Annotated in this window: 51 protein-coding genes, 3 tRNA genes and 1 pseudogene (1 of these 55 running past the window's edge); 23 read left to right on the top strand and 32 right to left on the bottom strand. The window is 65.2% G+C overall.

The genetic code is table 11. The features are described from left to right. Window positions 1–16: 16 nt before the first annotated feature. The 4 genes from BKA07_RS18125 to BKA07_RS18110 form a co-directional block, all read right to left on the bottom strand. Entirely contained in the window at window positions 17–901 is an 885-nt protein-coding gene (locus tag BKA07_RS18125; protein ID WP_167952445.1) for an SDR family oxidoreductase, read from the bottom strand. Window positions 902–1,052: 151 nt separating this feature from the next. Then, window positions 1,053–1,125: transfer RNA gene (locus BKA07_RS18120), tRNA-Phe, on the bottom strand. Window positions 1,126–1,193: 68 nt separating this feature from the next. Next, window positions 1,194–1,267 (bottom strand) — tRNA-Asp (locus tag BKA07_RS18115). Between the two features lie 55 nt (window positions 1,268–1,322). Further along, window positions 1,323–1,395: transfer RNA gene (locus tag BKA07_RS18110), tRNA-Glu, on the bottom strand. A 406-nt stretch (window positions 1,396–1,801) separates the two neighbouring features. Here BKA07_RS18110 and BKA07_RS18105 point away from each other — a divergent pair. Both BKA07_RS18105 and ybaK read left to right on the top strand, forming a co-directional pair. After that, the gene (locus tag BKA07_RS18105; RefSeq protein WP_167952444.1) at window positions 1,802–2,149 is read left to right on the top strand and encodes a metallopeptidase family protein; all 348 of its coding nucleotides are present in this window, start codon (window positions 1,802–1,804) and stop codon (window positions 2,147–2,149) included. Between the two features lie 327 nt (window positions 2,150–2,476). Further along, window positions 2,477–2,977, top strand: a complete 501-nt coding sequence (ybaK, locus tag BKA07_RS18100) for a Cys-tRNA(Pro) deacylase (RefSeq protein ID WP_167952443.1) — start codon at window positions 2,477–2,479, stop codon at window positions 2,975–2,977. Between the two features lie 30 nt (window positions 2,978–3,007). Here ybaK and BKA07_RS18095 read toward each other — a convergent pair whose 3' ends face one another. Further along, on the bottom strand, window positions 3,008–3,619 hold the full coding sequence (locus BKA07_RS18095; RefSeq protein ID WP_167952442.1) for a YigZ family protein: 612 nt from the start codon (window positions 3,617–3,619) through the stop codon (window positions 3,008–3,010). 135 nt (window positions 3,620–3,754) lie between these two features. On the opposite strand from BKA07_RS18095, the gene BKA07_RS18090 reads away from it, so the two are divergent. Continuing rightward, window positions 3,755–5,116 (top strand): aminotransferase class III-fold pyridoxal phosphate-dependent enzyme, encoded by a 1,362-nt coding sequence (locus BKA07_RS18090; RefSeq protein WP_167952441.1) that lies wholly within the window; start codon window positions 3,755–3,757, stop codon window positions 5,114–5,116. Between the two features lie 147 nt (window positions 5,117–5,263). Here BKA07_RS18090 and BKA07_RS18085 read toward each other — a convergent pair whose 3' ends face one another. Together BKA07_RS18085 and BKA07_RS18080 are read right to left on the bottom strand one after the other, a co-directional pair. Further along, window positions 5,264–6,895 carry an amidohydrolase gene (locus BKA07_RS18085; RefSeq protein ID WP_167952440.1) on the bottom strand — a complete coding sequence of 544 codons (1,632 nt, stop codon included), beginning with the start codon at window positions 6,893–6,895 and terminating at the stop codon, window positions 5,264–5,266. A gap of 148 nt (window positions 6,896–7,043) precedes the next feature. After that, window positions 7,044–8,783, bottom strand: coding sequence for a thiamine pyrophosphate-dependent enzyme (locus BKA07_RS18080; protein ID WP_167952439.1), 1,740 nt, complete (start codon window positions 8,781–8,783; stop codon window positions 7,044–7,046). Between the two features lie 139 nt (window positions 8,784–8,922). On the opposite strand from BKA07_RS18080, the gene BKA07_RS18075 reads away from it, so the two are divergent. Both BKA07_RS18075 and BKA07_RS18070 read left to right on the top strand, forming a co-directional pair. Beyond that, window positions 8,923–11,784, top strand: coding sequence for an aminotransferase class I/II-fold pyridoxal phosphate-dependent enzyme (locus tag BKA07_RS18075; RefSeq protein ID WP_167952438.1), 2,862 nt, complete (start codon window positions 8,923–8,925; stop codon window positions 11,782–11,784). Between the two features lie 6 nt (window positions 11,785–11,790). Then, window positions 11,791–12,834, top strand: coding sequence for a proline racemase family protein (locus BKA07_RS18070; protein WP_167953386.1), 1,044 nt, complete (start codon window positions 11,791–11,793; stop codon window positions 12,832–12,834). A gap of 2 nt (window positions 12,835–12,836) precedes the next feature. Here the strand turns inward: BKA07_RS18070 and BKA07_RS18065 are convergent, their stop codons facing one another. Genes BKA07_RS18065 through BKA07_RS18045 form a run of 5 tightly spaced genes read right to left on the bottom strand, consistent with a single transcriptional unit; the run spans window position 12,837 to window position 18,655 of the window. Further along, window positions 12,837–14,063 carry an acetyl-CoA C-acetyltransferase gene (locus BKA07_RS18065; protein WP_167952437.1) on the bottom strand — a complete coding sequence of 409 codons (1,227 nt, stop codon included), beginning with the start codon at window positions 14,061–14,063 and terminating at the stop codon, window positions 12,837–12,839. Window positions 14,064–14,103: 40 nt separating this feature from the next. Then, a complete protein-coding gene (locus BKA07_RS18060) occupies window positions 14,104–15,282 on the bottom strand; it encodes an acyl-CoA dehydrogenase family protein (RefSeq protein WP_167952435.1) in 1,179 nt (392 codons plus the stop codon). Further along, window positions 15,272–17,008 (bottom strand): AMP-binding protein, encoded by a 1,737-nt coding sequence (locus tag BKA07_RS18055; RefSeq protein ID WP_167952433.1) that lies wholly within the window; start codon window positions 17,006–17,008, stop codon window positions 15,272–15,274. Before BKA07_RS18055 ends, BKA07_RS18060 begins: the two co-directional genes overlap by 11 nt. After that, on the bottom strand, window positions 17,005–17,886 hold the full coding sequence (locus BKA07_RS18050; protein WP_167952432.1) for an alpha/beta fold hydrolase: 882 nt from the start codon (window positions 17,884–17,886) through the stop codon (window positions 17,005–17,007). The genes BKA07_RS18055 and BKA07_RS18050 overlap by 4 nt, the downstream gene beginning before the upstream one ends. Before the next feature lies 1 nt (window position 17,887). Beyond that, window positions 17,888–18,655, bottom strand: coding sequence for a hypothetical protein (locus tag BKA07_RS18045; protein WP_167952430.1), 768 nt, complete (start codon window positions 18,653–18,655; stop codon window positions 17,888–17,890). Window positions 18,656–18,696: 41 nt separating this feature from the next. On the opposite strand from BKA07_RS18045, the gene BKA07_RS18040 reads away from it, so the two are divergent. Then, window positions 18,697–19,365, top strand: coding sequence for a TetR/AcrR family transcriptional regulator (locus tag BKA07_RS18040; protein ID WP_167952428.1), 669 nt, complete (start codon window positions 18,697–18,699; stop codon window positions 19,363–19,365). Window position 19,366: 1 nt separating this feature from the next. On the opposite strand, the gene BKA07_RS18035 is transcribed toward BKA07_RS18040, so the two are convergent. Together BKA07_RS18035 and BKA07_RS18030 are read right to left on the bottom strand one after the other, a co-directional pair. Further along, window positions 19,367–19,891, bottom strand: a complete 525-nt coding sequence (locus BKA07_RS18035; RefSeq protein WP_167952426.1) for a nuclear transport factor 2 family protein — start codon at window positions 19,889–19,891, stop codon at window positions 19,367–19,369. Next, the gene (locus BKA07_RS18030; protein WP_209044026.1) at window positions 19,884–21,296 is read right to left on the bottom strand and encodes an MFS transporter; all 1,413 of its coding nucleotides are present in this window, start codon (window positions 21,294–21,296) and stop codon (window positions 19,884–19,886) included. The genes BKA07_RS18035 and BKA07_RS18030 overlap by 8 nt, the downstream gene beginning before the upstream one ends. 115 nt (window positions 21,297–21,411) lie before the next feature. Here BKA07_RS18030 and BKA07_RS18025 point away from each other — a divergent pair, with 115 nt between their 5' ends. Then, window positions 21,412–21,927, top strand: coding sequence for a MaoC/PaaZ C-terminal domain-containing protein (locus tag BKA07_RS18025; protein WP_209044025.1), 516 nt, complete (start codon window positions 21,412–21,414; stop codon window positions 21,925–21,927). A gap of 34 nt (window positions 21,928–21,961) precedes the next feature. Here BKA07_RS18025 and BKA07_RS18020 read toward each other — a convergent pair whose 3' ends face one another. The 11 genes from BKA07_RS18020 to BKA07_RS17970 all read right to left on the bottom strand — a co-directional run bounded on the left by BKA07_RS18020 (window position 21,962) and on the right by BKA07_RS17970 (window position 33,616). Continuing rightward, entirely contained in the window at window positions 21,962–22,717 is a 756-nt protein-coding gene (locus BKA07_RS18020; RefSeq protein ID WP_209044024.1) for an amino acid ABC transporter ATP-binding protein, read from the bottom strand. Next, window positions 22,714–23,511, bottom strand: a complete 798-nt coding sequence (locus BKA07_RS18015; RefSeq protein WP_167953380.1) for an amino acid ABC transporter permease — start codon at window positions 23,509–23,511, stop codon at window positions 22,714–22,716. Before BKA07_RS18015 ends, BKA07_RS18020 begins: the two co-directional genes overlap by 4 nt. Before the next feature lie 212 nt (window positions 23,512–23,723). Continuing rightward, window positions 23,724–24,518, bottom strand: coding sequence for a transporter substrate-binding domain-containing protein (locus tag BKA07_RS18010; protein WP_167952424.1), 795 nt, complete (start codon window positions 24,516–24,518; stop codon window positions 23,724–23,726). Window positions 24,519–24,709: 191 nt separating this feature from the next. Beyond that, window positions 24,710–25,180, bottom strand: a complete 471-nt coding sequence (locus BKA07_RS18005; protein WP_167952422.1) for a heme-binding beta-barrel domain-containing protein — start codon at window positions 25,178–25,180, stop codon at window positions 24,710–24,712. A gap of 85 nt (window positions 25,181–25,265) precedes the next feature. Further along, the gene (locus tag BKA07_RS18000; protein WP_209044022.1) at window positions 25,266–26,696 is read right to left on the bottom strand and encodes an MFS transporter; all 1,431 of its coding nucleotides are present in this window, start codon (window positions 26,694–26,696) and stop codon (window positions 25,266–25,268) included. 204 nt (window positions 26,697–26,900) lie between these two features. Continuing rightward, window positions 26,901–28,103, bottom strand: a complete 1,203-nt coding sequence (locus tag BKA07_RS17995; protein WP_167952421.1) for an MFS transporter — start codon at window positions 28,101–28,103, stop codon at window positions 26,901–26,903. Window positions 28,104–28,257: 154 nt separating this feature from the next. After that, window positions 28,258–29,493 carry a bifunctional 3-oxoadipate enol-lactonase/4-carboxymuconolactone decarboxylase PcaDC gene (gene pcaDC, locus BKA07_RS19985; RefSeq protein WP_483413668.1) on the bottom strand — a complete coding sequence of 412 codons (1,236 nt, stop codon included), beginning with the start codon at window positions 29,491–29,493 and terminating at the stop codon, window positions 28,258–28,260. Between the two features lie 66 nt (window positions 29,494–29,559). Beyond that, window positions 29,560–30,966, bottom strand: coding sequence for a lyase family protein (locus tag BKA07_RS17985; protein ID WP_167952418.1), 1,407 nt, complete (start codon window positions 30,964–30,966; stop codon window positions 29,560–29,562). Window positions 30,967–31,020: 54 nt separating this feature from the next. Next, window positions 31,021–31,593, bottom strand: a complete 573-nt coding sequence (gene pcaG / locus BKA07_RS17980) for a protocatechuate 3,4-dioxygenase subunit alpha (RefSeq protein ID WP_167952416.1) — start codon at window positions 31,591–31,593, stop codon at window positions 31,021–31,023. Beyond that, entirely contained in the window at window positions 31,586–32,386 is an 801-nt protein-coding gene (gene pcaH, locus BKA07_RS17975; protein ID WP_167952414.1) for a protocatechuate 3,4-dioxygenase subunit beta, read from the bottom strand. The genes pcaG and pcaH overlap by 8 nt, the downstream gene beginning before the upstream one ends. Before the next feature lie 45 nt (window positions 32,387–32,431). Beyond that, window positions 32,432–33,616, bottom strand: coding sequence for a 4-hydroxybenzoate 3-monooxygenase (locus tag BKA07_RS17970; protein ID WP_167952412.1), 1,185 nt, complete (start codon window positions 33,614–33,616; stop codon window positions 32,432–32,434). A 279-nt stretch (window positions 33,617–33,895) separates the two neighbouring features. Here BKA07_RS17970 and BKA07_RS17965 point away from each other — a divergent pair, with 279 nt between their 5' ends. From BKA07_RS17965 to BKA07_RS17940, 6 genes are all read left to right on the top strand, one after another. Further along, entirely contained in the window at window positions 33,896–34,951 is a 1,056-nt protein-coding gene (locus BKA07_RS17965) for a YeeE/YedE family protein (RefSeq protein WP_167952410.1), read from the top strand. Further along, window positions 34,948–35,172, top strand: a complete 225-nt coding sequence (locus tag BKA07_RS17960) for a sulfurtransferase TusA family protein (RefSeq protein WP_167952408.1) — start codon at window positions 34,948–34,950, stop codon at window positions 35,170–35,172. Before BKA07_RS17965 ends, BKA07_RS17960 begins: the two co-directional genes overlap by 4 nt. A gap of 250 nt (window positions 35,173–35,422) precedes the next feature. Then, window positions 35,423–36,028: a SipW-dependent-type signal peptide-containing protein gene (locus BKA07_RS17955; RefSeq protein ID WP_167952406.1), complete on the top strand. Its 606-nt coding sequence runs from the start codon at window positions 35,423–35,425 to the stop codon at window positions 36,026–36,028. Next, on the top strand, window positions 35,998–36,771 hold the full coding sequence (locus tag BKA07_RS17950; protein ID WP_167952404.1) for a SipW-dependent-type signal peptide-containing protein: 774 nt from the start codon (window positions 35,998–36,000) through the stop codon (window positions 36,769–36,771). Before BKA07_RS17955 ends, BKA07_RS17950 begins: the two co-directional genes overlap by 31 nt. Next, complete coding sequence (locus BKA07_RS17945) at window positions 36,768–38,096, top strand: signal peptidase I (RefSeq protein WP_167952403.1); 1,329 nt, start codon at window positions 36,768–36,770, stop codon at window positions 38,094–38,096. Before BKA07_RS17950 ends, BKA07_RS17945 begins: the two co-directional genes overlap by 4 nt. After that, a complete protein-coding gene (locus BKA07_RS17940; RefSeq protein WP_167952401.1) occupies window positions 38,093–38,641 on the top strand; it encodes a hypothetical protein in 549 nt (182 codons plus the stop codon). The genes BKA07_RS17945 and BKA07_RS17940 overlap by 4 nt, the downstream gene beginning before the upstream one ends. Window positions 38,642–38,653: 12 nt before the next feature. On the opposite strand, the gene BKA07_RS17935 is transcribed toward BKA07_RS17940, so the two are convergent. Beyond that, entirely contained in the window at window positions 38,654–39,532 is an 879-nt protein-coding gene (locus BKA07_RS17935; RefSeq protein ID WP_167952399.1) for a class II glutamine amidotransferase, read from the bottom strand. A 120-nt stretch (window positions 39,533–39,652) separates the two neighbouring features. On the opposite strand from BKA07_RS17935, the gene BKA07_RS17930 reads away from it, so the two are divergent. After that, on the top strand, window positions 39,653–40,186 hold the full coding sequence (locus tag BKA07_RS17930; protein WP_167952397.1) for an O-acetyl-ADP-ribose deacetylase: 534 nt from the start codon (window positions 39,653–39,655) through the stop codon (window positions 40,184–40,186). 43 nt (window positions 40,187–40,229) lie between these two features. Continuing rightward, window positions 40,230–40,568 (top strand): hypothetical protein, encoded by a 339-nt coding sequence (locus tag BKA07_RS17925; protein WP_245162008.1) that lies wholly within the window; start codon window positions 40,230–40,232, stop codon window positions 40,566–40,568. A gap of 41 nt (window positions 40,569–40,609) precedes the next feature. On the opposite strand, the gene BKA07_RS17920 is transcribed toward BKA07_RS17925, so the two are convergent. The 3 genes and pseudogenes from BKA07_RS17920 to BKA07_RS17910 form a co-directional block, all read right to left on the bottom strand. Continuing rightward, window positions 40,610–41,398: a hypothetical protein gene (locus tag BKA07_RS17920; RefSeq protein WP_167952395.1), complete on the bottom strand. Its 789-nt coding sequence runs from the start codon at window positions 41,396–41,398 to the stop codon at window positions 40,610–40,612. After that, window positions 41,395–42,420, bottom strand: coding sequence for a type IV toxin-antitoxin system AbiEi family antitoxin (locus tag BKA07_RS17915; RefSeq protein ID WP_167952394.1), 1,026 nt, complete (start codon window positions 42,418–42,420; stop codon window positions 41,395–41,397). The genes BKA07_RS17920 and BKA07_RS17915 overlap by 4 nt, the downstream gene beginning before the upstream one ends. Window positions 42,421–42,528: 108 nt before the next feature. Continuing rightward, window positions 42,529–42,888 (bottom strand): annotated as a pseudogene (locus BKA07_RS17910) (SDR family NAD(P)-dependent oxidoreductase); the annotation flags it as partial. Between the two features lie 117 nt (window positions 42,889–43,005). On the opposite strand from BKA07_RS17910, the gene BKA07_RS17905 reads away from it, so the two are divergent. Then, window positions 43,006–43,569, top strand: a complete 564-nt coding sequence (locus BKA07_RS17905) for a dihydrofolate reductase family protein (protein WP_167952392.1) — start codon at window positions 43,006–43,008, stop codon at window positions 43,567–43,569. A gap of 3 nt (window positions 43,570–43,572) precedes the next feature. Here the strand turns inward: BKA07_RS17905 and BKA07_RS17900 are convergent, their stop codons facing one another. Next, entirely contained in the window at window positions 43,573–44,316 is a 744-nt protein-coding gene (locus BKA07_RS17900; protein WP_167952390.1) for a GTP pyrophosphokinase, read from the bottom strand. Between the two features lie 101 nt (window positions 44,317–44,417). Between BKA07_RS17900 and BKA07_RS17895 the strand changes: the two genes are divergently transcribed. After that, entirely contained in the window at window positions 44,418–44,681 is a 264-nt protein-coding gene (locus BKA07_RS17895) for a DUF2277 domain-containing protein (RefSeq protein WP_167952388.1), read from the top strand. 2 nt (window positions 44,682–44,683) lie between these two features. On the opposite strand, the gene BKA07_RS17890 is transcribed toward BKA07_RS17895, so the two are convergent. After that, window positions 44,684–45,457, bottom strand: a complete 774-nt coding sequence (locus BKA07_RS17890; protein WP_167952386.1) for an IclR family transcriptional regulator — start codon at window positions 45,455–45,457, stop codon at window positions 44,684–44,686. 140 nt (window positions 45,458–45,597) lie between these two features. On the opposite strand from BKA07_RS17890, the gene mdlC reads away from it, so the two are divergent. From mdlC to BKA07_RS17875, 3 genes are read left to right on the top strand one after another with little or no spacing between them, the layout of a single operon-like run. Continuing rightward, complete coding sequence (gene mdlC / locus BKA07_RS17885) at window positions 45,598–47,202, top strand: benzoylformate decarboxylase (RefSeq protein WP_167952384.1); 1,605 nt, start codon at window positions 45,598–45,600, stop codon at window positions 47,200–47,202. A gap of 11 nt (window positions 47,203–47,213) precedes the next feature. Next, the gene (locus tag BKA07_RS17880; protein ID WP_167952383.1) at window positions 47,214–48,677 is read left to right on the top strand and encodes a benzaldehyde dehydrogenase; all 1,464 of its coding nucleotides are present in this window, start codon (window positions 47,214–47,216) and stop codon (window positions 48,675–48,677) included. 49 nt (window positions 48,678–48,726) lie between these two features. After that, on the top strand, window positions 48,727–49,998 hold the full coding sequence (locus BKA07_RS17875) for an MFS transporter (RefSeq protein WP_167952381.1): 1,272 nt from the start codon (window positions 48,727–48,729) through the stop codon (window positions 49,996–49,998). A 248-nt stretch (window positions 49,999–50,246) separates the two neighbouring features. Here BKA07_RS17875 and BKA07_RS17870 read toward each other — a convergent pair whose 3' ends face one another. Continuing rightward, window positions 50,247–53,681, bottom strand: coding sequence for a bifunctional proline dehydrogenase/L-glutamate gamma-semialdehyde dehydrogenase (locus tag BKA07_RS17870; RefSeq protein WP_209044021.1), 3,435 nt, complete (start codon window positions 53,679–53,681; stop codon window positions 50,247–50,249). 202 nt (window positions 53,682–53,883) lie between these two features. Here BKA07_RS17870 and BKA07_RS17865 point away from each other — a divergent pair, with 202 nt between their 5' ends. The 3 genes from BKA07_RS17865 to BKA07_RS17855 all read left to right on the top strand — a co-directional run. Beyond that, window positions 53,884–55,488, top strand: a complete 1,605-nt coding sequence (locus BKA07_RS17865; RefSeq protein ID WP_167952379.1) for an FCD domain-containing protein — start codon at window positions 53,884–53,886, stop codon at window positions 55,486–55,488. A gap of 91 nt (window positions 55,489–55,579) precedes the next feature. Further along, on the top strand, window positions 55,580–56,191 hold the full coding sequence (gene udk / locus BKA07_RS17860) for a uridine kinase (RefSeq protein ID WP_342449119.1): 612 nt from the start codon (window positions 55,580–55,582) through the stop codon (window positions 56,189–56,191). 99 nt (window positions 56,192–56,290) lie between these two features. Further along, a protein-coding gene (locus tag BKA07_RS17855; protein ID WP_167952377.1) for an HNH endonuclease crosses the window boundary here: on the top strand, window positions 56,291–56,755 show its start. The gene runs 1,107 nt beyond the window's last position; only the first 465 of its 1,572 coding nucleotides appear in the window; its start codon is at window positions 56,291–56,293; the stop codon falls past the right edge of the window.

Raw genomic sequence — 56,755 nt, 5'->3', positions numbered from 1 at the left:
CTGGCCGCGTCCGTCCTCAATTCTGCAATTGGGATCGTGCGGCAGACTCCACTTCCTCGGCCGGTGCGGCAGTATTCGGTTCCGGGGTCATGGGCCGACGTCCCGTGAAGTGATCCATGGTCTTGTTGACGCCGAGGAAGTCCATCGTTTTGTCGAACAGCCTTGTCGGCAGCATTCGCGCTGCCGGCAGGATGCGGACCAGCGAGGGCATGACAAGCTGCTCGCGCCCGGAATCGATGGAGTCCATGACTTTGGTGGCGACGTTGGTCTCTTCGAGGATCGGCAGAAGGCGGGGGAATTTGGTCTGCACGCCTTCGAACATGCCGGTGTTGATGTAGTAGGGGCAGACGACGAGAGTCTGGACGTTGCTGCCTTCGGCGCGCAGTTCACTGCGCAGAGACTCTGTGAAGCCGACCGCCGCGAACTTGCTCGCCGAGTAGTCGGTCTGCTTGGCGACGCCGGTGAATCCTGCGGCGCTGGAGATCGTGGCCACTGTGCCGCGGTCACGTTCGAGCATTCCGGGCAGAAAGGCCCGTGTCACCCAGTACAGGGCGAGAGTGTTGACATCGAAGACGCGCCGGATCGATTCTTCGTCGGCATCCAGCAGCTTCTTGCCGGTGACGACTCCGGCGCAGTTGACGAGGACATCCACGGGCCCGGTCGCTTCCGCGACGACCGCGACCTGATCGGAATCGGCCACATTGACCGAGAACGAACGGGCCTTCGCCCCAGTCGCCACGATCTCATCTCGAACGCTTTGTCCACGCTCTTCCGAGAGGTCCCAGATCAGGATCTCCGAGGCTCCACGCGCGGCGGCATCCAGGGCCATCAAGCGTCCGATCCCGCTGCCGGCACCAGTGATCAGCACCCGCGAACCGTTGATTTGGGATCCATGTTTCATGTTGTTGCTCCTTTGCATCATGCAGTCTCAGGGATACCTCGGCGAACGAGAGTTACCGAACAGTACGTTAGTACATAATAGGAGAAGATGCCCTGCCGGGACAGAGAAAACCCCCGAATCTCCGTAGAAATTCGAGGGTTCTTCTGTGCTGTGGCTCCGACCGGCGTCGATCCGGTGACCTTTCGATTTTCAGTCGAACGCTCTACCAACTGAGCTACAGAGCCGGGCCGTCAACATGCCGAAGCACGCTGAGAGAAACAAAGGCCCTTCCGAAGAAGAGCCTTTTGCTCCGCGACCCTGACCGGACTCGAACCGGCGACCTCCGCCGTGACAGGGCGGCGCGCTAACCAACTGCGCTACAGGGCCAAACTGGTGTAACTATTCTATCTGTTGTGGTGTCGGATTTTCCAATCTTACACCGTACCCCCAACGGGATTCGAACCCGTGTCGCCGCCGTGAAAGGGCGGTGTCCTAGGCCTCTAGACGATGGGGGCCCAGGTTGTCCTCGGATTCCCCGGGGCAACGACGTTAAGCTTATCCCAACCGTTTTGCTGAATGCAAAACGATATCCAGTGTCCTCCGTCACACCGATTCCATTGCTCCAGCGGCTGTCGGGTCGGCCGTCTGATCGGCTGTCCGATCGCGCCCGAGTCCCGCGCCGCCACCGCGGGCACGGCGCCACCGCGGGCACGGCGCCGTCATAGTGGGCATTCGGTCGAAAATGTCGGCGTAATCGACCGTTTGCCCACACTCACGGCAACCCTGCCCACTGCCCACCCTCACGGCAACGCTGCCCACGCTCACGGCTGCACTGCCCGCGCCTGCCGCGCAGTGGTGCATTGGCGCAGTCGGCGCCGCAGTCTCAGGGCACCCGGAGGCTCGCCCGTTAGAGTGGGACGTATGGAATACCTCAGTGAAGAAGAGTTCGAAGCGATCCTCGATGAGGCGCTTGATGACCTTCCTGCAGGTGTCACGGACGAGCTGGACAATGTCGCACTCTTCGTCGAGGACCGTCCGGAGGACGGCAACCCCCATCTGCTGGGACTCTACGAGGGGACGCCGGTGGGCGAGCGCGGCATCTCCGGCCTCGAGCTGCCGGACAACATCTTCCTCTACCGCGACAACCTCATCGCCTTCGCCGACGACCGCGACCATCTGCGCAGTGAAATGGTCGTCACCATCGTCCACGAGATCGCACACTTTTATGGAATCGATGACGAACGACTCCACGAGATCGGCTGGGGCTGACGCCAGATCCGGCGGGCACAACGGGTCCCAGACCCGCCGGGTGAACGCGCGTCAGACCCTCCCGTCAAGCGGAGGCCAATCCCGGCCGCCGCGGACGCCAGCCCGTGGCGCAACGCGCGTCACTGCAGGTCGCAGGTGGTTTCCAGTCCTTCGATCAGCGAGTTTGATTGGCGTATGAGCCCGGACTTCGCTTATTGTGGGCGGGTAACCCATCAGCATTCGATACAACATTCCGTCCGTATCGACGCGGGAGCGCAGGGGCCACCGGCCCGGGCAGAAATGTCCAGCGCTCCGCGCCGAAGCACGGGCAGGAGGCACGACCCCTTTATGACAGTGGCATCCAAACCGACGAGCGCGGCTACCCCGGCCGTCCGTGTACTCAACCTGGCAGGCATCGATTACACCCTGCACAGCTTCGATCACGATCCGAGCACCCGCCGTTACGGCTCCGAAGCCGCCGACAAGCTCGGCGTCGGCTCCGATCAGGTGTTCAAGACCCTCATGATCCAGGTCGACGGCGCACCCGTCACCGCCCTGGTTCCCGTCTCCGGTCAGCTCGACCTCAAGGGCCTCTCCTCCGCACGCGGATCGAAGAAGGCCCAGCTGGCAGGCGTGGCCGAGACCGAGCGCCGCACCGGCTACCCCGTCGGCGGCGTCTCGCCGTTCGGGCAGCGCCATGCCGTGCCGGTCGTCATCGACCGCACCGCACTCGAGCATTCCTCGGTCTTCGTCTCTGCGGGCCGTCGCGGCCTCGAGATCGAGATCCGTCCCGAGGATCTCGTCATGCTCACCAATGCTCAGGTCGCAAAGATCGCAACTCTGGACTGATCTCTCCGGCACAGGTCAGTTCAGCGCTGATCACGCCCATTCGACGTCACCGACGGTCGGCTCTGCCTGTCCGGCGGTGACGTCGGCGTATATCGCCAGGGCGGCATCCACCTCGGCGACGGGGACCATCATGTCGATCTCCACGTCGGCCCCGTACCGAGCCCGCGTCGTCCATCCTCGGTTCCCGGCCGCCCGATCCAAGGCGTTGGCCTGGGCGTAGTCGAGCACGGCTTGCACCGGCACCAGCTCATGCTTCGTCACGACGTGTGCCGAGTCCAATGCCGCCGAGGTGGCTTGTCCGTAAGCGCGCACGAGTCCTCCCGCGCCCAGCAGAGTTCCCCCGAAGTACCTGGTCACAACCGCGACGACGAAGGTCAGCTCGTGCCCGGAGACGACGTCGAGGATCGGTGCCCCAGCAGTGCCCGCCGGCTCGCCGTCATCACTGAAGCGCTGTGTGCGTGAATCCGGGTCGAGGACGAAAGCCGTGCAGTGATGGCGAGCCTTCGGATGGGAGTTCCTGCGTTCGGCGATGACCTCCCTGGCCTCTGCCTCGTCGGCGACCGGAGCGACGAACCCGATGAAGCGTGACTTCTTGATCTCGATCTCGGTCTCAGCGGGGGCGGTGATCGTCCGGTAGGGCATGCCGGTCACTCTACCGAAGACCACGGACTCGAACAGTTCGACCGGAATCTGATCTACGATGAGCGGACAAGCGCTCGATGCGCGAAGCCACGCCGAGTGGCGATTGCCTGAACAATGGTGAAAGGGTGATGTGTTGTGCAGCAGCTCAGTGAGGCTGAGATCTCAGCGATCAAGGACGAGTCCGCCAGGGCCTACGAACTCGACCGAGCCCACGTATTCCACTCGTGGTCGGCGCAGGAACTCATCGACCCGATGACCGTCTCCCGGGCGCAGGGCTCGCACATCGTCGATGGTGAAGGCCGGTCCTACCTGGACTTCTCCTGCCAGCTGGTCAACACCAACATCGGGCATCAGCATCCGGCGGTGGTCCAGGCGATCAAGGACCAGGCGGACCTGCTGTGCACCATCAGCCCGGCGACCGTCAATGCGGCCCGGTCGGAGGCCGCCCGGCTCATCACCGACCGCACCCCGGCCGGTCTCGACCATGTGTTCTTCACCAACGGCGGGGCAGACGCGAACGAGCACGCGATCCGCATGGCCCGGCTGCACACCGGCAAGCACAAGGTCCTCTCCCGCTATCGCTCCTATCACGGCGGCACCGAGACGGCCGTCAACGTCACCGGCGACCCGCGCCGCTGGTCCCACGACCTCGGCGATTCCGGAGTCGTCCACTTCTTCGGCCCCTTCCTCTACCGATCCGAGTTCTCTGCCACCACCGAGGCGGAGGAGACCGAACGTGCCCTGCGCCACCTCGAGCGCACCATCGAACTCGAGGGACCGTCGACGATCGCCGCGATCATCCTCGAGACCATCCCCGGCACAGCCGGCATCATGCTGCCCGGCAGCGACTACATGCGGGGAGTGCGGGCACTGTGCGACAAGCACGACATCGTCTACATCGCCGACGAGGTGATGGCCGGCTTCGGTCGGACCGGCAGATGGTTCGCCTTCGAACACTTCGACGTCGTGCCCGACATCATCACCTTCGCCAAGGGCGTCAACTCCGGCTATGTGCCGCTGGGCGGTGTGATCATGGACGATGCGATCTACGCCTCATTCGCCCGGAGACCCTACCCCGGCGGACTCACCTACTCCGGCCATCCGCTGGCCTGCGCTGCGGCAGTGGCCGCCATGAAGGCGATGGGTTCCGAGGGCATGATGGAGCACGCCGAGCGCATCGGTGAGGAGATCATCGGGCCCAGGCTGCGCCAGATCGCCGAGAATTCGAAGCACGTCGGCGAGGTCCGCGGGGTCGGCGCCTTCTGGGCGATCGAACTCGTCTGGGACAAGGAATCCCGCGAGCCTCTGGCTCCCTACGGCGGAGGATCTCCCGAGGTCGCCTCGGTGGTGGCTGCGCTCAAGGAACACGGAGTGGTGCCCTTCAACAACTACCACCGGCTGCACGTGGTCCCGCCGATCAACATCAGCGAAGAGGATCTCGAAACCGGCCTGGGCATCTTTGAGAAGGTGCTCACCGACCTCGACTTCTCCCGATGAGGACCTCGCCGCACCAACTTGGCAACCCTCCGGTCACCGAGCAACCTGCAGAGAGGTTGCTCAGCGCCCGGAGGGTTGCTGGGACTGGAGGGCTCAAGCGTCCGCGGGGTTGCTGAGTCTCTGTGCAGAGCTCTGCGGCGCGGAAATTCAGCGCGCGTCGTGGGTGAACCGGCCGCCGAGGACTGTGGCGCGGACCGGGATCTGTGAGATTTCGTCGGGGGCCACCTCGGCGGGGTGGGCACCCAGCGCGACGAAGTCCGCGAGCTTCCCGCGGGTCAGCGTTCCCCTGTCCGCACCCTGTCCGGAGGCTTCGGCGGCGACCGAGGTGTAGGCGGCGATCGCCTCGTCGGGAGTCAGAGACTCGCCGGCGGCGCCCATGACGTCGCCGGCGCGGGTCTTACGAGTCACATAGGCCTCGATCCCGCGCAGCACATTGCCGTCGGCGCAGGGCCGATCCGAGCTGCCGGGTACCATGATCCCCGCGTCGACGAAGGACTTCGCACGGTAGAGCAGCGGCCTGCGCTCGGGACCCAGCGAGGCGTTCATCCCGTCCCCGATGCCGTCGGCGAATGCTGCCTGCGGGGTGACGACGATGCCGTTGTCGGCCAGGGTGCGCAGGTGCTCGTCGTGGACGATGCCCGCGTGTTCGATCCGGTTGGGCACGGCCCGGCGACCGTATCTGGCCTGAGCGTCGACGATGTTGGCCACGGCTGCGTCCACGGCCGCATCGCCGATTGCGTGAACGGCGACGGACCATCCGGAGGCGTAGGTGTCGAGGATCTGCTTGCGCAGAGCCTCGGCGTCGGCCTGCAGGTAGCCGGGATGGTCCTTGCCGACGTAGTTCTCTCGCAGGGCGGCGGTCTCGCCGCTCAGAGCACCGTCCATGAAGAACTTGACCGGACCCAGCGAGATGAACTCATCGCCGAGGCCGGTCCGCACCCCTGCGTCGAGGCCGATGCCGAAGCCGTCGGCCGAGTTCGCGGCGATCTCGTGGAGGCCGTCGGCTTGGGGCATGAGCTGACCGCGGGCACGCAGCTTGCCCTGTTCGCGGGCGCGCAGGTATGCGGTGATCTCGATGGGGGAGTGGCCGATCCAGCCGTAGGCGATGCCGCAGTCGCCGAAGGAGGTGATGCCCTCCTTCGCGTAGTACGCGGTCGCCAAGTCGATGGCCTCGACGATCGTGTCGAGTGAGTACGGGCGGATGAGGTCCTGGACGAGCGCCTGCGCGGTCTCTTCGAGCAGCCCGGTGGGATGGCCGGCCGCATCACGGACGACCTTGCCTCCGACCGGCTCGGTGAAGTCGGCCTCGAGGATGCCCGCCTGCCGCATCGCCTCGGTGTTGACGATGGCCGCGTGTCCGGAGGTCTGGCGCATGAACAGCGGGCGCTCGCCCGTGATCTCGTCGAGGCGGGACAGTTCGGGGTACTGCCCGTCGTAGTCGCGGTGGGCGTAGCCGGTGGCGTTGATCCACTCACCGGCCGGCGTCGTCGCGGCCGCCTTCTCGAGTGCGGCGTAGACATCGGGCAGCCCGCCGGGCAGCGCGGTGACATCGATCGACGCCAGGGTCAGCCCGAACCACGCGGTGTGGCAGTGGACGTCGTTGAAGCCCGGCAGTACGGTCGCCCCGTCCAGGGACTCGACGCGATCGGCGGTGATGCCGTCGAGCTCCTCGTCGAAGCCGATGATGCGTCCGGCGAAGACGCCGATCTTCTGTGCCCGCGGACGCGCAGGGTCGAGCGTGTGGGCGTCGAGATCGGTGAAGATCGCGTCGATGTTCATGGAGTCACCTTATGGTTCACAGGGGTTAGCGGGCTGGACACCCGACGGTCGGCAAGTTCTGCTTGATCTCGAGCGAAATTTCGAGGCAGACTTGCCGACCGTTGCGGGGTGCGCACAGTGGCAGAGGGGCTGAGACCGGCGTGCCCACTCACGCCCGGGCTCCGCGGATCGTGGGGTCGGTGAGGCATCGGATGAGGGCCGGACCCTCGTGCGCGAGCGCGTTCTCGAACGCGGTCCGGAAGTCCTCGGTGGCCTCGACCGTGAGTCCCAGGCCGCCGAAGGCCGTGGCCAGGGCGGCGAAGTCGGGGCTGGACAGGGCCGTTCCCGATGGGCGGCCGGGGTACTCGCGGTCCTGGTGGCCGCGGATCGTGCCGTAGACCGAGTTGTCATTGACGACGACCGTGAGGTTGACCCCGTACTGCACCGCGGTGGCGAACTCCTGGCCGTTCATGAGGAAGTCCCCGTCCCCGGCGATGCAGAACACGGACCTTTCGGGGTGGACGAGCCCGGCGGCGACGGCGGCCGGGAGGCCGAAGCCCATCGACCCGTTCCGAGGCCCGAGCACCGAGGGGAAGCCGTGGGTGGGCAGGAATCGGGTGGCCCAGCCGGAGAAGTTCCCGGCCCCGTAGGTGATGATCGCGTTGTCCGGCAGCAGCTCCTTCACGTGGACGAACGCCTCGTCCATATCGACGAAGGTGTCGGTCGAGCCTGAGCCGTCCAAATCAGTGCCGATACCCGCCGAGGTGGGTGTCGGCACCCGCCAATCCTCGAGTTCGGCGCGGGCATCGCGGATCCATTCGGGCAGCGGCACCGGCTCATCATCTGTGGCCAGGTGCTCATCGCCGACGGCGGGTTCGTCGATCGACCCGTCGGAGGCCACCGAATACGCACGTGAGCCGTCGGCGGTGAACAGAGCCTGGGCGAAGCGGTTGACCGAGGTGACGATGTGCTGGTCGAGGCCGCCGAAGTGTCCGTGGGCATCCGGGTCGGGACCGATCACGACGGTCTTGGGGTCGGTGCCGATCGTGAAGGATTCGGTGGCCACATCCGTGCGGACACAGCCGAGGAAGATGTGCAGGTCAGCCTCGGCGAAGGTCCTCTTCGCGACCTGGGAGGCACCGAAGCCGAGGATGCCGAGGAAATTGGGGGAGTCGTGGTCGATGCCGTCGTAGGCGCGGAAGGTGCCGATGACGCCGAGGCCCCGGTCGCGTGACCATTGGGCGATCCGGCGGGAGGTCGCCGGTGACCAGTCCTCGCCCCCGATGACGAGAACGGGCCGATCGGCCTGCAGGATGCGGGCCCGCAGCTCGGTCACGTCGCCGCCATACGGTGCGGCGGATCCGTGTGTGCGCGGTGCCAGCACGCTCCCGTCGCTGGCCTCCACGAGCACCTCTTCGGGCAGGCCCACGACGACGGGACCCGGGCGGCCGGTCACGGCGGTGTGCATGGCGTCGGCGACCACCTCGGCGGCCTTGTCCGGGTCGTCGAGGGTCAGTACCTTCTTCGTCGTGGTCGAGAACCACCCGTTCAGGTCGAACTCCTGGAAGGACTCGCGACCGCGTGCGACGGTGGGGATGAGGCCGACGAACACGACGAGCGGGGTCGCGTCCTGAAACGCGGTGTGCACGGAGACCATGACGTTCGAGGCTCCGGGACCGCGCGTGACCATGGCGATTCCCGGGATGCCGGTCATCCGGCCCTCGGCGACGGCCATGTAGCCGGCCCCACCCTCCTGCCGGCAGACGATGGGGGCGATGGTCGAGTCGTGGAGGCCGTCGAGCACGTCGAGGTAGGACTCGCCGGGGACCAGATAGGAACGCTGGACACCGTGGGCTTCGAGCTCCTTGACGAGGAGATGGCCGGCGGAAAGTGGCGCTGAGTTGTCCATGGCTTCATGCTTATCATTCTTTTGTCTCATGTGGGCGGACCGTTGAACATTCGGTCGCGCAACGCCGTATGATCTTGGCACAACGGATTCCGCAGGGATCGCTCGACAACGAGATACTTCATCGCCAGGAGGCTTTAGTATGACCGGCATCGACTCCGACGAACACTCGGCACAGGCGGCTTTCATGCCTGGACCGTCAGCCGCCGGAGGCACGCCCCGAAAGCAGTTGGACTCGGAGGAATCGGAGAGCGGGTTCCGGTCTCGGCCGAAGAAGTCCCAGCTCGAACGCGACCCGGGGATGCCTGCGAGCACCTGGCGTCTGCGCTCCGATGCGTGGGAGTACCTGAAGTTCGCGATCAAGCGGCTGGCCATCAGCGGCGGGGACTTCTCGATGATCGCCGCCGACGGTGAGGTGTGGCGTTCGCTGCGGTCGCTGAAGACGATCGAACTGTACTGGGGCGGATTCGGCCAGCGCTACGTCGAGGACATCGCCGAACTGCTCTCGAACGGCGAATTCGATCGGGCCCACGACATGATCACTCGGGCGGTCAACCGACTGCGCGGGACCACCGTGCCCGACGTCCCCGAGGACGATCTCACCGACGAAGAGCGCGCCGAGCACAAGGACCGGCAGGATCCGCGCCCCCGCTTCGAGGTCCTCATCGTCGACGAGACCACCGAGGGCGGCCGCGATGAGCTGCACACCGATCTGCTCAAGCTGCGCAATGCCTCCGACCAGTTCATCTACGACTACGTCATCGTCCCCACCGCCGATGACGCCGTGGCCGCGGCGCTGACGAACCCGAACCTGCTCGCCTGCGTCATCCGCCCCGGATTCACCGACCGGACCCGGCAGGTGCTCAGCCGCGATCTGCGCAACGCCGTCGCGCTCGCCCACGAGGGCACAGCGAACTCGCCGACGACCCCGATGAGCCCGCTGAACTCGGTGCGTCGCGTGCTGCGCCTGGCCGACACTCTGGCCGGTCTGCGCCCGGAGCTCGACCTCTACCTCATGGCCGGTGCCCATATCGAGAACCTGGCCGGTGCGATGACCCATCGGTTCCGGCGCGTCTTCCGTCGGGAGGACCAGTTCGAACTCCACCTGTCGCTGCTGCGTCGTGCCCAGCACCTCTATGACACGCCGTTCTTCACCGCCATCCGGGAACACGCACGTCGGCCTGCCGGCGTCTTCCACGCGCTGCCCGTCTCCCGCGGGGGATCGGTCGTGGGCTCGAAGTGGATCAGCGACTTCGTCGACTTCTACGGGCTCAACCTGCTGCTTGCCGAAACCAGCGCCACCTCGGGTGAGCTCGACTCCCTGCTCGCGCCGGTGGGCACGATCAAGAAGGCGCAGTCCCTGGCCGCGCGGGCCTTCGGTGCCAAGCGCACCTACTTCGTCACGAACGGCACGTCGACGGCGAACAAGATCGTCCACCAGGCAATCGTCTCGCCCGACGAGGTCGTCATGGTCGACCGCAACTGTCACAAGTCCCACCACCATGCCCTCATGCTCACGGGAGCCAGGACCGCCTACCTCGAGGCCTACCCCCTCAACGACGTCGCCTTCTACGGTGCCGTGCCGCTGAACCGGATCAAGGCGCTCCTGCTGGACTACCGAGCCGCCGGTCGCCTCGACGAGGTGCGGATGATCACCCTGACCAACTGCACCTTCGACGGGATCGTCTACGACCCGGAGAAGGTCATGGCCGAGTGCCTGGCGATCAAGCCGGACCTCGTATTCCTGTGGGACGAGGCATGGTTCGCCTTCGCCCGCTTCCACCCGGTCACCCGCAAGCGCACCGCCATGGTCGCCGCCGAGCACCTCGAGGACCGTCTGGCCACGGACGCCCACACCACGGCGTACCGGGAGCAGCGGAAGCGTCTCTTCGATGCCGATACCGGCGAACCCGCACCCGACGAGGCATGGCTGAACGAGTCGCTGCTGCCGCCGCCGGATGCGCGGATCCGCGTGTATGCGACCCAGTCGACGCACAAGACCCTGACCTCCCTGCGGCAGGGGTCGATGATCCACGTCTACGATCAGGAATTCGCCCACGGTGCCGAGGAGTCCTTCCACGAGGCGTACATGACACACACCTCGACCTCACCGAACTATCAGATCCTCGCCTCCTTGGATCTGGGGCGTCGACAGGTCGAGATGGAAGGCTTCGCCCTCGTTCAGAAACAGCTCGACCTGGCGATGAGCCTGGCGTCGGCGGTCTCACGCCACCCGCTGCTGAAGAAGACGTTCCGTGTGCTCACCGCCGCCGATCTCATCCCGGACGAGTACCGGCAGACCGAGCGGACGATGCCGTTGCGAGACGGTCTGGCGACCTTCTGGAATGCGTGGGCGACGGACGAGTTCGTCGTCGACCCGAGCCGCATCACCGTCGAGATCAGCGGCACCGGCGTCGATGGGGACACGTTCAAGCACGAACACCTCATGGATCGGTACGGCATCCAGGTCAACAAGACGAGCCGCAACACGGTGCTGTTCATGACGAACATCGGCACTTCCCGGTCGGCCGTGGCCTATCTCATCGAGGTCCTCGTCAAGCTGGCGGGGAAGTTCAACGATCCGCACGAGATCCGGTCCGAGGACGCCCTGACCGAGCCTGCCGCAGTGATGCCGCCGCTGCCCGACTTCAGCGCCTTCGCGCCCGAGTACGCGGCCGAGGTTCCCGCCGAGGGTCCCTCGACGCAGTTGCCCGACGGTGACCTGCGCACGGCCTACTATGCGGGACTGCGTCGCTGGAACATCGAGCACGTGCTCCCGCACGAGCTGCGCCGCCGGATCGAATCCGGTGACGTGCCGGTCTCCGCCGGGTTCGTCACCCCGTACCCGCCGGGATTCCCGGTGCTCGTGCCCGGCCAGGTCATCACCGCCGAGGTGCTCGACTTCATGTCCGCCCTCGACACCCGAGAGATCCACGGCTTCGATCCTCGCCTGGGCTACCGCGTCATCCTGAAGAAGGACCAGTCCGAGGGCTCGAAAGGCTGATCAGCGATCCGCACGAACCGTCTCATCCAGACCGTCGAAGCCCATACCGAAGGGCTCCCTGTGCGGATCGTCACCGGGGGAGTCGGAGTCTTCCCCGGTGCGACGATGGCCGAGCGCCGAGCTTGGTTCATCGAGAACTCCGATGAGCTGCGCACCTTCCTCATGTGCGAACCTCGCGGCAGCAGCTGGCTCTCCGGTGCGATCCTGCAGCCGCCGACGCGTGATGACGCGGACTGGGGCGTCCTGTTCATCGAGGTCACCGGTGTGCTCCCGATGTGCGGTGCCGGCACCATCGCCGTCGCCACCGTCCTCGTGGAGACCGGTATGGTGCCCGTGACTTCGCCGGTGACGACCGTGCGACTCGACACTCCGATCGGCCTCATCGCCGCCGAGGTGGCTGTGCAGGATGGTCGGGCGGAATCCGTGACCATCGTCAATGTCGCCTCCTACTCCCACGCGCTCGACCGGATCGTCGAGGTGCCCGGACGCGGCGAGCTCTTATGCGATATCGGCTTCGGCGGCAACTTCTATGCGTTCGTGTCCGCCGAGGAGGTCGGTCGTTCGGATGGGGGAGTCGGCATTCCCTTCGAGCGTGACCGTGCCGAGGATTTCATCGCCGCCGGTCGGGACATCATGGCCGCGGTCAATGAGCAGATGGAACCCGTGCATCCGGAGACGGGGTATCGCGGCTGCGAGCACGTGGTGTTCCTGGCTCCGGAGGCGAACGCCGAGCCAGGTGCCGTGCAGGGCGGCCCCGGCGCGCGCCACGTGCTCATCAATGCTCCCGGATGGTTGGACCGCTCACCGGGTGGAACCGGCACGAGCGCTCTCATGGCCGTCCGGCATGCCCGCGGTGAGCTGGACCTGAACACGGATTTCACCAACAAGTCCTTCATCGGCACCTCGTTCACCGGGCGCCTGGTCGAGGAGACGACCGTGGGCGGCCACGCGGCTGTCATCCCCACGATCACGGGCAGCGCCTGGCTGACGGGCACCGCCCAGTACATGCTCGACCCGTCCGACCCGTTCCCCGCCGGCTTCACCCTCTGAGCTCAGCGGCTCATATTCTCGAAGACCGCGGCCATGCCCTGTCCGCCGCCGATGCACATCGTCTCGACTCCGTAGCGTGAGTCGCGTCGTCTCATCTCGTGCAGCAGCGTGGCCAGAATGCGGCCGCCGGTCGCGCCGACGGGGTGGCCCAAGGAGATTCCGGAGCCGTTGACGTTGAAACGCTGCGCGAAGTCATTCGCGCTCAGTTCCCATTCTCTGGTGCAGGCCAGAGCCTGAGAGGCGAAGGCTTCGTTGAGCTCGATGAGATCCATGTCGCCCAGCGTCAGCTCTGCGTGTTCGAGTGCCTTGGCCACGGCGGGCACAGGGCCGATTCCCATCGTCTTCGGCGGTACACCTGCGACGGCCCAGCCGACCATGCGGGCGAAGACGCGCAGACCCAGTTCACGGGCCTTCTCTTCGGTGGCGATGATGCAGAGGGCGGCCCCGTCGTTCTGTCCTGAGGCGTTGCCGGCCGTCACGGTCGCTTCCGCATCCGAGGTCTGGAGGATGGGACGCAGTCGAGACAAGGATTCCACGTTCGCATCTGGCCGGATGTGTTCGTCACGGGTGATGACCTGTTCAGGGGTCTTCCTGTGTGCGGGTACCGTGACGGGCACGATCTCGTCTCCGAACCGGCCGCTGTCCGTTGCCGCGGCGGCCTTCCGGTGGGATTCGACGGCGAATTCGTCCTGCTCCTGTCGTGGGATGCCGTACTCGGCTCGCAGATTCTCGGCGGTCTCGATCATCCCGCCGGGAACGGGGTAGTTCGTGCCCCCTGCGGTGACACGCCCGCGGGCCAGGCTGTCCTTGAGATCGATTCCAGTGCCTTTGACGCCCCAGCGGATCTCTTCGTTGAAGAAGGCACCGCGGCTCATGGTCTCGACTCCGCCGGCGATGACGACATCGGCGAAGCCGGCGTTGATCATCGCATGGCCGTCGGCGATGGCCTGCAGTCCCGACCCGCAGCGGCGATCAACCTGACGGCCCGGCGTGGTCACGGGAAGGCCGGCGTTGAGTGCCACGACTCGGCCGATGGCGGGGGCTTCCATCGTGGGGTAGCAGTTGCCTAGGATGACGTCGTCGACGACATCGGCCTCCAGGCCGGACTTGGTGATCAGTGCTTCGAGGGTCTGACGTCCGAGCTCTTCGGGCGGCAGGTGCTTGAACTGGCCGCCGAATCCGCCGACGGCGGACCTGACCGGCTCGCAGATGACAATGTTTCTCGACATTCTTCCTCCTGAAAGGTTGTTGGCTGTCTGAACAGCTGCGTCAGCGTCCGAGCAGTTCGTCGGAGATGATGCGCATCTGGATCTCTGACGATCCTTCGAAGATCTTCGTCAGCCGGGCATCGCGCCAGTGGCGTTCGACGGCGAAGTCCTTCGTGTATCCGGCACCGCCATGGATCTGGACCGCCTCCGAGGTGACCGTCTCCGCCATCTCGGCCGCCAGGTACTTCACCATCGCCGCTTCTTTGTCACACCGGGCACCGGAGTCGATCTGTGTGCACACGTGATACATCAACGCCCGACTCGCCTCGATCTGGGCAGCCATGTCCGCGACCTTGAATCGCAGATGCTGGAACTCCGCCAGAGGGTGTCCGAACTGCTCACGCTGCTTCAAATACGCGATCGAGTCCTCGAGTGCCGCCTGTGCCAGACCGATCGACCTCGCTGCGGTGTGGGCACGCCCGACCTCAAGGCCGGACACCGCCTGGTAGAACCCACGGTCTTCCTCACCCAACAGTGCGTCGGCGGGCAGGTGGAAGTCATCGAAGGCCACATCCCAGGTCTTCCACCCGAAGTAGCCGATCTTCTTCACCGCAGTCCCCGACATGCCGACAGGAAACTCGCCACGGGGTTTCTCCACGAGGAATGCCGAGATCCCCCGGTGGCGTTTGGCCTCATCCGTACTGGTGCGGGCGAAGAGGATGAGGTAGTCGGCTTGGTCGGCATAGGTACACCACATCTTCGTGCCGTTGATCACCCACCCACCGTCATCGGCCCGGGTGGCTTTGCAGCGGATGTTGGCGACATCGGAGCCGGCCTCGGCTTCGGACAGGGCGAAGGCACCCAGGTATTCCCCGGTGGCGACCTTCGGCAACAGGCGGGCTTCCTGTTCGGGTGAGAAGTTGCCGCCCATGCCGTTGCCGCGCGCCAACAAACCGCCCACACTCATCCAGGCGCGGGAGAGCTCTTCGGCCACGAGGCAGTATTCGAAGACGCCGAGGCCGAGGCCGCCGTATTCTTCGGGGATGAGGATGCCGAAGAAGCCCATCTCGGCCATCTGCGTGACCATCGACTCGGGGAACTGTCCCTCGACGGGATCGAGTTCATCGGCGATCGGGAGGACGACGTCACGGGCGAACTCGCGCGCCAGGGCCTGGATCTCCTGCCTCTCCTCGGTCATGAAATGCGGGGTATCCGGGCGCGGACGTGGCTTATGTGTCATGGTGATTCTCCTTAGATGTTCTGGAAGCGAGCACTTCCGTGGCTTCCATCGGCTGGGCGGCCCATTCGCGCAGCACCGCCGCCTTGATCTTCGAACCGTTGGTCCCCGCGGTCACAGGCATGGTCTCAACGAGGCGGACCTCGGTGGGCACCTTGAAGCTGGCCAGCCGCTGTTTGCAGTACTGCCGGATCTCCGTCGGATCCGGAGCAGAACCAGGTACCGGCTGGACGAAGGCAACGACTTCAGGTGCCCCCGATTCGTCGGTGCGGGCGACGACCTTCACGAGTTCGACGTCGTCATGTGTGATGAGGTGGAATTCGATCTCCGCCGGGTCGACGAGAAATCCGCGCAGGCGGATGACATCGCCCATTCGACACACGTACTCGAACGCTTCAGGCCCCTGAGCCCGGCCGAGGTCGCCGGTGGAGAACCAGCCGTTGCCGGCGAAGTTCTTCGCACCTTCGCCCGTATCGCCGAGGTAGTGGTCGACGACGTTCGCGCCGCGCAGTTGGACCTCGCCCTCCGAGCCGGAAGGGACAGGTTCGTTGGAGAGCGGGTCGACGATCCGGTAGTCATAGGCAGGGTCGACGAGGCGGCCCCCACCCGAGTATCGAAGCTCCTCCCGCGTGTCGGTCGGCCAGAACGCGGTGAGGGCGAAGACCTCGGACGAGCCATAGACTCCGACGGTACGAGTACCGAACGACTCGGCGGCCCAGTGGGCAATGTCTGCTGACATGCCTTGGAAATCGGCCACTCCGGCCCACTTCCACGAATCGAGGCGTGTCCCGGTGTCTTCGCAGACACGGCGTACACGGGAGAGCATGTCGTCGGCTCCGACGAAATGCGTACCGCCGAATGCGTTCCATGCCGACACAAGTTCGTGCTCATCGAAGACGGGGTGGAGAAGAACTGCGGCACCGCCGAACAGCGCTCCCATTCCCGCCGAGTATCCGAAGACCCCGGAATAGGGGAGTGGCTCGACCAGGACATCGCCGGGGGCGTATCCGACGCGAGCAGCCACGTGCTGTGAGTGGGAGACGACCGCGCTTTCGCGGTGAGCCGCCAGCTTCGGCATTCCGGTGGATCCCGAGGTGGTGAAGGCAACGGAGAGGCGATCGGCGCTGGGAGCAGCCGGAGGCGGGGCGGCGGCCTCGGGAGAGGTCTCCGCCGGCACCGTCACAGCACCCGAACCCAAGTCGTAGTCGGTGGCGACAGGATCGTCGGATGCCCCCGGCACAGGCCACACGAAGGCAACGGGCGGAACGAAGGGCTGCTGCGAGTCGACGGGAGCCTCCGCCTGCGCCTCGGCGACTGCCTGCGTTGCCGTTGACAGGAAGTCGAGGCCGCGGAATCCGTGCGCCATCACGAGGGCGCGCGGCCGAGCCTTGGTCAGGACGTGGCCGACCTCGGCGACGTTGTATCGAGTGTTCACGCCGATGACATGTGCCCCACGTGCGGAGGCGGCGAACTGCCATGCGTAGGTGTCCGCCCAGCTGGGCAGCCAAACGGCTACGCAGTCGCCGTCGCCCACCTCGTGTGCGGCGAGGAGGGCCGCGAACTGGTCCGCACGGGTCAGCAGGTCGGTGACCGTGACACGCACATGCCCGTGCTCGAGCCCCGTCTGCTCAATGCTCGCAGGAACCGGATCGAGGAGAGCAGTGCGCTGTGGTTCGGCTGCGGCCCATTCCTGGAGGTGGCCGTAGAGAGTGATGTCTGAAGAGGTCATGAGCGAACTGTCTCCGTTCCTTCGTCGGTCTGGCCCAGGTCGCGCACCCATGCGTCGACCTGGTTGGCGAAATCGGTCATCTCCTCCATCGGATAGTGCCCGATTCCGGGGAGGAAGGTGAATGATCCTCGAGGGATGGACTCGGCGTCGCGGCGGATCGCCTCGGCGTCGATCCAGAGGTCGTCCTCACCGGCGACGAGAATGGTCGGACATGCGATGTCCGGAAGGCCGGCGCGGACGTCGTGTCTGCCCCAGCCGATCAGGTCCGAGTTCGACACGATGGGGTCTTCGCGGCAGTGCATGGCGGCGATGAGGGAGCGACGTTCCTCAGTGACGGCCGAGCCGACGACGGCGCGGGTGCCCCAATAGGTGCGGTCGCCGCGCGATGGGGTCGAGATGTCGACGAGTTCGCGCGTCAGCCCGCGGATGGAGACGTTTCCCGAGTCGGCTCCGGCGGCCATCGCGATCGCTGCCTGGATGCGATCACCTGCTCTTACGGCGAGATCGATCGTGATCTTGCCGCCGATCGAGCAGCCGACGACGACGAATCGGTCGATCCCGAGCTGGTCGAGGACGGTGAGCGCGAACTGCGCATAGTCGCCGAGGTCGGTCACCGGTCCGTCGACAGAGGGTTCGGAACGTCCGTGGCCGGGGAAGTCGGGGACGATGACGCGGTAGCCGAGGGCGGCGAGGTCTGCGGCCACGTGGCTGTACTGCACTCCGCTCTGGCCGGCGGTGTGGAGCGCAAGCAGCGGTGTTGCGTCCCCATCGCCCCAGTCCTCGACGAAGGCGATGCGGTCGTTGATGACGAGCTGGTGCGCACGCAGTGTGGTGACACCGGCAGGAACGGTTGTGGGAGTCTCGGTCAGGGTTGTCATCTCAGGCCACCTCTGTGCGCTCGTCGGCGCTCGTGTGTGCACCGGCGTATCCGGCGGCGGCGGCGAGGCCGCGGGCGTGATCGACGATGCGGATGAGCGCGCTCGTCATGCGCAGGTATTCGTAGCCGGACCCCGAGGACTTCATCCGGCCGAGCATCGCGGTCTCCATGAAGGTGTTCTGCTGTGACGTCATGAGGTCGATGAAGACCTCTCCGGGGATGTCGAGGACGAAGTCCGCGCCCTTGACGGCGCGACTCACGACCTCGAGGACCTGCCCTCGGTAGCAGCGAATGTGCACGGGGCGGGCGCCGATCGACAGGCCGATGGTTCCGTCGTATGTCTCGATGAGGCGAGCGAACTCCTCGTCGGCGCTGAGGCGTGTGCGGAGTTCGGCGTTCCACTCTTTGCCGGCCGGGCACAGCAGACCGGATACGGTGGCAGAGTCGTCGGGCTCGGAGGCGAATGCGAACCTCAGCACGGAGCCGTCGACGCCGCCGCCGGCCAGGTGCGCTGTCACCTCGGTGCGCAGCGTCGTGCCGCGACCGGGGAGGACCGCTGTGACGACTGCCTCGGCGGTCATCGGATCCTCGCTCGGGGCAGCAGCGGACGGCGTCTTCAGGTCGAGGTCGGCGGAGAGCAGACTTGCCGAGCCGCCGATCTCGTCGATGATTCTGCTTGCCACGGAGTCGGCCGCGGCAAGTGGTGAGCCCGGGGTGAGTGACTCGGTGTCAGCAAGCAGCTGCTGACCAGGAGTGAGGGGCTGTGTCATTGCGATTCCTTCCGAAGTTGCATGTGAGAAGATTGGTGCCCATGGGAGAGAAGAGACGGGCTGCGCCGCGATTCATCGATCGTGGGACGGTCGTCGAAGCGGCACTCGGAGTGTTGTCTGCGAAGGGGTTCCACGGAGCTTCGACACGTGAGATCGCCAAGGCAGCCGGGACCTCGCTGTCGAACCTGTACAACTACTTCGGCTCGAAGAGCGAGATCCTCGAATTCGTCCTCGAAGACACCGGCCGGACTCTGGCCGACTCCCTCGAAGAGGCGGTGCTCGCGGCCGGCGATTCGCCGTTGGCCAGGCTCGAAGCCGCAGTGCGGGCGTACGTCGACTTCATCATCGCTCGACCTCAGGCCTCCGTGGTGGGCATCACCGAGTTCCGCTACCTCGAGGGGCAGAACCGCGCCGAGGTGGTGGCCCAGCGAGATCGGACGGAAACGGTCTTTCGCGATGCGATCGCCGACGGGCACGACGTCGGAGTGTGCGATGTGCGCGATATCGGTTCGGCGACGCGCGGAGTCGTCACTCTCTGCAACTCGATGTCCACCTGGTATCGACCCGATGGCAGGCTCTCGCCCACCGAACTCGCCGATATGCAGGTCGACCTCGTATTCGGTCTCGTGCGTGCCGATGGTCGTCCCGAGGCCGCCGGCAGTCCCGAGGCCGCCGGTCGTGATCACAGCAGCGCCCAGAGGCGGGCGTGATTCAGGCCGATGGAGCATTCTCGGCTCTTTCCATGGTGCGCTCATCGGCGGCCCCGACTGCGGGAGGAAATGTGAATCGTGCGGCATCCCATCCGGCATCGAGAGAGGACCAGAAGAAGAACGAGACCTTGCGTTCGCTGAACCTCCATCCATCTGCGGTGCGGATCATCGTGTCGTCATACCGTCCGGCGGCCAACTGAGATTCGCCATCGACGACGCAGGGCTGGAGCAGCCATGTCGTGCCGGTGGCCCAGTCGCCGTCGATGTCGACGGTCTCATTCGAGCTGAAATGCCACCACGAGGTGACGGTCGTCGAGTTGAGCGTCGGGAAGAACTCGAGCATCTCCTCGCGTCCCCGGGCGGTGGAGAGCCCGACGAATGCTCCGTCGTCGGTGAACGTGTCGGCCAGCGCATTCCAATGGCCGTCATCGAGTGCCTGACAGTAGCGGGCGCGAAGCTGCCCGATCTCCTGGATGTCTTCGAGGTGTGCAATGCGCTCTTCGAGTGTGGGGGTCTGTTCAGGCATGTGCGACCTCCTCTTCACGAGCCGTCCGTTCTGCGATGTCGCGTGAGGTCTCGTGCAGATTGGCTTGGAACCGTTCCCTGATCGTGTAGACGGCGATGAACGTGATTGCGGCCATGACGATGATGTAGACCGACACGCTCGCCGAGGTTCCCGTGGCTTCGATGAGGGACACCATGATCATGGGCGCGAGTCCACCGGCGAAGACGCTGGCGAGCTGGAATCCGAGCGAGGCTCCGAAGTACCGGACGTCGGCGGGGAACATCTCCGCGAAGAGTGCCGCCTGCGGGCCGAACATCATGGCGTGCAGTGTGAGTCCGATGACGAGGGCGAGAGCGACGAGGACCGGATTGCCGGTGTCGACGAGCCAGAAGAACGGAAACGCCCAGACGGCCATGAGCACGGTGCCCAGGAGGAATATTTTGCGACGGCCGTGGCGGTCCGACCATGACCCGAAGAACGGGATCGTGAAGATCTGGGTGGCAACGGCGAGGCAGACGATCATGATCATCGTCGTCTGTGAGAGACCGACATTGGCGGTGCCGTAGGAGAGCATCCCGGAGATCATGACGTAGAACGTGCCGTTGACGACGAAGAAGGCTCCGGCCGCCTGGAAGATCTGAGGCCAATACTTGCGAATGGCGCTCAACAGGGGCACCTTGGGCATGTCCTTGTCAGCGGTTTCGGCCTTGGCCTTCGCCTGCATCGACTTGAAGACGGGCGTCTCTTCGATCTTCAACTGGACGAAGATGCCGACCGCGACGAGCAGCAGACCGGACAGGAAGGGCACCCGCCAGCCCCAGGAGATGAACGCGTCCGAATCGACGAAGAGCAGGATGCCGAGGAAGAACGCATTGCCGATGATGATCCCGGCGACGGTGCCGAGCTGGACCAGGGAGCCGTAGTAGCCACGCCGTCTGATGGGGGAGTGTTCGGTCAGCAGCAGTGTTGCGCCGCCCCATTGTGCGCCCACTCCGAGCCCCTGGATGAGACGAGCGCTGACGAGCAGGATGGGTGCCCAGATGCCGATCGTGTCGTAGCCCGGCAGCAGTCCGATGGAGGCGGTGGCGAGGCCCATGATGACCATGGATGCGACAAGCGGACCCTTGCGTCCGAGTCGATCGCCGAGAGCTCCGGCGATGATTCCGCCGAGCGGTCGCGCGATGAAGCCGACGGCGAGCGTGCCGAATGAGGCGATCGTGCCCAAGGCGCCTTCGAGCGAGGGGAAGAAGATGTGTCCGAACACCAGGGCTGAGGCAGTCGAATAGATGAGGAAGTCGAACCATTCGAGGGCGGTCGCGAGGATCGAGGCGCTCGCGAGCTTCGTCATCTTGCTCTCATCGGGTGTGTCGAGTTCGACGCTGTTCGACGTCGTGTCGTCCGCGGGCGGACCGGATGTAGAGTTCAAAGTCACTCTCCTTCGAGTAAGGAAGAACGTTCGTTCTTGTATGATGAGTATGGCACGTCACAGCCGGGGTTGGCAACAGTCGACCGAGACTCGAACAAGAGAAGGGGAACAGCCAGTGGCCGAAGGAACAAGGGACGATCAGAGGACGACTCCGATGCGGTCGCCGGAACGAAATGTCATCTCTACCGATCACAGCCTGTACTACGAGGACCTGGCGGTCGGTCAGGTGTACAGATCGTCTTCGCGGACACTCTCGGAGGCCGACCTGACCATGTTCTCAATGCTCTCCGGAGACTGGAATCAGGTGCACTCCGATGTTGAGTACTCGAGAGCCGACGGAGGACAGCGACTCCTGCACGGGGTCCTGGGAATCGCAGTCGTCACCGGGCTCATGGACAAAGCGGGCTGGTTCACCAGTTCCGCGATCGCGATGACCAACCTCGACGACTGGAATTTTCTGCAACCGCTGCACATCGGCGACACCGTGACGATGGAGATGGAGATCGTCGGCAGACGAGTGGTCTCCGCCGGAGACAAGGGCATCGTCAGCCGCGAGTTCACCCTCATCGATCAGCACGGTGAGATCGCACAGCGAGGCAGAAGCGGCATGCTCATCAAGCTTGCCGCATAACATTGCCGCATGGATGTGAGGTGGGTCCGCGCCGCTACCCGAGCTGTCCGGGATTGAGGACGCGAGCGAGGAAGTCCTTCGTCCGCTGTTCGGCCGGGTTGCCGATGACTTCCTTGGCCGGGCCGGCCTCAACGACGTACCCGCCGTCCATGAAGATGACACGGTCAGCGACCTGCCGGGCGAACTCCATTTCGTGGGTGACGACGACCATCGTCATTCCCGCCTCGGCGAGGTTGCGCATGACCTGGAGGACGTCTCCCACGGTCTCGGGGTCGAGTGCGGACGTGGGCTCGTCGAAGAGCATGACGTCGGGATCCATGCTCAGGGCACGTGCGATCGCCACGCGTTGCTGCTGACCGCCGGACAGAGATGCGGGCTTGTCTTCGATCTTCTCCGACAGCCCCACCTTTGCGAGGTTCGCCTCGGCGACCTTGTCGGCCTCTGCTTTGGAGCGCCCCAGCACCTTGATCTGGGCGACGGTGAGGTTCTCCCTCACAGTGAGGTGGCCGAAGAGGTTGAAGGATTGGAAGACCATGCCGATGCGGGTGCGGGCGGCATCGATGTCGAGGTCGAGGTCGGTCATGTCCATGCCGTCGACGACGATCGAACCGCCGGTCGGCGTCTCAAGGGTGTTGATGCAGCGCAGCATCGTCGACTTGCCCGAACCCGAGGGTCCGACGACGCAGACGACCTCGCCCTTGTCGACCTCGAGGTTGATGTCGGTCAGTACCTGATTCGCCCCGAAGCTCTTCTTGAGGTTCTTGATCGAGATGATCCTGGCCGTGGTCATTGCTTTCCTCCTGGCTCGGCAGAACCGTATTTGCGTTCGAGCACCCGCGACAGATAGGACAGCGGGATCGTGATGACGAGATAGCAGACCGCGATGACGATGAACGGGGTCAGGTTGGCCGTGTTGACGATCTCCGCTCGGGCCAATGCGGCCAGCTCGCGCCCGTCGACCGAGGAGCCGAGGATATAGGCCAGCGAGGAGTCCTTGGTGAGCAGGATGAGCTCATTGGTCAGCGGAGGCAGGATGATGCGCATCGCCTGCGGCAGGACGATCGTGATCATCGCACGAGTCGACGACATGCCCAGCGATCGCGCTGCTTCGACTTGGCCTTTCGGCACTGCTTGGATTCCGGCGCGGATGGTCTCGGCCATATAGGCCGACCCGACGAGGGCGAGGGCGATCATGATGGTGATCAGCTGCGGCAGGGCGAAGCCGGGGAAGGCGACCGGGAGGCCGAAGCCCATGACGAGGAAGACGACGAGGGCGGGCAGGCCGCGGAAGAACTCGATGTAGACGAAGGCCAGCCACCGATAGACCCCGACCGAGGACAGGCGCATGAGTGCGAGGACGATCGCGATGATCAGGCCCAGGACGAAGCCGAGGAAGGTGAAGACGACGGTGTTCTTCAGCGACTTGGTGATGACATCGGGAAACATTCCGATGGCGACATCGAGGCGCCCGAACGTATCGACGAGGGTGGGCCAGTCTGCGACGAATGCGATGACGGCGGCGATGACGATGAGGATGCCGTATTGGATCCCGCGCGAGAGCTTTGCCTTCTGGCGTTTGCTCATCTTCTGCTTGGGGGCGGAGGCTGCGGAGCCGGTCGGGCCCCGGTCCGGGGCCGCAGGTGTGGGAGACATGGGTGACGTCCTTCGACTGTGTCTGCGGATCTGACGGTGGTCGTTCCGCGTGTGCTGATCGGTGGCGGGAGGCGCGAGCCCCCACGCGAGAAGGCGGTCAGCCTCGGCGAAGGTGCCGGGGCCGACCGCCTGCTCGTCAGCGATCATTTGGGCGCGTCGCCGAACCACTTCTCGTAGATCTTGTCGTACTCGCCGTTGTCCTTGATCTCCTTGATGGTGTCATCGATGGCCGTCTTCATCTCGGCATTGCCCTTCTTCATGCCGATGCCGTAGTGCTCGCCGGTGTCGATGTCGAAGCCGACCGCAAAGCCGTCGTTGGTCGCGGCATAGTCGTAGAGGACTCCGTTGTCGTTGATGACAGCGTCGGCCTGACCGTTCTTCAGTGCTTGGAGGGACAGCGGCAGGTCTTCGTAGGTGATGACCTCGGCGTCCTTGAAGTTCTCTGTCGCGTAGTCGAGGCCCGTCGTTCCCGCCTGAGCCGCGACCTTGAAGCCCTTGAGTGCGTCGGCATTCTCCGCGGTCTTGTCGCCCTTGGTCAGGATCGCCTGATTCGCCGCGAAGTACGGCTCGGAGAAGTCGATGGCCTCTTCACGTTCCGGGGTGATCGTCATCGCCGCAGCCGCCACATCGCACTGGCCCTGGTTGAAGGCAGCACCGGTGGTGATGGTTTCGAAGGGTGTGTTGACGATCTTCTGTTCCACGCCGAGCTTCTTCGCCACGGCATCGACGACGTCGACGTCGAACCCGACGACCTTATCGTCCTTCTCGAACTGGAATGGCTGGTAGGACAGGTGGGTGCAGGTCGTCAGTTTGCCGTCTTCGACGACGGAGACTCCGCCTTCGGCTGTGGCTGCGGCTTCATCGCCGCCTCCACCGCATGCGGACAGGGCGAGCATGGCGCCGACGGCCACTGTCGCCAGGGTCAGGCGTCGTTTCATCATTCCTCCAGAGGTGTGGTGACATCGATGTCACAAACAGGTGTTGCCCCGAGATCGAAGTCTGAGCAACGTCTGGAAAGAATCGTACCGTGTGCTGAGTCACACTTCCGACCATCTCGGCCTCGCCGAGGCGGTCGTTGCCAAATCGTAGTGTTGAGTCTCGCCGAGGCAGTCATCGCCCGGGGCGTTCTTCAGCCTTCTGCTCTGTGCAGGTCCGAATGGAGGTGGTGTGTCATATCCACACCGACGGCGGCCATGGAGAAGTCGACCGCCAGCTGATTCTTCGTCAACCGGTAGGTCCGCGCGGTTGCCTGGACGGACTTCGCCGAGGTGGCCACGAGGACCTGTGGTGACTGCAGCTCGAGGATCAGCCCTTCCTCGGTGGAGGTCAGGGCGCCTTCGGCCAGTTCGGTCTGACCGGTCGGTTGAGCCAGCGTGAATTCGACGGACGTCGGAGTGGAGCTGCGCAGGTACCCCGTTTCCATATGCATGGGCTGGCCTTCTGGCGACCACGTGCGCTGCCGATAGACCAGGAAGGGTTTGCCGACCTCGCGGAAAACCAGCTCTTCGGTATAGCTGAAGGTGTCGATCGTGGGGTAGTGGCCTGTTCCGGAGCCTAGCCACGTGCCGATCAAGGGCTGCAGTTGCGGCGGAAGCGCCATGGTCATCCTCCCGAGGCTGGTCGTCTTCGTCTCGATCCTAGGGCATGTCGCGTGACCGGAGTCAGGCAATACCTGCTGCTTCGGCTCAGTTCAACTCCGCCTCCATGTCGAGATCCGAGGTGTCCTTGGCCAGGAACAGGGCGATGAGGGTGAGGATTGCCGCGCCGACGATGTAGAGGCCGCACCAGAAGATCGTTCCGCCCTCGGCCTGCCACAGGGCGACCATGGCGAACGGGGCCGGCCCCGCACCGATGACGCTGGACATGTTGTAGGACACGGCCGAGCCGGTGTACCGGACGTTCGCGGGGAACAGCTCCGGCAGATAGGCCGCCATCGGTCCGAAGGTCAGTCCCATGAGGATGAAGCCGACGATGAGGGCGATGATGACGCCGGGCGTTCCCGCGTTGAACAGTGCGTTGACGACGAGCCCGTAGGCGGCGATGAGGACCGTGACGCCCAGGAGCATCTTCCGACGCCCCAGCTTCTCGGCCAAGGGGCCCGAGACGACGGTGAAGATGCCGAAGAACACGACGCCGATGATGAGGTAGGTGAGGAACTCGTTCTTCGAATACCCCAGCCCCGCGACGAACCCGACGGGATCGAAGGTCTTACCGGCCGCCTCGGCGGCCATCTTCGCCTGGCCCGTGGTGGCCGGCGACGTTCCGTACGTGAGGGTGAACGCGGTCATGAAGTAGAAGATCACGTAGGTTGCGAGCATGATGAATGTGCCCAGGAGCAGCGGCTTCCAGCTCGTCTTGAACACGCGGCCGATCGGGGCCTTGGAGATCTGCTGCTTCTGCGCGACAAGCTGGAAGGCCGGAGTCTCCATGAGGGACAGACGGACGTAGAGCCCGACGGCGACCAGCAGTGCCGAGAGCAGGAACGGGATGCGCCATCCCCAGGCGAGGAAGGCTTCGGGGGAGGTCCAGGCGTTGAGCGCGACGAAGAGCAGATTCGCGATGATGAAGCCGACGGGTGCGCCCAGCTGCGGGAACGTTCCCCAGATGGCGCGCTTGCCCTTCGGGGCGTTCTCGGTGGCCAGCAGCGCCGCACCCGACCATTCGCCGCCGAGGCCCACACCCTGGCAGAAGCGCAGGAGCACGAGGAGCAGCGGAGCGAGGACGATCCAGCCCGGCGTGGTCGCGGTCGGCAGGAGGCCGATGAGGAAGGTGCCGATGCCCATGATGAGCAGGGAGGCGATGAGTGTCTTCTTGCGGCCGATGCGGTCGCCGAAATGGCCGAAGATGATCGAGCCGAGGGGCCTGGCGACGAAGGCGACCCCGAAGATCGCGAATGAGCTCAGCAGCTGCGTCGTCGAGGTCTGGCTCGGGAAGAAGAGGGCCGGGAAGACCAGCGACGAGGCGGTCGCATAGGCATAGAAGTCGAAGAATTCGATCGTGGTGCCGACCATCGAAGCGGTCAGCACCTTGCCTCGGGTGTTGTTCTTCCGGGTCGCCGCGAGGGCGGCGTCGTCGGGCTGCGCGTCGGGCGAGCCCGGCTGTGTATCGGTGGACATGTCCTGTTGTGCTCCGCTGTGAAAGAGAGACGAAGGCACGGGCGGGTGGTGCTCGTGTCAGATGAAAGTCGCCGGGCACGGGGTGAACGACGACTGCTCGACACTACTCTTGTCTCGGCAACCGCGCCCCGACGGTCTCAGGAGGCGAGATTGTTTGCACGTCCGAGTAATCGGCTTGTGATGGGCGGTCAGAGCCCGCCGGTCTCAGACTTCGACGGTCGAGCGGCTGGAGGTCTCGCCTCGGCGGAGGACGATCGCGATGATGAGGACGATGAGCCCGAGCAGGCACAGGCCGACGCCCACCCAGGCGGGGGCGCGGTAGCCGAGGCCGGCGGTGATGACGATTCCGCCGAGCCAGGCGCCGAGGGCGTTGGCGAGGTTGAACGCGGCATGGTTCATGGCCGCTGACAGGCTCGGGGCGTCGTGCGAGTCGCGCAGCAGGCGCATCTGCAGGGCGGTCGTGATCATCGAACCGGCGATGCCGATGAGGAAGAGGGCGATGATCGCGACGGCCGCGATGTGGGTGAGGGCGCCGAAGACGGACAGCACGAGGGCGGAGAGGATCATGCCGCCGATGCCGGAACGCTCGATCGACTTGTCGACCAGCGGGCCCGCGATGAGGGATCCGGCCGTCATGCCGAGCCCGTAGACGGCCAGCACCCAGGGGATCGCGACCTCGGGCACACCGGCGACGCCGGTCATGGTCGGGGTGATGTAGGTGTAGACGGCGAACATTCCGCCGAATCCGACGGAGCCGGCGACGAGGGTGAGGATGATCTGGCGGCGGCCCAGCGCCTTCATCTCACCGCGGGCCGAGGGGACGCCGCCGAGCCGGACCCGCGGCACACCGACGGCGACCATGATGACGGTGAGCAGCCCCAGTGATGCGACCAGGGCGTAGGCGCTGCGCCAGCCGAGCATATTGCCCAGTGCCGTGGCGACCGGGACGCCGACGATGTTCGCGATCGTCAGGCCCAGCATGACGCGCGACATCGCCCGTCCGCGCCGATGGACAGGTACGAGGGAGGAGGCGACGATGGCGCCGACGCCCAGGTAGGCGCCGTGGGGGAGCCCGCTGACGAAGCGTGCGATGTTGAACAGGGTGGCGTCGGGGGCGAGCATCGATGCGAGATTGCCCAGTGCGAAGAGGCCCATGAGCACCAGCAGCAGGAGCTTGCGGTCCATGTGCGCGGCGATCGTGGTGATCAGCGGAGCGCCCACGACGACGCCGATCGCGTAGAACGACACGGCATGACCGGCCTGGGGCACGGTGATGCCGAGTTCGCGGGCGATGTGGGGCAGCAGGCCCATCGTCGCGAACTCGGTCACGCCGATCGCAAAGGCGCCGATCGCGAGTGCGAAGACGGCGAATTTGTAGACTCGGCGGGACACTGGGGCGTCACTCATGTCGTTCCTTCGACTGAGGGGATTATCCGGACAGCGATGGAGCCCGAGGTCAGGGTCTGACCGTGCTATTCACCGCAACCGAACAAGCCTATTGCCCAAGTGTCGGCCGCCGATAGCCCGGAGGGCATAATGTGACCATTTGAACAGCGGTGGCTCAGCCCTCGGCGTCCATCTCGGCCAGCGCCTGCGAGGCCACGGAGAACGCGGTGTTAGCGCTGGGCACCGAGCAGTAGATGGCGGACTGGAGCAGGACTTCCTTGATCTCGTCGCGGGTCAGCCCGTTGCGCACTGCCGCCTTGACGTGCATCGCGAGTTCGGCTTCGTGGCCGCCGGCGATCATCGCGGTGAGAGTGATCGCCGAGCGCATGCGCTTCTCCAGGCCCGGACGGGTCCAGATCTCGCCCCAGGCGTAACGGGTGATGAGGTCCTGGAAATCTGCCGTGAAGTCATCGACCTTCTCGTTCGCCCGGTCGACGTGGGCGTCGGAGAGGACTTGGCGACGCACGTCCATCCCCGCTTCGCGCACATCATCCCGGGTGGCTTCGCGTGGGCCGGAAGCGGTGGGCAGATCCGCCGAGGCGGCATGCCCACCCGTGCTCGTGCCGTTTCCGTCCATGAAGTCATGGAGCAGACCGGCGACGACGGCGGGTGCCTCTGCCGGCACGAGGTGGGCGGCACCTTCGATGATCTCGAGGAGCGCGCCGGAGACGCCGTTGGCGATCTCCGCGAGCTTGGTCGGCGGGGTCGGCTGGTCCTCTGATCCGGCGACGGCGAGGACCGGCAGGTTGATCTCCGGCAGCCGTGAGCGCACGTCGAAGGGGGCCAGCGCGTGGCAGAGCGCGGCGTAGGAGGTGCGGTCGGCGTCCTGCAGGGAGTGCAGCAGCGCGGCCGAGGCTTCGGGTTCGCGATCCATGAAGCCTTCGCCGAACCAGCGCTGGGCCGAGCCGATGACCTGCGTGGGCGTGCCCGAGGTCGCGACGACCTCCGCGCGCTCCTCCCAGCCGCCGGCCTCACCGATCTTCGCGCCGGTGCAGAACACGGCGGCGCGTTCGAAACGGTCTCCGTGGTCGAGGGCCAACTGCAGCGCGATCGCACCGCCGATCGAGTCCCCTGCCAGGACGATCCGGGCGTCGCCCGTCTCCGTCGAGGACGCGGCGACATCGGGAAGGACCCGGTCGATGGTGGTCAGGACCGCCTCGGCGAGGTCGCTCATCGTCAGCCGTGGCACCTCGGACGTCCCCGCGGGGACGTCGACGGGGGCCGAGCGGCCGTGGCCGGGCAGGTCGATGCCGATGACGGTCGTCGTCGGGTCGACGCCGGCGAGGTGCGTGGCGGCGGACTGCCACAGTGCGCCGACCGAGGTGCCCAGTGAGGGGAGGGCGACGAGCACGCGCGGGTTCTCGGTGTCAGGTGTGATCGGTGTGGCAAGGACGGTTGCGGTGAGTTCCACGTCAGGTCACTTTCTCGAGGCGAAGGGGAGCAGGCCCGGCGAGACGGGCTCGGGGCCGTTGATGGTGGCGATGATGGTCTGGCGGATGTCCTCGGCATCGCCGAGGTAGTTCTTCGGAGAGAAGAAGCCGGCGAGGTCGACGTCCCCGTCCGCAGCATCGGCGGGGTGCTGGTCCAATGCGGTCTTGAGCGCGGCCACAGGGTCATTGCTCGGGGCGACGATGTTCTGAATGTCGGTCTTCGTCAGCCGGTCGCCGAAGGCGATGGCGAGCCGCTCGGCGAAGATCCCGGGACTGGCGGCCTCGACGTTGCCGCGCATCGCCTCGGGGTCGACGCTGAGGCCTTCGACCATCGTCTGGAGCATGGTGAGGGAGGACACCGCCAGGCCCATGAGCTCGGACAGTGCCGGCCATTCGGCGTGCCAGGCTCCGTCGGAGCGCTCTTCGATCGCTTCGGCGGCGGTCGAGGTCAGTGTGGCCATGAGGCCGGGAACGCGCATTCCATTGCGGTGGAGGAGGACCGCCGAGGTGGGATTGAGCTTCTGCGGCATCGCCGAGGAGCCGCCCGTCGAGGCCAGGCTCAGCTCGCCGATCTCGGGTCGGGTGCCGATGAGCACGTCGCGGGCGATCGAGGCGCCGACGGTCACGCATTGGGTGAGGTGGGAGGCCCAGTTGAGGACTCGCACACGGTCGGTGTGCCAGGGCACGGGAATGTTGGTGAGTGCGGCATCCGGTCCGCGCAGCTGGACATGGAATTCGCGGAGCAGTGTCTCGGTCTGCGTCCCCGCGAACTCGCGGATCGCGGCCCGGGTGCCCGCCGCACCGCCGACCTGCACGTAGTCGATGCGCGGGGACAGGCTCTGAACCTCGTGGACTTCGGACGCCCAGGCCGCGGATTTGAGCCCGAAGGTCGTGGGCAGCGCCGGCTGGGTCAGCGTGCGGGCCAGGCACACGGTCGAGGCGTGGTCCGCGGAGAGGCCGACGAGCAGTTCGCAGATGACGTCGAGGCGGGCATGGGTCTGGCCGGCGACGCGGGACATGAGCAGCCCGAGCGCCGAATCCAAGACATCCTGACTGGTCAGGCCCTTGTGCAGGGCTCGAGAGGCATCCTCGCCGAGTCGCGAACGGACCGCCTGGAGGAAGGGGATGACCGGGTTGCCGCCGGGTTCGGACCCTGCGGCCAGGTCTTCGATCTCGGAGGCGTCGGCCAGCAGCGATCGAGTGGTGGCCTCGATCCCGGCCACCGCCTCGGCGCGGGCGTCGGCGGATATCAGCCCGGCATGTGCCTGGGCGTTGATCCACGCGGACTCCACGTCGCCGAGCGCGGACACGAGGGCGACATCGTCGATGGCCTCGGCGCCTCGCAGGTCGCCGGGGGCGAACAGGTGACGCGTATGGGCAACGGTGTCGGTCATGATGTGTCCTCTCCGGTGGTCGGCAGTCGCGATATCCCGGTCCTCGCGCTCGTCTCAGTCCTCGTGACCGGGGAACCGCAGGAACGGAGTTTCGTCCTCACCCTGCAACCGTATGTCGAATCGCAGTGATCCGTCAGCTTCACGAGTCGCGATGAGACGATCTCTCTCCGCAGGATCGAGGGAGGCCAGCAGCGGATCCGCGGCCAGAGCTTCGGCGTCCTCGGGGAGATAGATCCTGGTGAAAAGCCTGTTGAGCAATCCACGAGCGAAGATGACGACGCTGATGAACGATGCCTTTCCGGCCTCGGTCGGCCCCGGATCAACGGTGGAGAAGACGAAGCGCCCCTGAGGGTCGACCTCGTTGCGCCCGAAGCCGGTGAAGGTGAATCCGTCACGGCGCAGGGACCCCGAACGGCGGGGGACGGTGCCGTTGCCGTCGGGCTGCCAGATCTCGAGGATCGCATCGGGGATGGGGGCGCCGGCCCCGTCGTAGACGTAGCCGTGGAGCTGGACGGCACCGTTCTTACCCGGGGGGACGAGCTCGTTGTCGCCGGGGAACGGCATGGCGTAGCCGTAGAACGGGCCGACGGTCTGGCCGGGTGTCGCAGTGAGCTTGTCGTCAGTCATCGTCCTCTTCTTCCATCCAGGTGCGGTTGGCTCCGGTGAGCACGATGTCCCAGTTGTAGCCCATGAGGAACTCGTGCTCGGTGATGTCGTGGTCGTAGGTGGCGACGAGGCGATCGCGGGCCGATTGGTCCGTGATCGACTGGTAGATCGGGTCCAGTGAGAACAGCGGATCGCCGGGGAAGTACATCTGGGTGATCATGCGCTGGGTGAACTCGGAGCCGAAGAGTGAGAAGTGGATGTGGGCCGGTCGCCACGCATTGTGATGGTTCTTCCAGGGGTAGGGGCCGGGCTTGATCGTGGTGAACGAGTAGGAGCCGTCATCACCGGTCAGGGTGCGGCCGACTCCCGTGAAGTTGGGGTCGATGGGAGCCGGATGCTGGTCGCGCTTGTGGATATAGCGTCCGGCGGAGTTGGCCTGCCAGATCTCGACGAGCTGATTGCGCACGGGGTGGCCGTTGCCGTCGAGGACACGGCCGGTGACCTTGATGCGTTCGCCGATCGGTTCGCCGCCGGCCTGCACGGTCAGATCCGACTCGAGGTTCGCGAGGTCGCGGTGGCCGAAGGCAGGGGAGAAGAGTTCGATCGTCTCCGGATCCGTGTGTCGGGGGTCCTTCGTCGGATGTCGCAGGATCGAGGACCGGTAGGGAGGGTAGTCGAGGCGCGGCTGCGTCTCGGCTGGTGTGCCGGCGGCGACGGCGTTCCTGTGCTCGGTCTCGATCGCTTCGATTTCGGCAGACAGGGTCTGCTGCGATTCGGCCGCGTCATCCGGGCCGGAGGGGTTCTGTGCACCCATGGTCGAACCTTTCTTCTCGGTGCTGGAAGTTCATCGTGGAAGTGTTCAGCCCTTCGGCCAACCCGTGTAGCACTCGGCGAGGTAGCGCCTGCCGTGCTCGGAGTCGAGGATCGAGTGGAGCTCGCCGAGGCTGCGCTTCGTTTCGAAGGCATCCTGGCTCGGGTCCGAGTGGAGCATCCGGGTCATCTGGTAGGAGAAGTTCTGAGCCTTCCACACCCGTTTCGTCGCGGTCTGCGAGTACCCGGCCAGCGCCTCGGCGTCGGAGTTCCTGAGCGCCGAGATCAGGGCCGGGGCGAGCACGGATACGTCGGCGAACGCGAGGTTGAGGCCCTTGGCTCCGGTCGGTGGAACGGTGTGGGCGCTGTCGCCGGCGAGGAACAGGGAACCGTGCTGCATCGGCTCGGTCACGGCGGAACGGAAGGGCAGGATGTTCTTGTCGATGATCGCACCCGTCTTGAGTTCGAAGCCGTCGGGACCGTCGACCCTGGCCTGCAGCTCTGACCAGATTCGGTCATCGGACCAATCGGAGACCTCGGTGTCGGGGGAGGTCTGGAAATACATGCGCTGCACGGACTCGCTGCGCTGGGAGATGAGCGCGAAGCCGTGTTCGGACCGGGAGTAGATGAGCACCTCGTGGCTGGGCGGTGCCTCGCAGAGGATGCCGAACCAGGCGAAGGGGTATTCGTGGAAGAAGCGCTGCTTCGTCTCGGCCGGAATCATCGCCCGGCAGGGGCCGCGGGACCCGTCGGAGCCGATGACGTAGCGGGCGGTGATCGACAGATCCTCGCCGTCCTCGGTCGTTGCGGTGACCCAGGGGTGTTCGGTCTCGATGTCGCCGATCGCGGTGTCGGCGACCGAGTAGAAGGTGGGGCGTGAGGTGCGTTCGCGGGCAGCGGAGAGGTCGACGAAGATCTCGTTCTGCGGATAGAGCCAGACGGATTCGCCGATGAGGTCAGGAAAGTCGAAGGGGTGGCTGAGGCCGTCGACGCGGATGTCGATGCCGTCGTGCCGGTGGCCGGCGGTGTGCACCCGGGACTCGATGCCCTCGGCCTCGAGCATGCGCACGGACCCCGCTTCGAGGATGCCCGCACGGTGGGTGTGGGCGATCTCGTCGCGGCTGCGGTTGTCGATGACGACGGAGTCGATCCCTGCATTGTGCAGCGTGTGGGCGAGCAGCAGCCCCGCTGGACCCGCTCCGACGATCGCGACGTCGGTCTGAAATTCTGGCACCTGGGCCTCCTTGCCGTATTCGTCCTCTCAGTGTGCGCCCAGTCACTGACACAAGGCGAGGAAGTTTTCAATGAATGAGATTCCGGATGACGCGAACGCGGATTGCTCCGGGAACGTGACGATGTTGTTGACGAATCGTCAGATTGTTGAGCAGAATAAGGGTTGCGGTTATGGCCAAGTGCAGTTTGAGCGACTCCATCGTCCACCTCGGCGATATTTCGCTCAACATATGCACCAGTCGTCATGGCGTCCAGTTGACTACAAGCAGAAAGCTCATGAATGATCATCACCGGACTGATCGTCGGTTTGGCACTCGGATTCGTCCTCCAGCGAGGACGTTTCTGCGTCACGGGAGCCTTCCGCGACCTCACTCTGACCGGGAACACGCGGTGGTTCTCGGCGCTCATCGTCCTCATCGCCGTGCACTCGATCGGGCTGTTCGGACTCAATGCGCTGGGCGTCATCACGCTGGAGGCCTCGCCGTTCCCCTGGCTGGCCACGATCATCGGCGGCCTCATCTTCGGCTTCGCCATGGTGCTCGCAGGCGGATGCGCCACCGGCACCTACTACCGAGCTGGTGAGGGCCTCGTCGGCAGCTGGTTCGCGCTGATCTTCTATGCGCTGACCTCTGCGGTCATGAAGCTGGGCCCCGGCGCCTCGGTGACCGAGGGCCTGCGCTCGATCACGGTCGAGAGCGGGACTCTCCAGGCTTCGACCGGTCTGAGCCCGTGGGTCTTCGTCGCGATCCTGTCGGCGATCGCCGTCTGGGTCGCGGTCCATCACAACCGCAAGAACACGACTCCTCTGGCGACCCTGCCGCCGCTGAAGAAGGGCCTGGCCCACCTTCTCACGGAGAAGCGCTGGAATCCGTTCGCCACGGCCGTGGTCATCGGCATCATCGCCACGATCGCCTGGCCGCTGTCGGCGGCAACGGGGCGCAACTCGGGCCTGGGGATCACCACACCCTCGGCGAACCTGACGGGCTACCTGGCCACCGGCGACGCTTCGCTCGTGGATTGGGGCGTCATGCTCGTCATCGGCATCCTCGTCGGCTCGTTCATCGCGGCGAAGGCCTCGGGCGAATTCCGGATTCGGGTTCCCGATCAGGGCACCGTGGTCAAATCGATCTTCGGCGGAGTCGGCATGGGCGTCGGTGCGGCGATCGCCGGCGGATGCACCGTCGGCAACGCCATGGTCTCGACCGCACAGTTCGAGTATCAGGGCTGGGTCGCGACCTTCTTCATGATCGTCGGCGCAGGAGTCGCCGCGAAATTCACCATCAAGTCGGGAGCGCGGTCAGCGGCCGCGCAGCCTGCAGAGAGCAGGAGCGTATGAAACAGGTACTGGAGACAAACGGACTCGTCTGCCCGTTCCCCCTGGTCGAGGCCAAGGACGCGATCGGCGAGCTGACGAACGGCGATGAACTCGTCATCAACTTCGACTGCACCCAGGCCACCGAGGCGATTCCCCAGTGGGCGGCGGAGAACGGCTACCCCGTGACCCACTTCGACCGCACCGGCGACGCCAGCTGGACGATCACAGTGCAGAAGGCCTGACCGGCCGACAGCCTCCCCTCTCTCCCTCGAGCATCCCCGTCGCATGAGCGGCCCTGCGAATTCGCAGGGCCGCTCATATTCTTGCGTAGTCCGCTGTGTGCAACATCGTCTGGATTCGGGTGGAGAATAATTTCTGTGCTGGAAAGCACAGATGTGATAAATGACTTTAGTGCGACAGTAATTGTATGATAATGATCAAGTCACCAATGCTGGTGTTCTGTGCACATACGTGCTTTTTCAAGGAGTCAGAATGACGCAGTCCCCGACGCGCTCGCGCAAGTTCAAGGCCATCCTCGCCGGTGGCATCGTCCTCGGTGTTGGAGCCGCAGTGACGTTGGCCGCCTGGACCGACAACGAATGGGCCGAGGGAACCTTCGGCGCCGGTTCGTTCAATGTGCAGGGAAGCACCAATGGAACCGACTTCACCGATCACGAGAGCTCCGATGATGCCGCGTCGTTGAGCTTCGACCTCGACGGCGGTGACAACCTCACTCCCGGAGACACGGTGGCGGCCCCCTTCGTCCTCCGGCTCGACGGTGAGACCTCCTACGACGCGAGTGTGGTCCTTGAAGACGCCACGGGCGGCGGTGACAATCCTGCGGCACTGACCTATGGAATCGTCACCGTCGATGACGTCGCTTCCTGTACCGCAGACGCGACGGGCACCTCGATTGTCCCGGGAGGCACAGCGCTCGGCTCCACTGACGGTGCTCAGGGCTTCGAGCTCACCGCCGGTGCTGATGCCACAGAGGGTGCGCCCGTCACACTGTGCTTCAAGGTCACGGCCGATGACACACTGACCCAGGATCAGAGCACGAACGCCCAGTGGCAGTTCACCGCCACCTCGGCCGAATAGTCACACCCGGTTCCGTGCGCTTTCCGATGGGCACCTTGCGCGGCCCCAATCCGCGCCAGCGGGTCTCCGTCGAGGCCCGCTGGCGCGGTCGACGGCAGAACCGAGTTCTGCGCAACCGCCGGATCAAAGCCGTCCTCGCCGGAGGGCTCGTCTACGGCATCGGCTCGGCGGCCACCCTGGCTTCATGGACCGATACCGAAGAGGCTTCGGGCTCATTCGAAGCAGGCACGTTCAACATCGAACTGGCCGTCGACGGCTCGTGGAGCAGCACCTCGGAGATGACCTTCGACGCATCCGGGATGTATCCGGGGTCGAAGGTCTACGCTCCGGTATTCGTGCGGACGACGCCGGACACCACGATGAACGGTGAGCTCGCGGTCTCGAGTGCCGGCGCCAGCGGGAGCGCGGACGGCATTGCCGGGTCTCTCGAATATCGCGCGGTGACCGAATCGATTGCCCCGGGGCAGGAAGCGGCATTCGGCAATGGATGCACCGCCTCGGCGTTCGACGGCTCTTCGCCTTTCATCTTCGGAGGAGCGTCGTCAGTCGAACCGCTGCTGACCGCCGCCGCTGGCGAAGACACCCAGGAACTCGGCAAAGACTCCGGCTCCATCGCGGCCTACTGTTTCGAAGTCACACTCCCCACAAGCACTCCGAATGCCGCTCAGGGCACTTCGGCGTCGAACATCTGGACGTTCGACGCCGAATCCGTCGAGACCCCCCGCGATGCCGGTGCATCATGATGGCCCAGAAGCGACCGCACAGGTCAGGCAGGAGGAGCCCAGCCTCGTGGCTCGGCGGCGCACTGCTCAACATCCTCGCCGCATTGGGTGTGGTGTGCATCGTCCTCGTCATCCTCAGCTTCGTCTTCAACGTGTCGATCATGATGTTTCGCACCGGGTCGATGAGCCCGACGATCACCGCTGGTTCGATCGCCTTCGTCCATGAGATCCCCGCCGAGGAGATGGACGTCGGGGACATCATCACCGCCGATCGCGGCGAGAAGGTCCTTCCCGTCACACACAGGGTGACATCGATCCTTGATACTCAGTCCGGGCAGGTCACCTTCGAGATGAAGGGAGACGCCAACGAGGCGAAGGATCCTGAGCCCTACACGGCGGAGACCGTGCGGAAGGTCATGTTCTCCGTTCCGGGTGTTGCGCCTGCCATCCAGTCCTTCCGTGACCCCTTCGTGCTCGGTGGCATCACCATCGCGGCCTCCCTGCTCGTCGTCTGGGCCTTCTGGCCGCGACGTGAGGACGACGAAGATGAAGACAGTACTCCCGACGAGGCCGCGGTCGCGCTGCAATCAGCCGTAACCCGCACACCGAAGCACGCCCTCGCCCTGCCCGTTGCAGCACTGCTGTTGGCAACGAGCAGTGGTCCGTTTGCAGCTTTCGGTCCAACGGCGTCAGTGCCCGCCGCCACAACCGACACCGCCACAAGCAACACTGCCGCCGAGGCGCGCGGTCAGTACCTGCGGATGCGCGCCGTCGGCGACGAATCGGAGATGCTCAACCTCAGCCCAGGAGGATCTGCGAACTGGACCGTCGACCTCTGGGCAGACGCACCGGGACCCGGGACCGTGGAGTTGGAGATCGGTTCCGGGCAGCTGAGCGAAGTGATCGCCGACGAGCTGCTCGTCAATGTCCGAGCGTGCACGGAGATCGTGTCGATGGACGAATGTGCCGACGGCGGCGACGAGCTGCTTCGTCAAACCCCACTCAGCGAGCTCGGTGCAGCTCCCGAGGACAATCGGCCTCTCCTCGACATGCCCAGTGACGAAAAGCGCCGAGTGCAAGTGACAGTCACATTGGCTCAGGACGCCAACCCCGAGGCTGTCGCCGGCCAGCGAAGCAGCGTGCGGCTGACCGCGATCGGCCAGGGAGAAGAAGTCTCACTCGGCCCCGGCGATCCTGATCATCCCAGTGATCCCGGACCCGACGTTCCCGGGGACCTCCCACGCACAGGCATCGAAGGATGGCTGTGGATCCTGCTCGCAGCGGGTGTGCTCATCGCCATCGGCTCCGCCGTCGTCGCACGAACCCGCAACCGGAGGAAGCCATGATCCAGTCGCGCAGGCATCGGCCACTTCGAAGCCGACGAGTCCGTGCCCTCGTCGCAGGGCTCGTACTCGTCATGCTCGTGCTCGGACTCTCGGGCGTGCGCTCCACCCTGGCCGGATGGACGGACACGGAGGAGGCGACAGGGTCGTTCTCGGCCGCGACGATTCCGGCACCGGTCCTGACTCAACCCTGCACATTCAAACCAGGGCTCCTCGGCCTTGGGGCCCGAGTCGAGATCTACTGGAAGCTGCCGGCGGGCTATCAACTCGACGATGTCGCCGTCGAGGCATCCACCAGTGGACTCGGGTCCGTGCTGGCCCCTATAACTGGGTTCAATCTTCGGTCGAACACCACTTCCACCGGCGACGGCACCTACACGACGGAAGTGCCCGCTCACCTTCTCGGCGGACTGCTCGGTCTCGGAAGCGAACTGGAAATCGCATTCTCGGTCGAGCATGAAAGCGGCTGGCAATCGGAGCCCGCCTCCGTCGCGAGCAACGCTGGGCTGATCGGTGGAATCGGCGGAAACTGCCGCAATCTGTCATAGATCACTCGGACCTCACAGGCCCACTACGGTCTCCGCGCCATCCGCCACAGTCAGCCGCATCACCGTATTCTGCTCGACGATGCTCCAGCCCTTATGGTCAAGACCTGAGGACGACACGATCATCGCTCCGTCGTCGAAGCGCTGCCAGCTCATCCGGTAGTAGTGGTCCTTGTGGTCGGGTGGCAGCTCGCCGTCTGTGCCCGAGGTGTCGAAGTTCTCATACGGAATCGGTGTTTCCGCTGTTGCATGGACGACGATCATCTCCTCAGCGCTGAGGACGAGCAGGTTGATCCCCGGATGGTCGAAGTCTGCCCGCAGCATCCGCACGGTTGCGATGGTGGCGTCGAACAGGCTCTCACCCTGGGCTACTCGCCGCAGGAGGAGTGCGAAGAGGACCGCGGTGTCCGTGGTTCCGCCGATGCGCTCGACCTCGGCGGGCGTGACGTATTCGCGTAGGCGTTCGATCGGATGGATGGACCCGTTGTGCGCGAGCGCGATGTTGTCGGCGAGGAACGGGTGCGAATTCTCGGTGAGGTCGACGGCGCCGTTCGTGGCCATGCGCAGATGGGCAATTCGTGCGACCGTCGGTCGGACGGTGAGGACTTCCGTGAGATGTGGGTCGTCGGCTCCTTCGTGCGGGGTCCGGTACCTCTCGAGACGTCCTCCCCGGGACACGGTGTCTTGGGATTCGGGCCCCATGTCGAAGGTGCCCGAGGCGGTTCCCTGCGGGCGAGCCGATTCGGCAGATTCCGCGTCCGGCCGGATCCAGGCGGTGCCCCAGCCGTCTGCATGAAGTCGACCCAGGTTCTGCCACTGCCGGCACTCGTCGGTGCCGATGAGGTCCGCCGCGCTCGCCGGAGTGGGGGAGATGTAGCCGAGAAGTCTGCACATGGTTCGCCAATTCCTTCCACCGAAGACCGTCCGCATCGCCGAGGCGGTCCTGTCTTGCCAGCGTACGCTGGGCCCGCCGACCCTCTATCGCCGAATTTTCAAGCTGACTAGACTTCAACCATGAAGATCACGGTACTCGAGGGAGACATCACCGAGGAATCCGTGGACGCGATCGTCAACGCAGCGAACTCAAGTCTGCTGGGCGGTGGCGGCGTCGACGGAGCGATCCACAAGGCGGCGGGGCCAGAGCTGCTCGAGGCCTGCCGCGAGATCCGCCGCACCAGCCACCCGCGCGGCCTGCCCGCAGGCCAAGCCGTCGCCACGTCTGCCGGCGCACTCCAAGCCACATGGGTCATTCACACCGTCGGCCCGAATCGCCGTCAGGGTGAGGCCGATCCCGAGGTGCTCGAATCCTGCTTCGAATCAAGCCTCAACGTGGCTGAAGAAGTCGGCGCCACCTCGGTGGCCTTCCCGGCTATCGGCGGGGGAGTCTACGGATGGTCTGCCAGGGACGTCGCCGAGGCGGCTCACGCTGTCATCGTCGATGGCCGGGAGCGCGGGCGCTGGGAGCAGATCGCCGAGGTGGCCTTCGTCCTCTTCAGCGACTCGATGACGAGCGTGTTCTGCCAGGTCTTCGACCACGACCAATGGTGAAAATCAACTGTCGCGGGCACCAGACCATAGTTACGCTGAACCTATGGGTGCAAGCTATGAAGAGACGATGACCGTCCCCATCGCCGCCGCCGATGTCTGGCAGAGGGCATGGGAAGTGCTGAGGAATCAGCAGGGCGCTGCCGGGTCGATTATGACGTCGCACCCGGGGGTACTATGTGCCTCTTTCAAGACGACGTGGAGGAGTTGGGGCGAGAAGGTCACCGTCCAAGTCGGTCAGACGTCGGTCGGCACTGTCGTAGGCATCCGGAGCGCGTGTGCCTTTCCGCTCCAGATCTTCGACTGGGGAAGGAACAAGGGCAATGTGCAGCAGATCAGGGCCGGACTCGAAGCCCCTGCTCGATCGGAAGGCAACAGGTCATGAAGGTCCGCAGTGTCATCCCCGCAATCCCGGCTGATTCGTCATCAGCGTTCGAGGCCGACTGCGAACCCACGTGAATAGGCTTCGAGGAGGTCTTCGGCCAATGGACTCCGCATATGGCGGATCAGCGTCGAGCGTCGTGCCGGGTTCCTAATGACATTGAGCACCTCCGCTCCGTCGCGTGGGGCGAAGGCCTCAGCCGCGATGCGAGCGTAGTGGTAGCTGGCGGCGGAGATGATATCTGCACCGGTGGCGTCGAGCGCCTCGTCGTCGTCCCAGACCTCATCGTCGAAAGGACTGTCGGACAGTGCGCTGAGTATGACGGCGAAGTCCAGCCCATCCTTGGGATTGTCATTGTGGCGCTCACTCCATGCAAGTATCTTGAGCGCGGTCAGAGCGGCGGGAGGGGCAACATCAACGTCGGTTCCATTCGGCATGCGCACGAGGACGGCGTTTGCGTGCGCCTCTCGAACGCCCGTGACATTCAGACAGCTGCCGTCCGCGAAGCGCACAGTCCGATCGGTCTCGTTTCCACCAAATGGAATGACATCGACCTCGACGCCGAGAACGTCGAACTTGTGCGGTGACGCACCCTTGGGAGAAAGACGGTCAGAGAGTTCACGGAACTCGTCGTCGGTGCGGATGGCGACGGCAATATCGACATCGTGGGTGGCACGCACCGGCTGAGACCGCTGCCGGGCATGGATCACGAGATCCCGTGCCGCAGCACCGATGACCAGCAGGTCGGTGGCAGCCTCGCGACACACGGCTGCCAGTTCGGCGAGAACCTCCTCGGGGACGGCGATGTCAGTGTGCCCGGTGAGATCGATCATCGGTCGTCTCCGAAGTATTCGCTGCGTATCTCGTCGAGGCGGGGATCGTCCTCGAGCAGCAGATCGGCGCGGATGAGAAGCCGAGGCACAGTCCCGTCCTCGGGCGGCACCGGAGGGGTCGTCCACAATGCCGGCCGTATACGGATCATGCCGTCGTCGGCTTTGCGGAGGCGTCCTTGCCGAATGAGCTCCCGACGGGCGCGCGCGTCGCCGTCGAAGTGCATCAGCACAGACTCCGGGCGAATCGGTACGCCGAGGCGGGCAGCCGCTGCTTCCGAGCTGAGCAGTGCGTGAGGGGGCAGGGTCGCCTCGAGTACTTCCGCAGGACTCGTCCAGATCTCGCTGGTGAATCGCTCCTCTGGCCAGAATCTGGGCTGCATGGCCGTGTAGGCGGAGATCCATTCCTGGGCCAGCGCCGATGTTCTCAGCAGCTGGTTGTCTCTTCCCTGCAACATCGGTGGAGTGCGTTCGCGCAGGGCGCGGATGACACGATTGACCGTTCCCAGGGACGCTCCGGAGATCGTCGCCAGAGATCGTTGGGACGGAGTGCTGCCGAAGAATTCATTGACGGACAAGAGGGCGAATGTCACGGGCAAGCCAGCGCGGGTGAAGGGGGCTGCGGTTGCGACCGGCGCAGTCGCATCGGAGTTCCGCTTGCCGGCGATTTCGATGATCAGCCCATCTGCGCGCAATGAAGCGTTTCCAGCCGAGTCCACGTATCCGCCCCATCCGCGGTCATCGAGTTGCTGCGCACGAGCAGACGATACTCGGTCCGAGATGAGAATCGTCTTCCTGTCGTGGGGGAGCAGCGCCACGTCCGCCCTGGTTGGCGTCGGGCTGGCCACGGCCGGAAACTCGTGCCGTGCCTGACCATTTCCGATTTCGAGGACGCCGGAGATGACTCGCTCGTACTCGTCCACGTGGCTCGTCCATGAGGCACTCAGGCCGAGCTCGACGAGGTGGTTCACGGCTCGCTCTATGAACGTGGGAGTGGGTCGAGGCTGGTGTTCAATTCGACTCATGTGTTCAGGATACTTGAACATGATAGAAAATTGAACACCCGGAGTTGAGTGCACCGCGTGTTCCGCAGGAGCTGAGGCGAGGGGATCACTCAACACCGGGAGTGAGCCTCACACTGCGGTGTAGCCGCCGTCGATGAGGTAGTAGGCGCCGGTGACGAAGGATGCGTCGTCCGAGAGCAGGAAGTTCACCAGCTTGGCGACTTCCTCGGCGGTGCCCAGGCGGCCGAGCGGGTGTTTGGCCTTGAGTCCTTCGAACGTCTCTGCATCCATGCTGTTCTCGAGCAGCGGAGTCGTGATGCAGCCGGGCCCCACCGAGTTGATGCGCAGGCCCTGCTCACCGTATTCGGCCGCCGCGTTCTTCGTGATCCCGACGACGCCGTGTTTGGCTGCGGTGTAGGCACCGTTGTTGACGGCGGCGACCGAGCCGTGGATCGAGGCCATGTTGACGATCGCGCTGTCCAGGTCGCCGAAATTCCGTCTCGTTGGCCACGCGATGGCGGATGGGCTCTTGCGACGTACCACCGGCGGTGGTTGAATGAACCCAAGTGATTGTATTGTGCAATCACTATTGCTCAAGGAGGAGCGATGGGCAGAGTCACATGGGGTTTCACCAGTTCACTCGACGGGTTCATCACCGGGCCGAACCACGACATGTCCTGGATGTCCGGCCTCGGCTCGCTGTCCGAGGGCACGGTCGAGGATCTCGCATCGCAGGTGGCCGTCATCATCTCAGGCCGGTCCGGCTACGACGCGGCCAAGGCGCAGGCAGTCGAGCGCGACGAACTGACCGCCGAGGCCTATGGGGGAGCCTGGTCGGGCACCGAGTTCATCCTCACCCATCGACCCGAAGAACTTGCCGACGATGCCTCGGTGACCGCCTTGAACTGCTCCATCGCCGAGGCGGTCGATCGTGCCCAGCCCATCGCCGGTGACCGTGACATCCAGATCATCAGCGCCGACATCGCCCGGCAGGCTCTCGAAGTCGACCTCATCGACGAGATGCAGGTCTTCGTTGCGCCCGTCTTCCTCGGCGACGGCACGAGGATCTTCGAGGTTCAGGGCGGCAGGCGCGTCGACTGGGAGCTCATCGCTGCAGACGAAGCCAGCAAGGACGCCTGGTTCCGCAGATTTCGCCCGAAGCGCCGGTAGCACTCACTGCTCGCGGTTGCTCAGCTCCCACAGGATGCGCAGCGCCTCTTCGTCGAAGTCCTCGCTCGCCGAGCTGTCGGGTTCACCATCGTGGACCTCGGCGTGCAGCTGCTCCATTCGGCGATCGAGCTGGCTGGCCACTTCGGCGGTCTGAGTGAGTTCCTCGAGGAGGCGATCCGGCACCTCACCCGCGAACTTGTAGTTGATCTTATGCTCCAGGCTCGCCCAGAAGTCCATCGCGATGGTCCGGATCTGGACCTCGCAGGTCACGGGAGTGGGGCCGCTGCGAAGGAAGACCGGCACCTCGAGGATCGCGTGCAGGCTCTTGTAGCCATTGGGCTTCGGGTTCGCGATATAGTCCTTGATCTCCACGACTCGGACATCGTCCTGCGAGGTCAGCATGTCAAGCACATGATAGGTGTCGGCGATGAAGCTGCAGGTGATGCGGATGCCCGCAATATCGGTGATCTCCGTGCGGACCACATCGATGTCGAGCGGAAGCTGTCGACGATTGACCTTCTCCAGCAGACTCCGCGGCGACTTCACCCTCGAGACGATGTGCTCGATCGGGTTGTAGCTGTGCGTGTGCTCCGACTCCTCTCGCAGAATCGAGATCTTGGTCAGCAGCTCGTCGATGACGAAGCGGTGCCGCATGAGCAGGTGTGAGAAGTCGTGCCGAAGTGTTCGCAGGTTCGCCACCTGGTCAGGCGTCGGTGCCGTGCTCGAGGTCTGCGGTCGTACGGTCATGATCCTCCAAGGTAGGGATATTCGGTCAGTGTATCCTCGTCGCTTCTCTGCCTCGCGTCGGTCCTCCGTCCCGTGTCAGCCCCGCGGCGTACGGTTGGATCATGTGCAGGAACATCAGAACACTTCACAATTTCGAACCCCACGCCACCTCGGACGAAGTGCACGCTGCGGCGCTGCAGTACGTGCGCAAGATCGCGGGGACGGCGAAGCCGTCTCGGGCCAACACTGAGGCCTTCGACACCGCTGTCGAGGAGATCGCCCACACGACTCAGCATCTCCTCGATGCGCTCGTGACGAACGCGCCGCCGAAGAACAGAGAAGTCGAAGCCGAGAAGCGACGAGCCAGATACGCGACCCGAACGTAGGCTCAGTCCACCACAGACTTACCCTGCGCCTCGAGATCCTTCGTGATCCCCGCCGAGGCGGTGCGCAGGGCCTGCATGATCGCCGGCCCGCCCACATGGTTGTCCGAGTCGACGACGACGCCGAGCCCGGCGATCGTCAGCCCATTGCCGTCGAAGACGGGCACCGCAATCCCCGTGGTGCCGTCATCGATGTGTCCGACGAGTTCCGCGAAGTGATAGGTCCGAATCGTGGCCAGCATCTTCCGCAGCACGGCCGGATCCGTGGTCGTCTTCTCCGTGATCGCTGCCAGCGGTCCGCGCAGATACGCTTCCCGCACATGCTTCGGAGCGTGGGCAAGCAGCACGAGACCGCACGACGAAGCATGGGCGGGAAGCCTCCCGGCGGTCTTCGAGCGGTGGATGACCGCGGTGGGCTTCGACATCCTCTCGATGATGAGGACCTCACGTTCGCGGAGGATGCCCAGCTGTGTGTTCTCGCCGACGAAGTCATGGACACGGGTCATATACGGCCTGGCCACGGTCGCCAGGTCGACGGCGTCGGAGGCGCGGTTCGACAGCTCCCACATCCCCACGCCGATCCTGATCCGTCCGCTGGGGTCGCGCTGCAGCAGATTGTGCCGCATCATGTCGTTGATCAGCCGGTATGCGGTGGATTTGGGAAGCGCCGCTCGCTCGGAGAGCTCCTCTGTGCTCAGGCTCTGATGATCGGGATCGAACGACCCGAGGACTCGGACCAGCCGATCGATCATGGAATCACCCGATTGAGAGTTCGCCATGGCCGCTATCGTAGCTCTTCACTCCGCGCATTCTCAATCAATGGACCGTCGATGGCACCCCAGTGGTCCCCATCACTATTGTGGCTGTGAGGTGCGGCATCACCTGTACCCGTAAGGTCGACCCCGAAGGAGCGGCAGCCATGACAGCGGTCTCGGTACGCCAAGCAGTCCACGAACTCATGGCATTTCACGGAATGACCACGATGTTCGGCAACCCGGGATCAAATGAGCTCCCCTTCCTCAAAGACCTCCCCGCCCGCTACATCCTCGGCCTGCACGAGGCCACGGTGGTCGCGATGGCCGACGGGTACTCACAGATCACCGACCGCCCTACGCTGGTCAACCTCCACGCCGCATCCGGCACCGGCAATGGCCTGGGAGCGCTGACGAACTCCGCGATCTCCCGCTCGAAGCTCGTCATCACCGCCGGTCAGCAGGTCCGTGACATGATCGGACCCGAGGTCATGCTCGCCAACGTCGACGCCGCAGCACTGGCCAAACCGCTCGTCCACCAATCGCTCGAACCCCTGAGCGCCGCCGATGTTCCGCGCGCCTTCTCCCAGTCCGTGTTCGCCTCCGAACGCGGCCCCGTCTACCTCTCGGTGCCCTACGACGACTGGGACGCCGAAGTCCCCGCCGCACAGATCAACCAGCTCTCCCGGACCGTGGCCAAGGCCGGCACCATCGACCCGCGCGTCGTCTCCGATCTCGGGGACAAGCTGCGCACGGCGACGAAGCCCGTCCTCGTCCTCGGCCCCGACGTCGATGACGAGAAGACCTGGGAGACGACGATCGCCCTCGCCGAGGCATTCGACCTCCCGGTCTGGGCCGCGCCGTCCCTCTCACGCCTGCCGTTCCCCAACCAGCACCCGAACTTCCGTGGCGTCCTGCCCGCCGGCATCGCCCCGATCGGTGAGATCCTCGGTGCCCACGACCTGGCGCTGGTCATCGGCGCACCCGTCTTCCGCTACCACCAGTGGCAGCCCGGTCAGTACCTGCCCGAGACCACCGAGCTCATCCAGATCGGTGACGACCCGGCCGCCGCGGCCCGCGCCCCCTTCGGCGACGCCCTCATCGCCGATCCCGTCGAGGCCATCGGCGCCCTGGCCGGGGAACTCGGTGCGACCGACCGGACCCCACACGAAGCCCACATTCAGATCGAACCCGCGGCCGCCTCGGCGATCGACGGGGTCCTCCACCCGGAGGAGGTCTTCGCGTCATTGCGCGAGACCATGCCCGCCGACACCCGGTTCGTCGTCGAATCGACGTCGACGAACGCCGCCTTCTGGGCGCAGATGGACCTGCGGCACTCCGGCTCCTACTTCTTCCCTGCCTCGGGCGGACTCGGATGGGGACTGCCGGCCGCAATGGGCGTGGCCCTGGCCGACCCGGACCGGCCGGTCGTCGCGATCATCGGCGACGGCTCCGCCCACTACTCGATCTCCGCACTGCGCACCGCCGTCGAGGAGAACATCCCCGTCATCATCGTCCTGCTGCGCAACGGCACCTACGGAGCCCTCGACTGGTTCGCGGACATGCTCGGCGTCGACAAGGCACCGGGTCTCGACCTCGGCGAGGTCGACTTCGTCTCCATCGCCCGCGGATACCAGATGCGAGCAGAACACGTCGACTCCGCCGCTGACCTCGACCGATCGATCGCCGAGGCGGCCGACCGCGCCCATCGGAACGGGACACCGACCTTCATCGAAGTCAGCACAGAGAAGACCCGACCAGAGAAGAAGTAGGGGAGAAGGACATGAGCGAGAACAGTTTCCTGGGCACCGAGTGGCACGGCAAGATCTTCACGGGGGCATGGACCGCCGGGGGCGACGAGTCCTACGACGTCGTCGAACCCGCGACGGGTGAGACCCTGGGCAGGCTCGGCGCGGCAGACGGCGATGACGTCAACGCCGCCGCCACTCGAGCGGCAGCAGCACAGAAGGAATGGGCGAAGACGACACCGGCGGAACGCGCCGCCGTCCTCCGCCGGGCCGGCGCCCTGTGGGCCGAGCACGCCGCGGAGATCTCGGACTGGATCATCCGCGAGTCCGGCGCGATCCCCGCCAAAGCAGGATTGGAAGTCGGCTCCGCCGAGGCGATCTGCTACGAGTCCTCGGCCCTGCCCAGCCACCCCAAGGGCCAGGTCCTGACCTCGAACGAGCCCCGCTGGTCCTTCTCCCGCCGTGTGCCCGCCGGAGTCGTCTCCGTCATCGCACCGTTCAACTTCCCGCTCATCCTCTCGATCCGCTCGGTCGCCCCGGCGCTGGCCCTGGGCAATGCCGTCCTGCTCAAACCGGACCCCCGGACTGCGGTCTGCGGTGGTGTGGCACTGGCCCGGATCTTCGCCGAGGCGGGACTTCCCGAAGGACTCCTTCAGGTGCTGCCCGGAGGCCGTGAAGCCGGCGAGGCCGTGGTGTCGGCACCCGAGGTCTCGGTCATCTCCTTCACGGGATCGACCGCGGCCGGGCGCAAGGTCGGCGAGGCCGCCGGTCGCCTCCTCAAGCGCTGCCACCTCGAACTCGGTGGAAACAACGCACTCGTCGTCCTCCCCGGGGCAGAGGTCGGTCCGGCCACCTCGGCGGGAGCGTTCGGCTCCTGGATGCATCAGGGCCAGATCTGCATGACCACGGGCCGCCACCTGGTCCACGAGTCCGTCTACGACGACTACGTCGAGCAGTTGTCCGAGCGGGCCAGGAATCTCCCTGTCGGCAACCCTGCCACCGAGGAGGTCGCGTTGGGCCCGATCATCGACGACAACCAGCGGACCAGCGTGCGCGACATCATCGACAAGGCCCAGGCCGATGGTGCACGACTGGCAGCGGGAGGAACCGGGGACGGGGCCTTCGTGCCGCCGACGGTTCTGGCCGACCTGAGCCCGTCGAACCCGGCGTGGACACAGGAGATCTTCGGCCCCGTGGCCCCGGTCAGCCGCTTCTCGACCCTCGAAGAAGCCGCGGAGCTCGTCAATTCAAGCGAATACGGTTTGTCCGTGGGCATCCTCGGGGACGTGGGCATGGCGATCGAGTTGGCCGACCTCGTCGACACCGGCAAGATCCACATCAATGAGCAGACGGTCTCCGATGAGGCGAACGTGCCGTTCGGCGGCACGAAGGACTCCGGCAACGGATCCCGATTCGGCGGTCCTGAGGCCAACATCGAAGCCTTCACCGAAACCCAGTGGGTCACGATGCGCTCGCAGATCGCGCCGTACCCCTTCTGAGCTGCTGACATTCCACGCCGAACGACCGACTGAACGACCGGAGACACCGATGTCCACACCCGCCACAGCCTCTGCCACCCGCACGTCGAGCGCCACTCGCTGGCCGGCGATCCTGTGCTGGCTGGCCGTTGCCCTCGAGGGCTTCGACCTCGTCGTACTCGGGGCCGTGATCCCCGAACTGCTGGCGACGAACGCCATCGGATTCACCCCCGAGGCCGCGACGCTCGTGGCGACGCTGAGCCTGGTGGGCGTGGGCCTCGGCGCGGCGGCGGTGGGGCCGGTCGCCGACCGATTCGGACGTCGCTATACGATCATCTTCTGCGTGCTCTTCTTCTCCGTCTTCACGCTGCTGGTGGCGTTCTCCCCGAATGTCGCGCTGTTCACGACCTTTCGGTTCATCGCCGGGCTGGCCCTGGGCGCCGTGATGCCCGGCTGCCTCGCCTACATCAGCGAGCACAACAAGTCGGGCAAGACAGGCAAGGCGACGACGCTGACGATGACCGGTTATCACGCCGGCGCCGTCGCGATCTCTCTGCTCGCCGTCTTCTACTCCCACAACTGGCACCTGCTCTTCATCGCCGGCGGCGTGGCCGGACTCGTGCTCGTGCCACTGCTGTGGTGGAAGCTGCCGGAGTCCCAGGAGTTCGTCGACGCCCAGGCTGCGAAAGCCCGGCCGTCCGCCGAGGCCGGGGTCTGGGGCGACGCGGTGGCCGTGGCTCCGAAGACCGGGATGGCGGGACTGTTCGTGGGCCGGTTCAAACTGGTTACGATCGGCGTTTGGGCGGCGAGCTTCATGGGCCTGCTGCTCGTCTACGGCCTCAACACCTGGCTGCCGAAGATCATGGCCGATGCCGGCTATGAGGTCTCGGATTCGCTCGTCATGCTCTTCGTGATGAACGTCGGCGCCGTCGTCGGCCTCGTCCTCGCCGGCTGGCTTGCGGACAAGCACGGCACAAAGCCGATCGTCCTCATGTGGTTCATCCTCGCCGCCGTGTTCCTTGCCGCTCTGAGCATCCCGATGACCAGCCAAATCCTGCTCAACATCGCGGTCTTCATCACCGGTGTGTTCGTCTTCTCCGCCCAGGTCCTCGTCTACGCATTCGTGTCCGCGATCTACCCGCCCACCGCGCGCGGCACCGCGATCGGCATGGCCTCGGCCGTGGGTCGCATCGGGGCGATCGTCGGGCCGTTCATCACCGGCGCACTCGTCACCGCCGGCATCGCCTACCCGTGGGGCTTCTACCTCTTCGCATTCGTCGCCGTCCTCGGCTTCGCAGCCATGGTCATCGTTCCGAAGGCCGTGGACCACGCCGGACGGTGAATCTGGGGACGCGATCTTCTGTTCCGCGTTCGGCTCCCAGGTGGCGGTACAGAGCCGAAAGCGAGGGAGGAGAATGTCGATTCTGCAGGTAAGAATCGACATTCTCCTCCCTCACAATTGGTGATTCGGCCAAGCGTCATGACCAGCGTCGGATCCGACATCCTCGGTGCTGCCCGAGACGTCGTGCTGTCCGTCTATGAGGAGATCGCAGAGAGTGTGCGGACGAAGGTCTCTGCGATCTCCTGAAATCAGGCCTTGAGTTCGGCCGCCAGCTCGTGGAAGTCGCGGCTGGGGTTGCCGAACCGGTGCAGAGTCATGGACACCGCCTGCTCCTGCACGTAGTACCGCATCTCCACCCGCGCCGAAGAGGTCACGGGCTCATCGATGACGGCAACCTCGGGTCGTGGTGCCGTCGCGGCCAGGAGTTCGGGCTCCTGCGGCCCGAGCACGCGGATGCGAGCACCGACGGAATCGTCGTACCGGCCCCGACCGACCATATCGGCGAACGTCGACGCGGACTCGGTGCGAGCGGCCACCGAAGCATCCGTGACGGCGATCTTCACATCGGAGGCCACATCCTCGGCGACGGACAGCTGCACCGTCGAACCGATCGACGTGGCGGCGTGGACCGACCTTTCGAGATCGAACAGGGACGCTTCCGAAGTCACCCGCAGGGTCACGGGACGGGGCCGGTAACGGAAGATGTTGGCTTCCGCACGGAGGCCGGTGTGGTCCTTCGCCGCCCCGAATTCGCGGGCCAGCCAACGCTCGTCGTCGGCCTTGGCCAGCTCGAGGTTCTGACTCGCGTCGGTTGCGCCCGGCAGACTTGAGGGATCGTCGACGTAGTGGCCGAAGAGCATGAGGTAGTTCGGGCCACCTGCCTTCGAGCCGAGCCCGACCGACGACTGCTTCCAGCCGCCGAAGGACTGGCGCCTGACGATTGCTCCGGTGATGCCGCGGTTGACGTAGGCGTTGCCGACCTGGACGCGATCGAGCCAGGTGCGCACCTCATCCGGGTCGAGCGAGTGGATGCCGCCGGTGAGACCGAAGGCAGGCGCGTTCTGGAACTCGATCGCCTCGTCGAGGTCACGGGCGTGCATGAGGCCGAGCACCGGGCCGAACACCTCGGTGAGGTGGAAGAACGATCCGGGTTTGACGCCTTCCTTGATGCCAGGGCTCCACAGGCGCCCCGTGTCATCGAGCTGCTTGGGCTCGAGCAGCCAGGACTCTCCCGGCTCGAGCGAGGTCAGCGCCCTCTCGAGCTTGTCGGAGGGATCCTCGGTCAGCGGTCCCATTGTGGCCGACAGGTTCGACGGCCAGTCGACGACCATCGACGAGGCAGCATCGACGAGTTGGCGACGGTAGCGCTCGGAGTCGTGGGTGGATCCGACCAAGATGCCCAGGGACGCGGCCGAGCATTTCTGCCCGGCGTGGCCGAAGGCAGAGTGCACAAGATCGGCCACAGCCAGATCGCGATCGGCCGCGGGCGTGATGACCAGCGCATTCTTGCCGGAGGTCTCCGCATTGACATGCAGGTCGGAGCGGAAGGACTTGAACAGGGCAGCCGTCTCCGAAGCACCCGTGAGGATGACGCGGTCGACCTCCGGGTGGGCGACCAGGTGGCGGCTGAGGTCCCGGTCGGCGGGCGTGCACAGCTGCAGCACGTCCTTGGGCACGCCTGCCTCCCACAGGCAGTCGACGATGAGCGCCGAACAGTGCGGCGTCGGCTTGGACGGCTTGTGGATGACGGCCGAACCGGCGGCCAGTGCCGCGACGGTGCCACCGGTGGGAATGGCGATGGGGAAGTTCCACGGCGGGGTGACGACGACCATCTCGTCGGGGACGAAGCTCGCGCCCTCGAGGTCCTCCAACTCGGCGGCACCCAGTGCGTAGTAGCGGATGAAGTCGATGGCCTCGGAGATCTCGGGATCGGACTGAGAGGGCATCTTGCCCACCTCGGCGGCAGCGACGGCGATGAACTCACCGCGGCGGGCGGCGAAGACCTCCGCCGCACGATGGAGGACCTTCCCACGGCCTGCGGCACCGAGTCCGCGCCAGGCCTCTGCGGCCTTGCGCCCGCCGGAGATCATCTCATCGAGCTTCGCAGCCGAATCGACCTGCGGCGTCTTGGGGCGATCGTCGAGGTATCCGGGAGCGGTCGCCTCGGCGATGATCTCCTTGACCCACGTCTGGTTCGCCGGCAGGGAGGGATCCGTGTCGGGCTCGTTGAAGAACTCGGCAGGAACGGGGCCGGGAACATCGCGCTCGGCCGAACGGTCCTGTGTTCGGTTCGGTTCGGGCGCGCTCTCCCCGTCGATGGCCAGGATGTCCTCGAGCTGCTTGACGGAGTCCTGGAAGCGGTCCGCCTCCCTCACGAAGACCTCGTTGCCGTTGGCGAGGTCGAAGATGCCGGACATGAAGTTCTCCTGGGACGAGTTCTCCTCGAGCCTGCGCACGAGGTAGGAGATGGCGACGTCGAATTCCTTCGGGTGCACTGCCGGCACATAGAGGAGGAGGTCTCCGACGTCCTCGGTCACCGCGGCGGCCTGTTCCGAGGCCATGCCCTGCAGCATCTCGAACTCCACTCTGTCGGTGACCTCCCGGTCGACGGACAGGTGATGGGCGAACGCGATGTCGAAGAGGTTGTGACCGGCGACGCCGATGCGCAGCCCCTTCATCCGCTCCGGGGTGAAGAGCCAGTGCAGGACGCGCTTGTAGTTCGCATCGGTGGACTGCTTCGAGTCGCAGACCGTTGCGGGCCAGCCGGCGATCTCCGCGTGGACGGTCTCCAATGCGAGGTTGGCGCCCTTGACCAGCCGGACCTTGATTCCGACGCCGCCGTTGGCGACGCGTTCGTTGGCGAACTCGCTCAGGCGCTGGACGGCGCCGAGGGCGTCGGGCTGATAGGCCTGGATGACGATCCCGGCCTCGAGCTCCTTGAACTCGGGTTCGGCGAGCAGGCGGGTGAAGACCGCGATCGTGAGCTCGAGATCCTGGTATTCCTCCATGTCCAGGTTAACGAACTTCGCGCCTGTCGGTGCCTTCGCTGCCTGCTGGTAGAGCGGGCGGAGACGTTCGACGACGTAGTCGACGGTCTCGTCGAAGGCCCACATCGAGATCTGGGAGGCGACCGAGGAGACCTTGACGGAGACGTAGTCGACGTCGTCGCGGGCGAGCAGTCGGTGGGTCTCCTCGAGGTGATGATCGGCCTCTGAGTCACCGAGGACGGCCTCGCCGAGGAGGTTGATGTTGAGCCGGTGACCGTCGGCGGTGAGCGTGGAGACGGCCTTGCCGAACTGCTTGTCGCGGGCGTCGACGACCATGTGTCCGACCATCTGGCGCAGACGGGTGCGGGCCGCCGGGACGACGACCTGCGGGGCCACCTTGGCCAGTGCCGCACCGGCCTTGATCTGGGCGCGGTCGAGGAACGACATCGTCTCGGGTGCGAGCCTGCCGACCTCTGTCAGTGCATCGGCGGCGGCATGGACATCATCGGTGCGCACGACCCGATCGACGAATCCGACTGTGAAGTCGAGTCCATTCGGGTCGGAGAGCACCGCGGAGAGGCGCTCGGCGGCGGGATTCTTCGCCGTGGTCTTGTTCGTCGCCACGCGCAGCCATCTGCGGACTGTGTCGATGGAGCGACTGGTGAGCTGATCGAGATCGGAGTCTGTGTGCAACAACTGCTCGTTCCTTTTCTGTTGGACGAACTCTGAGAGGGTCTGGCTGGACACCGTGGATCTGATCGGTGCTGGGCCAGGCGTTCCCGCGTCGCCTGTGACCTTGACGGGATCGTTGAGACCAGTATGCGCCGGAGCGAATCCGGGGAGAAGATCTCGCGCACGATCGCAGACATAGTTGAGTCAGAAGTAATAGAATAGAGTGATGTATTCCTCAGAGATGCGCCGTGACGCTGTCGCCAGGACGGCATCGTCGTCCATCGCCGAGGTGGCAGTCGAGTTCGGCGTCTCACCGTCGAGTCTGCGCCGGTGGATGTCGCGTTCCGACCTCGAAGATCGCCCGCGCAGCGGCCGTCCCCAGATCCAGAGCACCGCCGATCAGGTCGTCGAGGCGCTCGTCGCCACCGCGGGTGCGAGGATCTCCGGGAAGGACTATTCGACCAGGGCGCTGGCGGAGGCGACCGGACTGAGCCAGAGCATCGTGTCCCGGGCGGTGCAGGGGATGACGGTGCGAAGGGATCGGCTGCTCGGCCGTGACGAGATCACTGTCGTGGCGGGAGGTTTCCCACTGGTCGTCATCGGCATTCGCGTTGCCGGTGAGGCGCACAGGGCTGGGGTCTCCGGCGGAGATGGAGGCGAGAGTGCAGTATCGGCGCGACGGGTTCAGCGCCGCATCGCCGGCATCGTGGCCGGTCTGCGCTCGGCAGGAGTCCAGCACTGGCCGCAGCGATTCGACAGCGAGCATCGTCAGACCGATGCCTCGGAGATGCTCGATCTGCTGCGCTCAGGCGGGGGTGACGAGCACTTCATCGTGTTCGACCCGTTCGGGGAGACGCGGGGACTCATCGTTCACGACCAGCCCGAGGTCTCCCACGACCGGACTGCGGCCTCCCACGACCGGACTCCGGCTGCGGAAATCGCGGTTCACCGGGAGTTCGCGGAGTTCCTCGACGATGCCAGGTCCGGCCTTGCCGGCTGCAACGACATCCCCGGATCTCTGCTCGACGTGCTCTCCGCCCGAGTGCGGCACGGTTTCGAGGGCGTCCTGTGGAGGCGGTCGAGCCAGACCGAAGCTCGCAGAAGTTCCATTACTTCTGACTCAATGGAGATTTCTTCGTGGCTGCCGAAGGAGACACGGTCCATCACCGAACATCTGGCGATCGCCCTGCGTGAGGAGATCATCGACTCGGGGTACGAACCGGGTGACCGGATCAATCCTCGGCTCCTTTCACGGCGGATGCAGGTTCCTCGGTCCTCGGTGGATGCCGCGCTGCGTCGCATGGTCGACGACAAGCTGCTCGACGGCTCGCGGGGCGGGACGAGGATCCCGCTGATTACGACCCTCGACGTCCTCGATCTCTACGCCGGGCGTATGGCCGTGGGCGAGGTGCTCCTGCGATCTCTGGCGCTGCGGCCGAAACGCTACTTCGTGCCCGTGCAGCTGGCGCTGCGGCAGGTGGAGGCATCGGCGGCGACGAAGAGCGGCATCGATGTCGAGGATGCGGACCTCCACTTTCAGCAGGAGCTGGCCCGGGCCTCGGGTCTGCGGCAGAGCACCCGGGCATTCGAAGCGCTGAATCTGCGTCTGCGCCTGTTCATCTCGGTCCTGCAGCTCGACTACTCACCTGCCAGCGACCGCATCCTCGCCGATGACCGTGCCATTCTCCGGGCAGTGTCCCTCGGCGATGCGGAGACAGCGGTGGGCGCCTGGCGGGGAAAGGTCGACAACGCGGTCAGACATATGGCCGGGCTCTTCGCCCGACGCAGGTTCGACCAGGACCTCTGGGCACAGCTCACCCGTCGCCGGTGAACGGGACGGGGGACCACCTCGGCGAGGGGCCTGGTATAGATTTGGGGCAGTCAGAACGCGAATCCGCAGAGCCGAAGGGGATGGTTGGACCGTGGAGACCTTGATAGTGGGCGTAGCCGGCGGCACCGGCAGCGGAAAGACGACTCTCACCCAGGCGCTGCTGGACGAGTGCGCGGGCCCGCCCTCGGTGCTGTTCCACGACAACTACTACCGACGGCGTGATGAGCTGACGTATGAGGAGCGGGAGAAGGTCAACTACGACGACCTCGACGCCTTCGACAACGATCTCTTCGTCGAGCATCTGCGTGCGCTGCGGTCCTCGCAGCCGGTCGAGAGCCCCGTCTACGACTTCTCGATCCACAATCGCAGCGATCGCACCACGCTCGTCGAGCCGTCTCCGGTGATCATCGTCGAGGGAATCCTCATCTTCGCCGAGCCGCGGATCTGCGAGCTGCTCGACATCAAACTCTTCGTCGACACCGACGCCGATGTCCGCCTGCTGCGGCGCATCAAGCGCGATGTCGTCGAACGGGGGCGGACGCTGCAGTCGGTCGAGGACCAATACCTGGGAACCGTGAAGCCTATGCACGAGCTGTATGTCGAGCCCTCGAAGCGCAACGCGGATATCATCATCCCCGAGGGCGGACACAATATCGTCGCCATGGACATGGTCCTCAATCGGATCCAGAGGGACGTCGGCTAGAGTACGGCGCGGTTGAATCCATGCGCGATCCCGGCTCGGCGATTGTCCTGCCGAACGCTCTGGAAATCTCGTGTCAGTGGCGACTTGTAGTGTGTTTGCATGGACACGGAGACCGTCTCGGAGACATCACCGGCGGATCATGATCTCATCGCCGAGATCGACCGCTTCGCCTCCATGCTGCGTGGCGAGGAGTCCGCTGCGACCGAAGCCGAGACATTGGCACGGATCACGGCGCTTGAGGAGCTGAAGGCGACCATCGTGTCCGCTCAGGCTGCAGAGGCGGTGGCCTTCGCAGCCCTGCGCACACGTCGAGACGCGCTCAATCAGGTTCCCGCGCGTGATTGCGGAATCCGCTCCGCCGAAGAGATCGCCCTCGCGAAGAAGGTCTCACCGGGTTCCGGACGAAAGTTCCTTTCCACCTCCCGCGCGATCGTGGGCGAGATGCCGAATACATTCAAAGCGCTCGCCTCGGGGGAGATCTCCGAGGACAAGGCCCGCGTGATGGCTGATGAAACTGCGACCCTGCCCAGTGGCGACCGACGCAAGGTCGACACCCGGATGAAG

The organism is Brevibacterium marinum, assembly GCF_011927955.1.
GTDB lineage: Bacteria > Actinomycetota > Actinomycetes > Actinomycetales > Brevibacteriaceae > Brevibacterium > Brevibacterium marinum.
Note: the sequence above shows the minus strand (reverse complement) of the source record. Positions and strands in the feature narration are given on the sequence as shown.

Bases quoted from the DNA above. Each gene is read 5' to 3' on its own strand.
- BKA07_RS18125 (WP_167952445.1), bottom strand. From the start codon at position 901: ATGAAACATGGATCCCAAATCAACGGTTCGCGGGTGCTGATCACTGGT.
- BKA07_RS18105 (WP_167952444.1), top strand. From the start codon at position 1,802: ATGGAATACCTCAGTGAAGAAGAGTTCGAAGCGATCCTCGATGAGGCG.
- ybaK (WP_167952443.1), top strand. From the start codon at position 2,477: ATGACAGTGGCATCCAAACCGACGAGCGCGGCTACCCCGGCCGTCCGT.
- BKA07_RS18095 (WP_167952442.1), bottom strand. From the start codon at position 3,619: ATGCCCTACCGGACGATCACCGCCCCCGCTGAGACCGAGATCGAGATC.
- BKA07_RS18085 (WP_167952440.1), bottom strand. From the start codon at position 6,895: ATGAACATCGACGCGATCTTCACCGATCTCGACGCCCACACGCTCGAC.
- BKA07_RS18080 (WP_167952439.1), bottom strand. From the start codon at position 8,783: ATGGACAACTCAGCGCCACTTTCCGCCGGCCATCTCCTCGTCAAGGAG.
- BKA07_RS18075 (WP_167952438.1), top strand. From the start codon at position 8,923: ATGACCGGCATCGACTCCGACGAACACTCGGCACAGGCGGCTTTCATG.
- BKA07_RS18065 (WP_167952437.1), bottom strand. From the start codon at position 14,063: ATGTCGAGAAACATTGTCATCTGCGAGCCGGTCAGGTCCGCCGTCGGC.
- BKA07_RS18060 (WP_167952435.1), bottom strand. From the start codon at position 15,282: ATGACACATAAGCCACGTCCGCGCCCGGATACCCCGCATTTCATGACC.
- BKA07_RS18055 (WP_167952433.1), bottom strand. From the start codon at position 17,008: ATGACCTCTTCAGACATCACTCTCTACGGCCACCTCCAGGAATGGGCC.
- BKA07_RS18050 (WP_167952432.1), bottom strand. From the start codon at position 17,886: ATGACAACCCTGACCGAGACTCCCACAACCGTTCCTGCCGGTGTCACC.
- BKA07_RS18045 (WP_167952430.1), bottom strand. From the start codon at position 18,655: ATGACACAGCCCCTCACTCCTGGTCAGCAGCTGCTTGCTGACACCGAG.
- BKA07_RS18040 (WP_167952428.1), top strand. From the start codon at position 18,697: ATGGGAGAGAAGAGACGGGCTGCGCCGCGATTCATCGATCGTGGGACG.
- BKA07_RS18035 (WP_167952426.1), bottom strand. From the start codon at position 19,891: ATGCCTGAACAGACCCCCACACTCGAAGAGCGCATTGCACACCTCGAA.
- BKA07_RS18020 (WP_209044024.1), bottom strand. From the start codon at position 22,717: ATGACCACGGCCAGGATCATCTCGATCAAGAACCTCAAGAAGAGCTTC.
- BKA07_RS18015 (WP_167953380.1), bottom strand. From the start codon at position 23,511: ATGAGCAAACGCCAGAAGGCAAAGCTCTCGCGCGGGATCCAATACGGC.
- BKA07_RS18010 (WP_167952424.1), bottom strand. From the start codon at position 24,518: ATGAAACGACGCCTGACCCTGGCGACAGTGGCCGTCGGCGCCATGCTC.
- BKA07_RS18005 (WP_167952422.1), bottom strand. From the start codon at position 25,180: ATGGCGCTTCCGCCGCAACTGCAGCCCTTGATCGGCACGTGGCTAGGC.
- BKA07_RS18000 (WP_209044022.1), bottom strand. From the start codon at position 26,696: ATGTCCACCGATACACAGCCGGGCTCGCCCGACGCGCAGCCCGACGAC.
- BKA07_RS17995 (WP_167952421.1), bottom strand. From the start codon at position 28,103: ATGAGTGACGCCCCAGTGTCCCGCCGAGTCTACAAATTCGCCGTCTTC.
- BKA07_RS17985 (WP_167952418.1), bottom strand. From the start codon at position 30,966: ATGACCGACACCGTTGCCCATACGCGTCACCTGTTCGCCCCCGGCGAC.
- pcaG (WP_167952416.1), bottom strand. From the start codon at position 31,593: ATGACTGACGACAAGCTCACTGCGACACCCGGCCAGACCGTCGGCCCG.
- pcaH (WP_167952414.1), bottom strand. From the start codon at position 32,386: ATGGGTGCACAGAACCCCTCCGGCCCGGATGACGCGGCCGAATCGCAG.
- BKA07_RS17965 (WP_167952410.1), top strand. From the start codon at position 33,896: ATGATCATCACCGGACTGATCGTCGGTTTGGCACTCGGATTCGTCCTC.
- BKA07_RS17960 (WP_167952408.1), top strand. From the start codon at position 34,948: ATGAAACAGGTACTGGAGACAAACGGACTCGTCTGCCCGTTCCCCCTG.
- BKA07_RS17955 (WP_167952406.1), top strand. From the start codon at position 35,423: ATGACGCAGTCCCCGACGCGCTCGCGCAAGTTCAAGGCCATCCTCGCC.
- BKA07_RS17945 (WP_167952403.1), top strand. From the start codon at position 36,768: ATGATGGCCCAGAAGCGACCGCACAGGTCAGGCAGGAGGAGCCCAGCC.
- BKA07_RS17940 (WP_167952401.1), top strand. From the start codon at position 38,093: ATGATCCAGTCGCGCAGGCATCGGCCACTTCGAAGCCGACGAGTCCGT.
- BKA07_RS17935 (WP_167952399.1), bottom strand. From the start codon at position 39,532: ATGTGCAGACTTCTCGGCTACATCTCCCCCACTCCGGCGAGCGCGGCG.
- BKA07_RS17930 (WP_167952397.1), top strand. From the start codon at position 39,653: ATGAAGATCACGGTACTCGAGGGAGACATCACCGAGGAATCCGTGGAC.
- BKA07_RS17925 (WP_245162008.1), top strand. From the start codon at position 40,230: ATGGGTGCAAGCTATGAAGAGACGATGACCGTCCCCATCGCCGCCGCC.
- BKA07_RS17920 (WP_167952395.1), bottom strand. From the start codon at position 41,398: ATGATCGATCTCACCGGGCACACTGACATCGCCGTCCCCGAGGAGGTT.
- BKA07_RS17915 (WP_167952394.1), bottom strand. From the start codon at position 42,420: ATGAGTCGAATTGAACACCAGCCTCGACCCACTCCCACGTTCATAGAG.
- BKA07_RS17905 (WP_167952392.1), top strand. From the start codon at position 43,006: ATGGGCAGAGTCACATGGGGTTTCACCAGTTCACTCGACGGGTTCATC.
- BKA07_RS17900 (WP_167952390.1), bottom strand. From the start codon at position 44,316: ATGACCGTACGACCGCAGACCTCGAGCACGGCACCGACGCCTGACCAG.
- BKA07_RS17895 (WP_167952388.1), top strand. From the start codon at position 44,418: ATGTGCAGGAACATCAGAACACTTCACAATTTCGAACCCCACGCCACC.
- BKA07_RS17890 (WP_167952386.1), bottom strand. From the start codon at position 45,457: ATGGCGAACTCTCAATCGGGTGATTCCATGATCGATCGGCTGGTCCGA.
- mdlC (WP_167952384.1), top strand. From the start codon at position 45,598: ATGACAGCGGTCTCGGTACGCCAAGCAGTCCACGAACTCATGGCATTT.
- BKA07_RS17880 (WP_167952383.1), top strand. From the start codon at position 47,214: ATGAGCGAGAACAGTTTCCTGGGCACCGAGTGGCACGGCAAGATCTTC.
- BKA07_RS17875 (WP_167952381.1), top strand. From the start codon at position 48,727: ATGTCCACACCCGCCACAGCCTCTGCCACCCGCACGTCGAGCGCCACT.
- BKA07_RS17865 (WP_167952379.1), top strand. From the start codon at position 53,884: ATGTATTCCTCAGAGATGCGCCGTGACGCTGTCGCCAGGACGGCATCG.